We start from the raw sequence: 56,824 nt of genomic DNA, 5'->3' as shown, positions 1-56,824 counted from the left end.
CACGCGCTGGAAGTGATATTTCAACGCCACATTCAATATCGCGCCGGTGGGCACGGCCACCAGCAGCGCCAGCAGCCAGTAGCGCGCCCGCACGCGCCAGAAATACCAGCCCAGCGCCGCCACCAGCACCACCATGCCGACGCCGGTATGCACCAGCGACACGCCCAGCATGAAGCTGGTCAGCGGCTCGAAGGCGCGCGCATGGAACCAGTGCGCCACCTGCGCGTCCAGCACGGTGATTGCCTCCTTGCCCATCACATCCTCGGCCAGTTCGCCGAAAATCGCCACGGACACCAGCAGCAGGACCAGCCCGGCGGTCAGATGCAGGCCGAATTCGCCTCCCGGCGACAGTCTTGCTTCAATGAAACGGATGAATTTGCTGAAAATTTGGTGCTCCAAGGCTCCTAGCCGTTCAAGTTGTTGGAAAAATCACGAAAAAACGAATTTACTGTTTATTTGCACAGTACCTGTTTATTCATACAGTAGTTATGCTATTCTGAACTCCTCGTTAAACACTACTCCTCCAAAAGGAAACGTCATGACTACACTGCATAGCAGCTTTAGCTCCCGCTTCGGTCTCGAATACATGCCGACCTCGTTCCTGGTGCGCATGGGCAAACGCGAACTGCTGGTGTGCCGTGACTTCCGCAAGCGCTACTACGCGGTGAACCCGATCATGGAATGCGACACCGGCGTGCAGGCAGGCCATCTGGAAGTATTGATGTTCCGCCGCTGGCTGTTGATCCTGTCGAAGGCTCACTAATGGTTGCCGGTGCCAGTTGCCCGATCCAGTCGCAAGACAGGCCGGCCGACGCCGCTGCCTCGCTCGCGCTCCTCACCTGGGTTTGGCAACTGGCGTACCGTCATCAAACAGATTCGCCTCGTACCACAGCGTCACAAACAGCACCATCACAACAGGACCGATAAACAGTCCGACCAGGCCCAGGGTCTCGACCCCGCCCAGGATACCGAACAGTACGGCCAGGAACGGCAGCCGCGTGGCGTTGCCGATCATGCCCGGCCGTACGAAGTGGTCCGCCACGAACAGCACGATCGTGCCCCACACCGCCACCGCGATGGCGGCCGGCACCGCGCCGTTGAACACCAGCACCGCCGCCGCGCTGACAAAAGCCACCGGCGCACCGAATGGAATGATCGCCAGGATGCCCGTCACCGCCGCCCACAGAGCGGGGGACGGCAGGCCTGCGATCGCGTAGCCGATGCCGATCAACACGCCTTCCGCCAGGCCCACCAGCACCAGGCCGTTGACGGTGGCGCGGATCGCCGTCGGGATTTTTTCAGCGTAGCGCGCCCAGCGCTGCTCGCTGAAGCAATGACTGCCGATGGCGGTGATCTGGCGATTCAGCGCCTCGCCGTCCTTGTAGAAGAAGAACAGGCACAAGAAGGCCAGGCCGAAATCGACCAGGCGATGCATGAAGCCCACGCCGGCCATCTTGATCATGTCGCTGGCCGAATGCAGGCCGTTGATTTCGCGCTCGGACAGCAAATGCGACAGCCCGTGCGGCTGGCTCAGCGTGGCCTGCCACCAGTCGCTGATCCACTCGCCCACCATGGGCAGGTGCTGGACGAAGGCCGGCACCGGGATGCCGTCGGTGTTGGCGCTGACCACGTAGTTGGCCAGTTCCGGCGCCTGCTTGGCGGCCTGCGCCACGCCCAGCGACACGGGGATGATGAACACGGCGGCGCAAATCAGGGTCAGCGCGGCGGCGGCCAGCACGTCGCGGCGGCCGAAGCGCGCGCGGATGCGCTTATACAGCGGCCATGTCGCCACGCACAGGATGCCGGCCCACACCAGCGGCAGGAAGAAGCGATGCATGATGAATGCCGCCAGTGCGATCAAGGTCAGGGAAAAGCCGGCACTGAGGATATCGCGCTGGGTTTCGGTCATCGGAGTATCTCCTGGTAAATATTGGGGGCTATGGTAAGCGCATTTGGCTCGGCCGCACACGCTGGCGCAAAGTTTTAATTATTTTCTAAGCATGTTTCGACGCATGCTCGCAGCAAGTGCGCAAGAAATCCCGCAGCTGCAGCACCGTCGGCGTGATCTGCGCGCGATGCATGCACAGCATGTTGAGCGGCGCCGGTTCACCCAGTATCTCCGGCATCAGGATCTGCAGGCGCCCGCTGCGGATATCGTCCGCCAGGTCCAGCCGCGACTTGTAGGCGATGCCCAGGCCAGCCACCGCCCAGCGCCGCACCACGTCGGCGTCGTCGGCGCTGCGGTTGCCGCTGACGTGCAGGGCCAGCGGCTCGGCTGCGGCGTCGCGCTGGAAGGTCCAGCGGTCGTGCACCACTTCGTCCACCATGAAGCGCAGGCAGTTGTGGCGTAGCAGCTCGTTCAGGTCCTTGAGCCTGCCGTGCTGGCGGATGTAGTCCGGCGAGGCCACCAGCACGCGGCGGTTGTCCGGCGCCAGCGGAAGCGCCACCAGGCTGGAATCGTCCTGCCGGCCGTAGCGAATGGCGAGATCGACCGGTTGCCGGTACATGTCCGACACGCGGTCGCTGATGCTGAGCTGGAAGCTGACCTTGGGATAGTGCGCCTGGAACAGGTCCAGCCAGCCCACCAGCATGTTGCGGCCCAGGTCGGACGGCATCGAGATCTTCAGCGTGCCGCCCAGCGTTTCCTGGCCCTGGATCAGCGCGTCGTGGCCTTCCTTCAGCAGGCGCAGCGCCTCGCGCGCGTTGCCCAGGTAATGCTCGCCCTCCTCCGTCAGCCGCAGCGAGCGCGTGGTGCGGGCGAACAGCCGCAGCCCCAGCTCCCCCTCCAGCCGCTTGACAGCGGCGCTGGCCAAGGCCGGCGAGATCTCCAGCTCGCGCGCGGCGGCCGACAAGCTGCCCCGGTCTGCCGTGCGGACAAAGACCGTCAAATCATCCAGTCGCAGCACTATCTTCATTCCTTTGAAAGTGTTTCGCTATTTAGCCTCTTTTTCAAGGCCGCGAAATAAATGATGATACTCCCATCCTCAATCGACCGGAGCATTCCATGAAAGCCGTTGCCTACCGCAAGTCCCTCCCCATCACCCACGACGAGGCCCTGATCGACATCGAGTTGCCGGCGCCGCAAGCGGCCGGCCACGACCTGCTGGTCGAGGTGAAGGCCATCTCGGTCAATCCGGTGGACGTCAAGATCCGCGCCAACATGGCGCCGGCCGAAGGCGACAGCAAGGTCATCGGCTGGGACGCGGCCGGCGTGGTCAAGGCCGTCGGCCCGGACGTCACGCTGTTCCAGCCGGGCGACGAGGTCTGGTACGCCGGCGCGCTGATGCGCCCCGGCACCAACAGCGAACTGCACCTGGTGGACGAGCGCATCGTCGGCCACAAGCCGCGCAAGCTTGACTTCGGCCAGGCCGTCGCGCTGCCGCTGACCGCCATCACCGCATGGGAACTGCTGTTCGAACGCCTGGAAGTGAGCCGCGACAAGGGCGCGTCCGGCCAATCGCTGCTGGTGATCGGCGCGGCCGGCGGGGTCGGTTCCATCCTGGTGCAGCTGGCGCGCCAGCTGACCGGCCTGACCGTGATCGGCACCGCCTCGCGCCCCGACACGGCAGCCTGGGTCCGGGAACTGGGCGCCCACCACGTCGTCGACCACACCAAGCCGCTGAACGAGGAGATCGCCCGCCTCGGCCTGCCGCCGGTGAACTACGTCGCCAGCCTGAACCAGACCGACCAGCACTGGAACGCCATCGCCGAGCTGGTCGCGCCGCAAGGCAAGGTCGCGCTGATCGACGACCCCGCCGCCATCGACGTGCGCCTGCTGAAGCGCAAGAGCGTCTCGCTGCATTGGGAGTTCATGTTCACCCGTTCGATGTTCGCCACGGCGGACATGCAGAAGCAGCACCAGCTGCTGAACGATGTGGCCACGCTGGTCGATACCGGCGTCATCAAGACCACGCTGGCCGAACGCTACGGCAAGATCAACGCGGCCAACCTGAAGCGCGCGCATGCCCTCATCGAGAGCAACCGCGCCAAGGGCAAGATCGTGCTGGAAGGCTTTTAAACGGCCGGCGCTTCACCGGTGCGGGCGCGCTCCAGCGCCTGGCGCGCGCGCAGCATGGCCAGCGCCGCGTTGTCGTGCTCGGCCAGCGCATCCTGCATGGTGCAGGCGGACACGCACGAACTCTCCAGTATCTGCAGGAACTGCGCCTGCCGCCGCCGCAGGCCCGGCGACTGGTAGCCCAGCTGGTCGAACATGCGGCCGATGTCGAGGCAGTGGCTGCGCAGCTCCCACATGGTGTTCTTGGTGACTTCGATATCGTTGCGCATGCTGAGGTCGACGTCGATCAATTCCAGCTGCGCCGCGCCCTCGCCCGCGTAGGCGCGGATGGCCGGCAGCCACTGCTCGAACTTGCCGGCGATGCGCTGGATGCGGACGATCTTCTGGTCCAGCGTGCGGCAATAGTGCCAGCACAGCCAGCATACCGGCAGCCGCGCCAGGACGCGTGGCAAGCCGACCGATTGCAGGGTGCGTTCAAGTTTCCTGACGGCGTCGAGCAAACGACGCGTGCTGTCGCTGACGGGAGGGGAAGACATGTTGGATGCTCCTGTAGGAATTCAGGAACACAGTAGCTGCCGCATCAAACCTCGCGTTTGATGCGGCGTAAAGTCCACGCAGATTTATTCGGCCTTGCGGAACATGGCCTTGATGCCGCGGAGTCCCTGTCGTATCCGCGCCTCATTTTCGATCAGCGCGAAGCGCACATACTCGTCGCCGTAGTCGCCGAAGCCGATGCCGGGCGACACGCACACCTTGGCCTCGGCCAGCAGCAGCTTGGAGAACTCCAGCGAGCCCAGGTGGCGATACTGCTCCGGGATGCGCGCCCAGATGTACATCGACGCCTTCGGCTTGTCGACCGGCCAGCCGGCCTCGCACAAGCCCTTGTGCAGCACGTCGCGGCGGCTCTGGTACATCGCGCAGATCTCGCTCACGCAGCTCTGGTCGCCTTCCAGCGCGGCGATCGCCGCCACCTGCACCGGCGTGAAGCTGCCGTAGTCGTGGTAGCTCTTGATGCGCGCCAGCGCCGCCACCAGCTCCTTGTTGCCGACCATGAAGCCGATGCGCCAGCCCGCCATGTTGTAGCTCTTGGACATGGTGAAGAATTCCACCGCCACGTCGCGCGCGCCGGGCACTTGCATGATGGATGGCGCCTTCCAGCCGTCGAAGGTGATGTCGGCGTAGGCCAGGTCGTGCACCACCAGGATGTTGTGCTGCTTGGCCAGCGCCACCACGCGCTCGAAGAATTCCAGCTCCACGCACTGCGCGGTCGGGTTGGACGGGAAGCCGAGGATCATCATCTTCGGCTTGGGATAGCTCTCGCGCACCGCGCGCTCCAGCTCGTCGAAGAAGTCGACGCCGGGCGTCATCCGCACCGAGCGGATGTTCGCGCCGGCGATCACCGCGCCCCAGATGTGGATCGGGTAGCTGGGATTGGGCACCAGCACCGTGTCTCCCTGGTCCAGCGTGGCGAGCATCAGGTGCGCCAGGCCCTCCTTGGAGCCGATGGTGACGATGGCTTCCGAGTCGGGATCGAAATCGACCTCGTAGCGGTTCTTGTACCACTTGGTGATCGCGCGCCGCAGGCGCGGTATGCCCTTGGAGGCCGAATAGCCGTGCGTGTCGGGACGCTGCACGGTGTCGACCAGTTTTTCGACGATGTGGGCCGGCGTGGCGCCATCGGGATTCCCCATCGACATGTCGATGATGTCTTCGCCGCGACGGCGCGCCGCGAGCTTGAGCTCGGCGGTGACATTGAAAACGTAGGGAGGCAGGCGATCGATGCGCGAAAAGCTGCGCGGAGTTTGGGTGTCAGTCATGGATGTCTCACGTAAGCGCCCGGAACCGTCCGAGCGACGTCGATGCAATGTTGCATCGGCATCCATACTAGCCGAAGGCTTCGGCTTTTTGCAATACCCTTTTTACGCGCTGGCTTGTTTTTCCTGGTCGCTGTACCACTCGAACAGGATCAGGCCGACGATGGAGGCGATCGGCAACAGGAACAGGCAGACCAACACCCACAGCACCGGCGAACGGCCCAGCCGCTGCGCGGACATGCCGATGAACACCAGGTGCACGACCAGACTGACCGCGATGCCGAGGCCGGTCAGGATGATCAACGGCACCGAGCCGAGTATGTACTTGTTCAGCGGCGGCAGGAAGGCGGCCACGCACAGCACCCACGCGATCAGCGAGACGGTGGCGGCGGCGATCGGTTGTTGTGCTCGGGCGATTTGCATAAGGGTCTCCTCCAGTAAGCGGCTATGCTGCCACGAACTAGTCATAAATGCAACGCGGGCGTATTCAGCTTCAACGCAAAGAGGTCAGCGCCGAGGCCAGCACGATGCTGGCGATGGCCAGCCATTGGGTCGGCGTCAGATGTTCGCCCAGCACCACGAAGCCGGCCAGCGCGCTGAGCGCCGGCGCGGCGCTGCTGAACATGCTGAAGGTGCGCGACGACAGCGTACGCATCGACAGCATCTCCAGCGTGTACGGCAAAGCGCTGGACATCACCGCGATCGCCAGGCCGATCAGCAGGTACGCCGGCGTCAGCAGCGCCGCGCCGCCGTACCAGCCGCCGATCGGCACGATGAACAGCGACGCCGCCAGCATCGCCCACGCCACCGACTGCCCGCCATGCATCACCGACACCCGCTTGCCGTACACGATGTACAAGGCCCAGCACACCGCCGCGCCAGCCGCGTACATCACGCCGACCGGATCGAGCTGGTCGACCTTGCCATGGATCGGCAGCAGGAAATACAAGCCCACCGCGGCCAGGCAGACCGCGGCGAAATCGCGCGGCCGGCGCGACGACAGCACCGCCACCGTCAACGGCCCGGCCACTTCGATCGCCACCGCGATGCCCAGCGGGATGCGGTCGAAGGAGCGGTAGATCAGCAGGTTCATCAGGCCGATCACGCTGCCGTAGATCGCCACGTTGACACCCTGCGCCCACGTCAGCGGCGTGCGCCACGGGCGGAAGATCAGCAGCATCAGCACCGCCGCGATGCCGACCCGGTAGGCCGTCACGCCTTCGACACCGACCAGCGGGAACAGATGCTTGGCCATCGCCGCGCCGAAGTTCAGTGACAGCTGGCTGGCCAGCAGCGCAAACCCCGCCAGCAGCGCACTGCCGCCCGCATGTTGTTTAGTATCGGTCATCCTATTTTGCCGACAGGCCAAGCTTCAGCGCGACCGGCTTGCCCGCGCCGCCCTCCACCGGTTCCGGCCCGGTGCCCAGCGCGGCGGCGGCATCGACGCCCTCGCCCTTCAGCGCGGCCAGGATCGCAGCCGAACGCTTCGCGCCCAACTGCTGCAAAGCGTCCGCCGGCAGCGGCTGCTTCTGCTCCAGGCGTTCCTGCAGCTTGGCGTAGAAGGCCGTCGCGTCCGCCACTTGCGGCTCGCCCTGCACCAGCTTGCCCAGGCGCTGCAGCATCGGCAGTTTCTTTTGCGCCGCATCGGCAGCGGCCGCATCGGTGCCGGCGGCAGGACCGGCGGCGGCTTCGGCGGCCTTCTTCTGCTTGTCCAGCTCGGCCGCGCCGAAGCGCTCGGCGTACAGGTCGCGCACCGCGCCGCGCACCTTGCGCTGGCCCATGTCCAGCGGTCCCGGCTGTTCGCCCGCCGCCAGCTTGATGTCGGCGCGCGCCAGCACCACGCGGCGCAAGGCTTGCGCGCGCAGGGCCGCGCCGTCGGCCTGTTCGCTGTACTGGCCCGGCACCGACAACTTCAGCTGCGCCTTCTTCGCCAGGATCTGCGCCACCTGCTTGAGCTTCTCGCGCTCCGGCGGCAGCACCGTGTCGCTGCCCGGATCGAAGTCGATGGACTCCAGCTTGTCGCCGCTGATGCCGAACAGGCTGCCCAACGCGCGGAACGGCGAGGTGACGATCTTGCTCATGATGTTGCCGATCGCCTTCCACACCACCGAGCCGTAGCTGAACTGCGGATCGTTCATGTTGCCCGAGACCGGCACGCCGAGGTCGATGCGGCCGTCGCTGTCCTTCAGGATGGCCAGCGCCAGTTCCAGCGGCAGCTTGAGCGCGTCCGGGCTGTCGATGCGTTCGCCCAGGGTCAGGTTGTCGAGCACGATGTGGTTGTTGCCTTCCAACTGGCCCTTGGCGACCTTGTACTCCAGGTCCAGCGAGATCTTGCCCTGCGCGATCTTGTAGCCGGCGAACTTCATGCTGTACGGCGAGGCCGACACCATGTCGACGTTCTTGAACACCACGTTGATGTCGGTGTTGTCGGCCGGGACGAAGGGGTTGAGCTTGCCGCGTATGCGCGCCAGGCCGTAGTCGTCGACGCGGCCGTCCAGTTCGATCTGGCTGCTGGCGTCGCGCTTGGACGACAGGCCGGTGATCACGCCACCCAGCTCATAAATCTTGGCGCCGAACTGCGGCCGCAAGCTCAGGTCGGTGAAGGCCAGCTTGGCATTCTCGAAGCGCACGCGGCGCACCTTCACCGGGAACGGCTCGGCGGCCGGCGCGGCCGGGGCAGGCTTGGCGGCGGGCGCCGGCTGCGTCACCAGCAGGCGCTGGGCGTTGAAGCTGCGGTCGTTCTCGATGATGAGGGTGGCGTCCGGCTCGATGACGCGCAGCTCGGCCACATCCAGCAGATCCGGCGACAGACCGAAGGCCAGCTTGTCGGCGCGCACCGATCTCCAGTGCGCGAAGCGGTCGTTGTCTTCCTCGTTGAGCGCGAGCTCGGCGACTTCCAGCGAACCATCGTAGCGCAGGCCGGGGTCGGCCTTGCCGCCGGCGCCGGTGTGCAAGCGGCCTTGGCCCGAAATGCTGCCGTCGGCGATCTTCAGCTTGACGTACTTGGACAGCAGCGGCTGCACCGGCGCGATCGCCAGCTTGGTCAGCTTGAGGTCGGTATCGACCGCGCCGGTGGACGGCACCACCTTGCCCTTGGCCGTCAACTGCCCGCCCTCGCGCAGCGCGACCGCACCATCGAACGCCAGCGGCTTCTTCAGGTCGGTGCTGGCGTCGGTCAGCTTGAGGTTGAAGTCTTGCAGATTGCCCTTGATGCCGCTGCTCGCGTCATCGTAGCGCGCGCCGAATTTGTTGAACTCGACGGTCTTGATGTTGGCGGTCCATGGCGCTGAAGCCGGCGCATCCTTGGCCGGCGGCTGCGCGCCGCTGCCCGCTTTCGGGAAGGTGTCCAGGAACCGGAATCGGCCCTTGCTGTCGCGCGACAGGTCCAGCTGGCCGCCATCGAAGTGCAGACGGCCAAGGCTGGCGCGGTGCGCGGCCAAGTCGATCTCGCCGCCTTCGAAGCCCAGTTGCGCCAGCTTAAGCGGCGTCATCGCGCCGCTGCTCAGCGCCAGGTTGTCGACCGAGAAAGCTGCATCGGCGATGTTCAGCTTGAGGCCTTCGGCGGTAGGCTCGGCCTGCATTTGCAGGTTCAGCTTCAATTTGTCCGCGTTGAATTTCAGCGCAGGGCTGACAGTTTCATCCACCGCCGCCACGGCGATATCGTCCAGCGCGAGCTGCTTGAGCTGGACTTTCCAGTTACCCGCAGGCGCGGGCTTGGCCGCGGCCGCTGCCACAGACGCTGACTTGGCCGCAGCCGCCGGTGCGGGCCCGGCCACTGTGGCAGGCGCGGGCTTCGCAGGCGCGGCAGGCACCATCAGGTTCGCCACATCCAGCTCGCCCTTGGCATCGCGGCGCACCGCCAGCGTGCCGCCATTGACATGCAGGCCGCCGACCGTCACGGTGCGCTTGAGCAGATCCACGCCCACATCGCTGACATCGAACTGCTTCAACTTGACGAACGCCTCGGCCGCGCCATCGCGCTTGACCACCAGATCGTTCAACGCCAGGCCGGCGCCGGACAGATTGGCCTCCAGCTGCCCATCCTTGTACGCGAACTTGTACGGCAACTTGGCCGACAAGCGCCCATCCACCACCGCCACCCGCGCAAACGACTTCAGATACGTCGACATCCCCGGCAGCGCCACGGCATCGAGCGTCAACACGCCGCTGCCGCCGATCGGATTGAGCGCGTTCGTGCCCTTCCAGCGCAGCTTGCCGCCCAGGCCTGCGTCCGCGCTCAGCGCGTAGTCGCCGTTCTCATCGGGCAGCGTGCTCAGATTGTTCAGTGTGAACGCGATAGGCGCAAAGGTATCGTTGTAGCCGGCATGACGGTCATGCATATCGACCTTGCCCTGCTCCAGCGCGAAATGCTCGATGATCAGGCGCGGCATGCCGCTGTCGCTGTCGTCGTGCTTGCGCTTGTTGAGCGTCTCGACGAACTCGGCGATATTGAACTTGCCATCCGGCGCGATGGCCAGCTGCACCGTCGGCGCAACGATGCGGATATCGGCGAAACTCCAGGCGCGGCGCAGCAGCGAGCGCCACTGCATCTCCACCTCCAGCGCACCAACGCCGAACAAGGGCGCGCCGTTGGCCTCGGTCAGCTGGAATTGCTGCACGGCCAGCCGCAACGTGAAGGGATTGAAGCTGACCTCACCGATGCTGGCCTTGCGTTCCAGCTCGGTCTCGACAAACTTTGGAAGCTGGCTCTTGATCGCATAAGGCAACAGCCAGCCACCCGCCAGCGCGTACACGCCCACCGCGCCGGCCACGCCCACGCCCCATCGCTTCCATCGTTTGTTCAAAGCCTGCAAACTATTCCCCTGAAAATTTCTCTCACAGGCAACAGTATAGCAAGCATGGCAATACCGGGCTTAGTTGAACACCGAACAGTACTGCTGGTTGTCCTCGATATTCTGGCCCGGCTGGCCATCGGCCGAGATCACCTTCAGCCAGCCATCCGGCTTGGCCTGCGTCGGCTTCTTGCCGCAGTTGGTGTGCACCCAGTGGATGCCGACGCCGCCGTCCGTGTACAGCTGGCCGCAGGCTTCCACCCGGTCGTTCACGCGGATGCCGCTCAGCGAGGCCGGCACGGTCTTCTGGTTCGGCTTGAAACCGCTGGCGAATACATTATCGATAGCCACATCGTAGACCTTGCCATCCTGGTCCGACTTCATCTTCAGGTGCGTGTGCGACAACTCCACTCCCTTGCGGAACTGGCCGTGGGAAAACTTCGGCCCCTTCACCACCACACCGGTGCGATAACTGCCGGCGGACGCCGAGCACGAGGCGGCTTCATCGGCGTGGGCGGCAACCGCACCTAGCAACGCGCAAGCAAGCAATAGCTGTTTCATGTGATCTCCTTGATGAGGTTGAGAACAGCCATTATCGCTCACACGCTACTTGCCGCGCCAGACCGTGCCGATGGACAGCGACGCCAGCTTCTTGCGCCGTCCGTACCACAGGTTGACCACGCCGCGCGAGACGAACACCGCCGAGAACATCGACGTCAGGATGCCCAGGCAATGCACCACCGCGAAGCCGCGTATCGCGCCGGAGCCGAACACCCACAACGCCACGCCGACGATCAGGGTGGTCACATTGGAATCGAGGATGGTGGCCCAGGCGCGGTCGAAGCCGGTGGCGATGGCCTTCTGCGGCGTGGCCCCGCCGCGCAGCTCCTCGCGGATGCGCTCGTTGATCAGCACGTTGGCGTCGATCGCCATGCCTAGCGCCAGCGCGATCGCGGCGATGCCCGGCAGGGTCAGCGTGGCCTGCATCAACGACAGCAAGGCCAGCAGCAGCAACAGGTTGCAGGCCAGCGCCAGCACGCTGAAGAAGCCGAACAGCATGTAGTAGCCGATCATGAACACGGCAATCGCGGCGAAACCATAGATGGTCGAGTGCAGGCCCTTGGCCACATTCTCCGCGCCCAGCTGCGGCCCGATGGTGCGTTCCTCGATGATCTCCATCGGCGCCGACAGCGCGCCCGAACGCAGCATCAGCGCCAGGTCGGACGCGTTCTGCGCGGTGCCGACGCCGGTGGTGCGGAAGTGTGCGTTGAGCTCGCTGGTCAGCGTGGCCACCGAGATCACCTCCGGCTTGCCGGTCTTCTCGATCAGCACGATGGCCATGTGCTTGCCGACGCGGTCGCTGGTGGCGGCCGACATCTTGCGTCCGCCCGCCGTGTTGAGGTCGATGAACACGGCCGGCTGGTTGTTCTCGTCGTGGCCCGCGGTGGCGCTGGTGATGTAGTCGCCGGTCAGCACGACCTCCTTGTACAGCACGGCCGGCGCATCCCTGCCCATGGTGTATAGCTGCGAGTTGAGCGGAATCTCCGCGCCCATCTCGGTGCCGCGCGTGATCGTCTCGTCCACCATGTGCACTTCCAGCGTGGCCGTACGGCCGATCACGGCGCGGGCGCGCGCCACGTCCTGTTCGCCGGGCAGCTGCACCACGATGCGGTCCGGGCCCTGCTGCTGGATGATGGGCTCGGCCACGCCCAGCTGGTTCACCCGCTTGGACAGGGTCGCGATATTCTGCGCCACGCCTTCGTTGATGGTCTGCTGCAGCGCCTCTGGCTTGAGCCGCACGACGGTCTTCAACTGCGCACCGTCGGCCACATCGGCCAGCAGCAGCTCGGGGCCCTGGCCGGCGATCAGGTCATGGGCCTTCTGGCGCGTGGCCTCGTCGCGGAAGCTGATCTCTATCGTCTCGCCGACGCGCGCGATCCCGCCATGGAACACCGACTTGTCGCGCAACACGCTGCGCAGCGAGGACTGCACGCCCTGCAGCTTCTTGTCCAGCACGGCCTTGGTGTCGACCTGCATCAGGAAGTGGACGCCGCCGCGCAGGTCCAGGCCCAGGTACATCGGCAGCGCGTGCAGCTTCTGCATCCACTGCGGCGTGTCGGACAGCAGGTTCAGGGCGACCAGGTAATTCGGATCGGCGGTATCGGCGTTCAAGCCCTTCTCCAGCACCGACTTGGCGCGGAACTGCGTATCGGGATCGGCGAAGCGCGCGCGCACCGAGGCGTGGGCGCTGTCGAAGGCCACGGCGCTGAACGGCACCTGCGCCTGCCTGAGCACCGCCTCGACCTTGCCAACCAGCTCCGCGCCCACGCGCACGCTGGCCTTGTCGCTGCTGATCTGCAGCGCCGGCGATTGTCCAAAATAATTGGGCGCGGTGTAGAGTGCGCCCAACAACACCGTGATCACAATCACGATGTACTTCCACAGCGGGTAACGGTTCATCTTAATCGCTTTTTAAGAAAAGACCGACCTAAGCTGCGGCTGCCTGCATCGATTGCAAGCCCGACAATTAATTATTTTTCACGCCCTCCCGCCTGGCTGTATTTGCGGAACTGTTCGCGCATGTGGCGCAGCTTGGCGGCCAGATTGACGTCCTGCATCGCGTACAGGTCCAGCCGCGCGGCGTAGTCCGGCGTCATCATCCAGCCGAAGGTCTCGGCCTTGTCCTCCTCCTGGCCGTAGCTGGAATACAGGCTGACCACGCCCGGCTTGGCGTGCCCGACGTCCTGCAGGTTCTTGCCGTAGAAGGTGGCGCCGCCCTTGCCGTAGGTGAGCTCGGCCGGATTGAGCGCCAGCCACGCGGGATCGGCGTGGTAGTAGTCGTTGTGCTCGCGGTAGTCGATGAAGTGGTAGAACTCGTGATGCACGCGCATCTCCATGCCGGCCGGGCATAGCCTGGCGCTGTTGTCGGCGTAGGCCACGCTGTCGACCTCGGCCATCGGCATCGCCAGCCGGCGCTGGCCGCCCACCGCCAGCTCCTTCACCAGCACGATGTTGTGCAAGCGGACGTTGGCGAAGAACGAGGACGGATAACGCTCCAGCCCCGGCAGCACCACGCTCAGCAGGCGATGCAGGCGCTGGCGGTCCGGCTCGCTGTCGGTGAAGGCTTCGGCGCTCGCGCCTTCGCTGTTCAGCTCCCACTGCGCGTTCAGGTTCAGCGCGGCCAGGCGGCGCGTGGCCGTCTCGCGCAGCTGCGCCAGCGTGGCGTCGGCCGGGGCCACGCTCGGGTAGTGCAGGTCCCAATGGCATTCGACGCGCAAGGCATCGTTGTTGTGATCGATGGGCGCGACGGTGCCGCAGGCCGACAGCAGCAGCGCACTCAGCGCAAGAAGAATTCTGTACATGGAAAAACTCACAAAGCGGCGCCGGCATTGGGCCGGCGCCTGGGTTGATTACTTGAACTTGTAGCTGGCGGTCAGCTGCACGTAGCGGCCGAGCTGGCTATGGTAGGAAGTGCCGTAGCCCTGCAGGTAGGCCAGCTGGCTGGCGTCCATCGGCGCTTCCTTGTTGGCCAGGTTCTGCACCGACAGCGACAGCTCCAGGTTGCGGAAGCCCTTGTAGCCGATGTAGGCGCTGGCCGTCAGCCACGAGTGGACGTCGCACAGCTGCGGGTTCGCCGCCTGGAACGAGCAGGCCGTGTCCGGCGTGCTCTTGACCGAGTAGCCGCCCACGTAGCTCCAGTTGACGCTCGCATCCCACGGGCCGCGATCCCACGCCACGCCGGCGCGGCCGCGGTTCTTCGGCTGCAGGTAGTAGCCGACGTAGTCGACCGGATCGTTGCCGGGCACGTCGGTGCTCAGGTAGCTGTTCATGCGGTTGTAGCTGGCGCTCAGCGACACGCGGCCCCACTCGCCCACGCTGAAGCTGCCGCGCGCGTCCACGTCCACGCCGCGCGTCTGCGTCGACGACAGGTTGGCGGTGATCAGGCTCAGGTGGTCGAGCTTGCCGCTGACCGGGTTGCGCACGATGCGGTCGGCGAACTTCGCCTCGTTCTCCAGCAGGTAGCTGGCGCTGATGGTGGACAATTCGTCGCGCCGCTTGATGTGGTACGCGTCGACCGACAGCGACCAGCCCGGCACCGGTTCGGCCACGAAGCCCACCGTCAGGCTCTTGGACTTCTCGGCCTTGATGTCGGGATTGGCGCCGGTGGTGAAGGCCACATAGCGCTCGCAGTCGTCGTTACCGGCGGTGAACACCGGGCAGCGCTTGGGATCGAGCACCTTGGTGTAGCCGTTGGTGTTCCCTGCGTGCAGCTCCGGCAGCGACGGTGCGCGGAAGCCCTCGGCATAGGTGCTGCGCAAGGCCAGCTGCGGCAACGGGCTCCATTTGATGCCGGCCTTGGGCGTGAAGGCCGAGCCGAAGTCGCTGTAGCGGTCGGACCGCGCGGCCAGGCTCAGCTCGACCGTCTTGAGCACCGGCGCCGACAATTCGCCATACGCGGCCGTCACGCTGCGCGAGCCGTTGGCGCCGGTCATGCCGATCAACTGGATCGAGCCGTCGGTGAACAGCTGGTCCGGCATGGCGTCGAATTTCTCGTGGCGGTACTCGGCGCCGACCGCGATCGACAGCGGCCCGCCGGGCAACGTGAACAGCTCGCGATTGCCGTGCACGTCGACGCTGCTGGTGCTGGTGTCGGCGTGGTTGTTCAGCTCGGGATACAGTCGCGCCATCAGCCCCGCATCGTTGCCGCCCGGGTTGTGCAGCAGGAAGCTGTTGCGCACCAGGCCGTCCGCGTCGAGCACGTCGTTGATCAGCACCTTGTCCTGGATGTAGCCGTGGTAGCGCGTGTCGGTCAGCGAGCGCGAGAACATGGCCGCCGCCTCCACGTCCCACTTGCCCAGCGTGCCGCGCGCGCCCAGCGTGCCGCGCATATTGCGGCTCTCGCTGGCGATGGTGGTCGGCACGTCGTTGAACACATAGCGCACGCCCACCGTCTTGCCCCACTTGTTCTGCGGATGGCTGGCCGGCAGCAGCAGGTAGCTGATGGTGGTGCCCGGCGCGTTGCCGTACAGGCCGTACTTGTCGACCAGGTCGTTGGTGTAGGCGCCGTAGGAATTGGTGGCGTAGCTGTACATGCTGGACGCCTGGCGGCTGCGGCTGAGCGCGGCGTCGCCGAACATTTCCCAGCCACGGCCCAGGTCGTAGGTCAGCGCGCTGTAGACGTTGTCGCGCTGGCTCTTCGATTGCAGCGTGACGGCGCTGGTGTTGTCGTTGACGCAGCGGCCGTTCAGCGGCGAGCCGGCGTCCACCAGCGCCGGGCAGTCGCCGATGATGCCGAGGAAGCTGCCGCCGGTGGTGCCGGACGCGGTGTAGGCGTTGCTGGAGAACGAGGAGCGGCGGTCGGCCAGGCCGTAGCGGCGGAAGTCGGAATCCCTGGTACGCGGACGGGCGTTGACCAGCACCGGGCTGGTGTCGCGGTGGGACAGGCTCAGCAGCCAGTTGTAGCCGTCCTGCGCCAGCGTGCCCTTGCCGTAGGTCAGGCCGATGTCGCCGGTGTTGCCGTCGTGGTAGGCCGAGGTGCCTCCCGAGACCTTCAGCGCCAGTCCCTCGTAGTTCTTGCGCAGGATGATGTTGATGACGCCGCCGATGGCGTCGGCGCCGTAGATCGCCGAGGCGCCGTCCAGCAGCACCTCGATGCGCTCGACGGCGTCGACCGGGATCGAGTTGGTGTCGACGAACGAGGCCGAGCCGAAGCCGAACGGCGCCACGCGGCGGCCGTTGATCAGCGTCAGCGTGGAGCCCGCGCCCAGGCCGCGCAGCGAGATGCCGGCCGAGCCGAAGGCCTGGCCCGGCGTGCCCTCCGACGTGTAGGCGCCGGTGTTCCCGGCCGGCAGGTCGCGCAGCACGTCGCTGACGGTGGCCGCGCCGGAGCGGGCGATCTGCTCGGCTGTGATAACCTGCACCGCCGACGCGGTTTCCGCATCGACGCGCTTGATGCGCGAGCCGGTGATTTCCACGCGCGGCGGCGCGTCGGCGCTGACCTGGGCGGCGGCGGTCAGGGGGGCGGCGCCGGCGCACAGCAGGGCGACGGCACGAACGATGGGACGAATTTGCAACATGAACACTCCGTGACAGTTTGATGAAAGGACTTCAACTGACACGGAGTGTGTTTTGTCGCCGTGCTCAGGTCACGGACAGGACTGCTGTTTTTGTACTAAGCTGCTGGCATTCCCATGCCGCAGTGCAAACTGTGGGGCGCTGACCACGCCGGCGCTAGCTGCGCACCGCGCCGCTCAGGGCCGGCCACTGCTTGGCGCGCGCCGGCCGCGCCGCCGGCGCCGCGCCGCGCCCGCCATCCTTGAGGCGGAACACGCTCACCAGCTGCGACAGCGTGGCGGCCTGATCCTGCAAACCCTGCGCGGCCGACGCCGCCTGCTGGACCAGCTCGGCGTTCTGCTGGGTCACGGTATCCATCTGCGAAATCGCCTGGTTGACCTGCTCGATGCCGGCGCTCTGCTCGCGGCTGGCGTGGCTGATCTCGGCCATCACGCCGGCCATGCTCTGCACGCTTTCCAGCACCTCGTTCATCGTCGCGCCGGCCTCGGCCACCAGCTTGCTGCCGTTCTCCACCTGCCCGACCGATTCGCCGATCAAATCCTTGATCTCCTTGGCCGACGCCGCCGAGCGCTGGGCCAGGTTGCGCACCTCGGTCGCCACCACCGCGAAGCCCCTGCCCTGCTCGCCGGCGCGGGCCGCCTCCACCGCCGCGTTCAGCGCCAGGATGTTGGTCTGGAAGGCGATGCCATCGATGACGGCGATGATGTCGGCGATCTTGCGCGACGAGGTGTTGATCGCGCCCATGGTGTCGACCACCTGCGCCACCACCGCGCTGCCCTTCTGCGCCACGCTGGCCGCCGAACTGGCCAGCTGGTTGGCCTGGGCCGAGTTGTCGGCGTTGTGGCGCACGGTCGAGGTCAGCTCCTCCATCGAGGCGGCGGTCTCCTCCAGCGAGCTGGCCTGCTGTTCGGTGCGCGAGGACAGGTCCAGGTTGCCGGCGGCGATCTCGCCCGACGCGTGGGTGATCACGCCGGTGGCGCCGCGCACCTCGCCGACGATCTTCTCCAGGTTGTCGCGCATGGTGCGCATGCCGTACAGCAGGCTGGTGGTGTCGCCCGAACGGGTCTCGACCGTCACGCCCAGGTCGCCGGCGGCGATCTGGCTGACGATGTCGGTCGCGTAGTCCGGTTCGCCGCCCAGGCTGCGCGTGATCCAGCGCGTGATCAGCAAGCCGCCGGTCGCGCCGAAGGCCACGCTGCCGACCACCAGCCCCAGTATCCACAACCGCGACGAGTTGTAGCGGCGGTCGCCCTCGACCGCCTCCAGCTTGCCGCCGTCGGTGTAGTAGTCGACCAGCTGGTCGACCTGGCCGCGCAGGGCGACGATCAGCTTGTTCGACTCGCCGCGGATCAGCGCGCGCGCCTGGTCGTCGTTGTTGGCGCGGGCGGCGGCGCGGATCTTGCCGTCCTCCTCCATGTAGCGCGCCCACATGTCGACGAACTTGCCGTACATGGCCCGCTCCTCGGCGGAGCTGGCCAGCACCACGAACTCGTCCTGCATTTTCTTCAGGTCGACCAGGTCCTTGGCGATCACCTGGTCGTATTTGTCCATGTCAGTCAGGCTGGACGAGATGATGTATTGCAGCTCGCGGGTGCGGATGCGCGCGATCTGCGACTTGATGTCCTCGATCACCCGGATGCTGGGCATCCAGCGGGCGGAAAACCGCTTGGACGTGTTATTAACCTGAGCCAGCTCCCAGACGGACAAAACCCCCACCAACACCGTCAGCGCTAATACAGCGGAGAATGCCAACCCCAGCTTTTGTCCTAGACGCAGCGAATTAAACCATTTCATTATGCTAGTCCTTCAACGTTTAATTTGATAGTAACTGGCCGCTTTGCGGAAGGAGACGGCATTCATCATAGCGCAAGCGGAATCGGCCAAGCGCCGGGTATTTCGGCCTTGTAGACTATTCGCAACATATTGTTTTCAAAGCATTTATTAATATCAACGGAAGGAATAATAGTTTCCATGGCACATTAAAAACAACAGTAAACGGAATAGCATGGCTTTAGAATATCCGAACTTCTTCAAAGCAACATTCGATTTAATCAAAAAGGAATTCTTATGTCCAGTTCATTCAATGCAATTAATAATGTCGCTATTACATCGGCGGATGTCGTCTGGGGAAGTGATTTAAATATCATCTATGAAATATTAAGCCGCCGCTTCAATGGATTTAATGAAAACGGGTTTTATGCCCACCCGGAAGAGGTGTCGCTGCGGGCCGAATTGAGCGAGGTGGGCGCGCTGCGCCGGCTGACCCGTCAACTGCGCGGACAGGGCACGAACGGCGTGGTGCTGGGCGGCCTCGGCCTGCAAGGCCTGAGCGAGGACCGCCGCAACGCCGCCCTGTACGCGCTGACGCTGATGCTGGGCTTCCCCACCTCCACCGACCAGCGCACCGGCCGCGTGGCGTGGGACGTCAAGTCGCGCCCCGAGGCCCACAGCGCCGCCCGCTTCACCACCTTTTCCGAGCGCGTCGGCAGCGCCGACATGCACACCGACTCCTCGTTCTATCCGATGCCGGAGGAACAGTTCATCCTGTACGTGGTGCAGGCGGCCGACTGCCAGGGCGGCCACTCGCTGCTGATCGACGGCGAGGCCATCTACCAGACGCTGCAGCAGACGGCGGCCGGCCGCGCCGCCTTCGACCTGCTGAGCGAAACGCCGGTGCCGTTCCGCGTGCCGGCCGTGTACGCGGCCGGCGACGCCGCCGTCGAGCATTTCGTGGCGCCGGTGTTCGGCCCGCCGCGCCGCGACGGCGACCGCTTCACGCTGCGCTGGCGCTACGACGCGATCCAGAAAGGCCTGGCGGTGCGGCCCGACCTCAGCACGCCGGCGCTGGTCGACGCGCTGGCGCTGCTGAACGAGGTGGCCGAGCACGGCGCGCCGCGCTTCAAGCAGCAGCTGCCCACCGACACCCTGCTGTGGGCCGACAACCACCGCGTGCTGCACGGCCGCACCACCTACACCGACGAGCGCCGCCACCTGATCCGCATCCGCATGTCGGACGTGCCGAACGCCGAGCGCATCGGTCCTTCCGGCGTGGTGCGCGATTGAGCGCGGCCGCCGCCGAGGCGGGCCTGCCGCCGGCCGAGCGCACCTGGGCCATGCTGTCGCTGATGACCGGCGTGGCGCTGGCCTCGCTGGACACGGCGATCGCCAACACCGCGCTGCCGTCGATGGCCGCGCAGCTGCACGCCACGCCGGCCGCGTCGGTGTGGATCGTCAACGCCTACCAGCTGGCGATGGTGGCCACACTGCTGCCGTTCGCCGCGCTGGGCGAGATCGCCGGCTACCGCCGCGTCGCCCTAAGCGGACTGGTGCTGTTCACGCTGGCCTCGCTGGGCTGCGCGCTGGCGTGGTCGCTGCCGGCGCTGGTGGCGGCGCGGCTGCTGCAGGGCCTGGGCGCGAGCGCGATGATGGCCGTCAGCACCGCGCTGATCCGCGCCATCTACCCGTCCGAGCGCCAGGGCCAGGGCTTCGGCACCAACGCGCTGGTGGTGGCGGTGGCGTTCGCGGTGGGGCCGACCGTGGCCTCGCTGATCCTGTCGCTGGCGTCGTGGCTGTGGCTGTTCGCGATCAATGTCCCGCTGGGTTTGTTGGCGCTGGGCGCGGCCTCCCAGGCGCTGCCGCAGACCGCGCGCGCCGCGCACCGGCTCGACGCGCTGGCCGCGCTGTACAACGTCGGCGCCTTCGGCCTGGCGATCCTGGCGCTGGGCGACGCCGCGCATGGCGCCGCGCCGCAGCGCCTGCCGCTGGCCGAGATCGCCGGAGCCGTGCTGTGCTGGGCGCTGCCGCTGCGCCGCCAGCGCGCCACGCGGCGCCGCCGCTGCCGGTGGATTTGTTCCGCAAACCGATGTTCGCGCTGTCGGCGCTGACGGCGTTCTGCACCTTCGCCGTGCAGAGCCTGGCCTTCGTCGCTGCCCTTCTTCTTCGAGCGCACGCTGGGCCGCTCGCCGATCGACACCGGTTTCCTGATCACGCCGTGGCCGGCGCTGGTCGCCGTGATGGGGCCGCTGGGCGGCTGGATGAGCGACCGCTACCCGGCCGGCACGCTGGGCGGCATCGGCCTGGCGGTTTTATGTGGAGGCATGCTGTTGCTGGTCGCGTTGCCGGCCGACGCCTCGGCGCTCGACATCGGCTGGCGCATGGCCTTGTGCGGCGTGGGCTTCGGCTTCTTCCAGGCGCCCAACATGAAGGCCATCATGGGCAGCGCGCCGCGCGCGCGGGCGGGCAGCGCCAGCGGCATCGTCGCCACCGCCCGCCTGAGCGGCCAGGCCACCGGCGCGGCGCTGGTGGCCTACTGCTTCACGCTGTCCGATACGCGCGGCACGGTGTACGCGCTGATGGTGGCGGCCGGCTTCGCGGCGGTGGGCGCGATGGTGAGTTTTTCGCGCCAGCTGCTGAGGAATTAATTGCCGCGCTGCTGGCGGAATTTGGCTGGCGGCGTGCCGAAGTGGCGGCTGAAGGTGCGCGACAAATGGCTGGCGTCGTGGAAGCCGCAGGCCTCGGCGATGTCGGCCATCGCCCGGCCGCCGGCCAGCAGCATGGTGCGCGCCTGCTCCAGCCGCATCTTCATCAGGTAGCGGTGCGGCGGCAGGCCCAGCGCCAGGTGGAACTCGCGCGAGAAGTGCGCCTCGCTCATGCCGCACAGCGCCGCCAGGTCGCGGTTGCTGACGCCGGTGGCCAGGTTGGCGCCCATGTGGGTCAGCACGCGCCGCAGGCGTCCGCCGCCCAGCGTGCTCGACTGCGGCGCCGCCGCCGGCCTGCTGTAGTGCTCCAGCAGATAGCTCAGCAGCGCCACCATCAGGCCGTCGCAATACTGCGACTGCAACGGCCCGGCCATGGCGTCGCCGTTGAGCATGCGGCGCACCAGCTCCATCACGTGGCGGTCCGAGGTGAACTGCTGGGCGCCCAGGCTCAGCGGCGTTTCGCGCAGCCCGTTCAGGCTGTCGATCAGCGCGGCCGGCACGAACAGGTTGACGATGTCGCAGCTGCTCAGCCGGCTCCACTGGCTGGCGCCGCTGGGCGGGCAGATGCGGAAGCGCTCGGCCGCGATCACCCCGCCCCACACCGGCTGGCCGTGCAGCCAGATGCGGGCGTCGACCGGCTCCAGCATGATGGCGATGCGGTAGTCGTTGGGATGCGAGCTGATGGTCTGGATCATCGCGTCCGGCTGGTTGCTGGTCCAGCGCACGATCGAGGCCCTGGAGCTCGGCAAGGGACCGATGCAGGTGTGCAGCGGCGTGTGGACACCGCTGCGCAGGAACCAGTCTTTCAACACTTCGGTATTGTCTATCGCGGTACCCATGGGCTCGTCCCGGCATATGGCGGAAGGCCGATTATCAAGCGCGGGTTCCGCCATGTCAAATGATCAATTGACGGGGTGGCGCATCCACGACGCCATCTGGTCGACCACCTTCCGAGCGCGGTGTAGCTCAGTCGCGCTGGTCGCCCAGGTATTTTTTATAGATCGCGTTGAAGCGGCCCGAACTCTTGAGCTGCTTCAGTCCGGCGTTGAAGTCGTCGCGCACGCCCTGGTCCCGGAACACCGGACGGTAATCCATCGGATTCATCTTCACGAAGTTGTGCATCGCGATAGGCTTGTCATGGAAGTTCTTGCTCCCCTTGAGCAGCAGGCTGAAGTACTTGTAGATGTTCTTGTCGCTGAGCGCGACGTCGTAGTGGCCGGCATCGAGCGTCATCACTTGCAGCGATTGATTGTTCTGCTCGAAGTAGCGCCCCTCCTTCTTCACCTGGTTCAGCCACGCGGGGTAGCGCTTCAGGGCGCCGACAAAGGCGATGACGGTCAGGCCGCGCAGGTCCGCTGGCGTCCTGATCGAGATATGCCGGGACGCCAGTGTGATGAAAACGTTGTCATAAAAGACTGCGGGATCGCCGTAGAAGGCGCCGGCCTTGCCCATGTCTTCGCCGAGGTCGGTCATGGCGGCGTCGACGCTGCCCATCCTGAACGCCGTGGGGATGCGGGCGAAGGGATAGTATTTCGGCTTGAGCGTGTGGCCGCGGAACGCCAGCGCCTCGCGCAGGATCTCCAGTTCGATGCCGGAATCGGTTTCGGGAAAACAGAAAGGCGGAATCTTCTCGCCAAACGCCATGCTCACTTCAGTGGACATCGCCAGCCCGGGACAGGCCAGGCCCAGCATCACGGCGCCTCGCAACAGGGGCGACGCACATTTTCTCAACCACCACATACCCGCCATCTCCAGAATCGCATGTTGCTATCTTAACGAGTTCCCCACGGTTTCCTCAAATTTTATTCGCCCTCTTCCGATGCGGCGTGGCGTCGCCCGGACGATTAAACCACAGCCGCGCTGAACGCCTCGGGCCGCCGCGCCAGCAGATCGGACAGCCGTTGAAGCCCCGCCCGCAAGCGTCCACGGTCCTTGATGCCGCCCAGGGAGATCCGTATGGCATGCACGGATCCGTCGCCGGTTGCGAATGCCTCCGCCGGCGTGACAGCGAGGCCCTCGCTGTCGGCCGCGCGCGCAAGCTGCGAGGAATGCCAATACGCCGGCAACTCGATCCATACATGCAGGCCGTCTCCGGCGCCGCCGTACCGCCCCGCCAGGGTATCCCGGGCCATCCGTTGGCGCAGGCGCGCCTCGTTGCGTACGCCTTCCATCAACCGGCCGGCCGAACCGTCGAGTATCCACTGGGTGGCCAGCGCGGCGGTCAGGGGTGCGACCATCAGCGCGAATGATCTGAGCGCGGCCAGGAAGCGTTCGCGTTCGTGCGGATCGCGTATCAGCACGAAGGCCACGCGCAAGCCGGGCGTCAGGCATTTCGACAGCGTCGAGATGTAGTACGCCTGCTCCGGGGCGAACGTGGCGACGGGCGGCGGCGCGGCTTCGGCGAGGAGCCAGTAGGGATCGTCCTCGACGATGCGTACCCGGCGGCGCTTGGCGACGCCGGCGAGCTCCTCGCGGCGGCGCTGCGGCATGGTGACGGCGGTCGGGTTCTGCAATGTCGGATTGAGGTAGACCAGCCCGGGCTTGTGCCGGCGGCAGGCTTGCTCCAGCATCTCGGGCAGCATCCCGTGCCGGTCCGCCTCCACCGCGATGAGCTGTCGGCCGAATTGGACCGCCGCGGCACGCAGGCCGGGATAACTCACAGGCTCCGCCAGGATGACATCGCCAGGCTCCGTCAAAGCGAGGATCAATGCGGCGATCGCCGCTTGCGCACCCGGGCAGACCACCACCTGGCGGGTGTCCAGGCGTCCGAACATCGGTTCGAGCCAGTGGGCGCCGGCCTTGCGGTCGGCATCGCTGCCCCCGGCCAGGTGGTAGGTCATCAGCAATTCGTTGTCCGCCCTCATCAGCACTTGCGACAGACCTTGTTTCAACATGTCGTCGAAGTCCACGCCCTCCGGTGGCGGCGGGGTATTCATGCTCAGGTCGAGGATCGAGCTCAATTCGACTTTCGGCGCCGCGACATACGTGCCGCGAGCGCCCCTGCCCTCCAGCAGGTTGCGGCGCCTGGCTTCGTCGTAGGCGCGCGTGATCGTCGTCAGGTCGACGTCCAACTGCGCCGCCAGGTGGCGCTGCGGAGGCAGACGGTCGCCCGGTTGCAGCAATCCGTCCACCACCGCCGCCTGCAACGCATCGGCGATCTGCAAAAAGCGCGGCCCGCCGTGCGGGGCCAATCGCGGCAACCAGCCGGGTAAATCTTGTATGGGTTTCAACTGGGACATTTTGTCTCGATGTATGGAAATTGCTTTGAAGTAGTATGCTTCAGAACGGGCGGCAATACCATCCTGCATGGCAGTGAGGTAGTGCTCCTGACGATAGATAGTGTCAGTAATAGCCAGGAAATACTCAAAATGATGGATTGGATCCCGATTGTCTTCGTGACGTTCAAGGCGCTCGTGCTGGGCACGGGCATGTTCTTCGCCATCAAGTGGCACTACGATCAGGGAAGGAAGCTGGAGGAGAGGCGCGCGCTGCTGCGCGCGGGCGGCAAGGTGGCCGCTGTCTTCGTGCTGTCGCTGCTGAGCCTGGGAGTCGTCACCTTCGTCCTTGTCAGGATGCTGGGCATGGACTTGAGCTTGCCGTGATGGCCGATAGCAATCGGCTGTTTGTTGTGTTTGGGAATTGTTGCTGGGAAAAATTTTAGGCCGCTGGCCTGCGAACTCAGAAATATAGAGGCACGCCGCGCGCCCGCGGCGCGCGCAGCTGCCGCGCAGCGGCAGCAATCGGACGATTCGGGGCGGGATGGCCCTGCAGGGCCATGCCTTCGAATCTCACACGGGAGCGCGCGGGCGCTCCCTCGCTCCGCCAGGAAACAAAAAAGCCGCCCAAGGGCGGCTTTCTTTGTTTCCTGGCGGAAGCGGTGAGATTCGAACTCACGAACAGTTTAACCCGTCGCTAGTTTTCAAGACTAGTGCCTTCAACCACTCGGCCACGCTTCCTAAGTGTGCAGCATTATACAGATTTCACCTCCGACTGGGGGGCTATCCAGTCTGTTTCCCACATCACAGCACTATTGTGCGATATCAAAAAAAGTTACAAAACCACATTACAATTGTATTTTGAAGAACATGTTGCAATATTGAGCTCGTCTGGATACTATACGGATTAATAACCAAGTGAAACAGATTTTTCCATAAGAAACAATGTCTTACGGAAACTCAGCGAACACCCACCCAACAACCGACGAGAACCCATGAACTTTAAATCCACCATCCTGGCAGCGGCGCTGCTGGTTTCCTCCGCAGTGGCTTCGGCCAACACGGTCATCACGCTGAACCCGTCGCCGACCATCACGAATTCGTATTCCGGCACCTTCGCCGGCTACGCCACGACCAACGTCTTCGATCTGGACCTGACCCACTTCGCCAGCGCCAACCATTTTGTCGGCCAGGTGTCGGCCAACTTCACCGGCGGCGCCGGCTATGACGTGACCGGTGTCAGCCTGGATGGCCATAGCTTCGCTCCGATCACCAATCTCACCTTCGGCGACAGCGGCTTCGATTACTGGCTGCTGCAACTGCCGACGCTGAGCAACACCGTGCACCACATCACCGTGACCGGCACGCCGCTGGTCAACACCCAGGGCTTCGTCGGTTCGCTGTCGTTGAAAGTGACGCCTGTGCCGGAACCGGAAACCTACGCGATGCTGATCGCCGGCCTGGGCCTGGTTGGCTTCATGGCGCGCCGCCGCAAGGCATGATGCCGGGCCGACGCCGCGCGCGTCCGGCTTAAGCAATAAAAAAAACAGACCTCGGTCTGTTTTTTTTCGTCCGGCGCCGGCCAGCTCAGGCGGCGCGGCTGGCCTGGCCCGGCGTCCAGTTCTCGCGCAGCGCCTGCTCGAACGCCTCCGCCTCCAGCGGCCGCGAGAACAAATAACCCTGCACCTCGTCGCAGCCCGAGTTCTTCAGGAAGGCCAGCTGCTCGACCGTCTCCACGCCCTCGGCGATCACCTTGTGCTTGAGCTGTTGGGCGATGCTGATGATGGTGTTGGCGATCGCGCAGTCATTGGCGTCGGCGGGAATGCCGATGGTGAACGAGCGGTCGATCTTGAGCGTGTCGATCGGGAAGCGCTTCAAATAGGACAGGCTGGAATAGCCGGTGCCGAAGTCGTCCAGCGACAAGGTCACGCCCAGCGCGGTGATGCGGTCCATGATGCCGATCACGCGGTCGATGTTGTTCATCAGCGTGCTCTCGGTGATCTCCAGCTCCAGCCACGACGGCTCCAGGCCGTAGCGCGTCAAGGTGTCCTGCACCCTGCCCGGCAGCGTGGAGGTGAATTCGCGCGCGGAGACGTTGACCGCCAGCCGGATCGGCGGCAGGCCGGCGTCCTTCCACACCTTGGCCTGCGCGCAGGCCGCCTCCAGCACCCATTCGCCGACCTGCACCACCAGCCCGGTGGCCTCGGCCAGCGGGATGAACTCGGCCGGCGGCACCAGGCCGCGCTCCGGATGGCGCCAGCGCACCAGCGCCTCGGCGCCGATGATCTTGCCGCTGTCGATGCTGAACTTGGGCTGGTAGTGCAGCAGCAGCTCGCCGTTGCCCAGCGCGTGCCGCAGCCCCGATTCGATCCGCATGCGCTCCTGCATGCCCTGGTTCATGTCCTGGCTGTAGAAGGCGACGTGGTCGCCCTCGGCCCCGCCCTCCTGCTTGGCGCGGTACATGGCGATGTCGGCCAGCCGCAGCAGCGTCTCGGCGTCGCCGCCGTCCTGCGGGTAGACGCTGATGCCGATGCTGCCGCCCACGCGCAAATCGTGGCCGTCGATCAGGATCGGCGTGTTCAGGGTGCCCAGCAGCTTTTGCGCCACCATGCTGGCCTCGAAGTGCTGGCCGATGTCGAACAGGCCGACGGCGAATTCGTCGCCGCCCAGCCGCGCCACCAGGTCCTGGTCGCGCAGCACGGCGCGGAAGCGGCGCGCCACTTCGCACAGCAGCTCGTCGCCGATCTTGCGACCCAGCGTGTCGTTGATCAGCTTGAAGCGGTTGAGGTCGATGAACAGCACGCAGCCATGCAGCTTGCTGCGCTGGGCCACGGTCAGCGCCTGGTCCACCAGCTTGGTCAGCAGCGAGCGGTTCGGCAGGTTGGTCAGCGCGTCGTAGTAGGCCAGGTGGTGGATGCGCTCCTCGGCCATCTTGCGCTCGGTGATGTCGGTCAGGTAGGCGATCAGGCCGATCGCGCGGTCGTTGATGTCGCGCAGCGGCGACAGCGACAGGCTGGCCCAGAACACCTCGCCCGACTTCTTTTTGCGCCGCACCTCCATCAGCCGCCCGCCCTGCTCCAGGAAGGTGTCGTCGAAGCTTTCGTCCTCGTCGTGGTACAGGAACAGGATGTTGCGCCCCACCGCTTCCACCGCGCTGTAGCCGAACAGGCGCTCGGCGCCCTTGTTCCAGCTGATGATGAAGCCGTTCATGTCCATGGTCAGCACGGACTCGTGGATGTGGTCGAGGATCTGCGCCTGGTGCTGCAATTGCGATTCCACCTGCACGTAGGCGTGGGTGGAGCGCTGCGCCAGCGCGTGCACCTGCAGCACGCTGCCGGCCAGGTTGGCCAGGCTAGCCAGGTGTTCGCGGTCGAGCGCGCTGTACTGCGCACGCCCGGACACCACGAAGCGGCCGAAGTATTCGTCGTCGAACACGATGTCCTGCGTCAGGCTGGGCACGGCGTCGTCGTTGGCGGCCAGCACCTCGATCACCGGCGGCTTGAGCAGCATGGCGTGGGTGTCGGCCGGCAGGAATTCGCCCAGCGGACTGTTCATCACGCTGCGCACGATGCGCCCCAGCTCCTCGGCCAGCGCCGCTCCGCGCAAGCGCAACACCGCGTCGCACAAGGCCGCGCTGTTGTTCAGGAAGTCGGAGACGGGATGCGCGACCATCGCTTAGATGTTCCTGCTGACCTGGATCGCCCAGTGGTAGGCCTGCAGCTGCGCCTGCCAGTAGGTCTCGTGTTCGATGCCGGCCCGGTCCAGCGCGGCGCGGTCGTGGCGTTCCACCAGCGCCAGCAGCTCGCCCAGCGGGCCGCCGCGGTCCAGCAGCGCCATCACCACGTCCAGGTCGAGGCTGAGCGCGGCGACGATTTCCGTCATCGGCATGCCCAGCAGGACGTCCAGCAGCGAGAACACGCCGGCCACGAAGGCCATGTCCTGCTGGTCGCGGTCCCAGCCGAGCGCCTTGCTCAGTGCTTCCATCTGCGCGGCGCGCACCGCCGCCAGCGGCAGCAGCGGGTTGGCCATGCCGTCGTCCTGCTGGCGCGCGTACAGCAGCAGTTGCAGCCAGCGCTGCAGCTGGCGCCGGCCCAGCACGTTGATGGCCTGGCTGAAGCTGTGGATCGGCGAACTGAGCGCGAACGCGGCCGAGTTCACCAGCTTGAGCAGGTGGTAGGACAGCGCCGGGTCCTGCTTGAGCAGCACCTCCAGCTCGCGCGAGTCGGCGTCGCGCGCCAGCAGGCCCAGCAGCGCCAGCAGGCGCTTGCGCGAGGTGCCGTCGCCGGCGCTGGCGTCGTGCGGGGGATGCAGGGCGAAGTCGCCGGCGAACCAGCTGAAGCCGGCCTTGGCGCACTCGGCGATGCGCTGTTCGCTGCCCATGCCGGTGGCCAGGTGCGGGCCCGGCTGGGCCACCAGCGCCAGCACCGGCGGCAGCGCCTGCGCGGCGTCGACCATCAGCGACCTGGCGCCGCACAGCGTGGCGGCCATGCCGGCCACGCCTTCGATCATGATGCGGTAGCCGGCGTCGGCGTAGCCGGACAGCTTCTTCTGCACCGCGGGCTCGGCGCAGGCGGCGGCCGGCACGCGCAGGATCACGCGGTTGGGCGGCAGGGTTTCCAGGTGCGACAGTTCCAGCAGGGCCGGCTGCGGCACCGGCAGGATGCAGTCCAGGGGAGCCAGCGCGGCGAACACATCGGGCGTCTTGAGCAGGGTGAGCGCGGCCTGGAAGGCGTCGCCCGAGTCGGCGGACAAATCAAAGGTCAGGGCCACCCACTCGTTGTGAGCGTTGGACACCGCCTGCAATTCCACCAGTGGAAACTCAATTACCATAGGAAAGTATTGTTATTTTCGATACGACCAGTATAGAACCAATTTATCGCGCGGGAAACATTTTCTTATATACAATTGCAGATACACAACCCGTGCAGGAATATAGCAGATATTGCCGCGCAAACACGCACTGTTAGAAATTGCTTAACGGAATTAGAAGCGTCGCTCTGGTTTTACAACAGCCGGCGCTGTCCGCCTTGCTTTTTACTGCGCATGCTGGACCGCAAAACGGATCAGCTCGGCCTGCCCTTCGATGCCCAGCTTGCGCTTGATGTTGAGGCGGTGGGTTTCCACGGTGCGTACGCTGAGGTCGAGCGCGCGGGCGATCTGCTTGTTCGATTCGCCGTTGGCGATGTGGCGCAGCACCTCGTGCTCGCGCGAGGTCAGCTGGTTGTCCTGGGTGTGCGGCTGGGCCAGCTGGCGCGCCAGCGCGGCGCTGTAGTAGATGCCGCCGGACATGACGGTCTCGATCGCCACCACGATGTCCTTGCCGGGCGCGTCCTTGAGCACGTAGCCGCGTGCGCCGGCCTGGATCGCCTGCGACACGTATTCCAGCTTGTCGTGCATCGACAGGATCAGCACCGCGATGCGCGGGAACGCCTGCTTGAAGCGGGCGGTGGCCTCGATGCCGTTGGCGCCGCGCATGTTGATGTCCATCAGCACCAGGTCGATGTCGCAGCGGGCGGCCTGCTCCAGCGCCTCGGCCGCGCCGCCGGCCTCGGCCACGACCTCGAATTGCGGCATCGCCTCCAGCCGCGCGCGCAGGCCGTCGCGCACCAGGGGGTGGTCGTCGACCAGCAGGATTTTGATGGTGGCTGTCATGTCTTTAATCTTTATAAACGGTATGAACGGTATTAACTGTTGTTGCCGGCGAACGCGGTGACCACCGTGCCGCCGGCCGACGAGGCGATGTCGAAGCGGCCGCCGATGGCGTCCATGCGCTCCATCATGTTGCGCAGGCCGATGCCGCGCATCGGATGCAGCGCGATGCCCTCGGCGTCGAAGCCGTTGCCGTCGTCGCGGATGCGCAGCGTCACGCCGCCGTGCTCGCCGGTCAGCGCGATGTCGATGCGGTGGGCGCCGGCGTGGCGCTCGATGTTGGTCAGCGCCTCCTGCGCCAGGCGGAACAGCACGGTGTTGGCCACGTCCGGCAGCTCGTCGGTCACGCCCCGCGCCTCGAAGTGTACCGGGGTTCCGCTGCTGAGCGTGTACTCTTGGCCCAGGTGGTGCAGCGCGGCCGCCAGGCCCAGGTCGTCGAGGATGGCCGGGCGCAGGTTGTGCGAGATGCGGCGCACCTCGCCCATCACGTTGTTGAGCTGCTCGGCCGCGTGCTCGAAGGCCGCCTGCGCGGCCGGCTGCTGGCCGTTGCCCGCGCTCAGGCGGATGATGCCGGCCTCGATCTGCAGCTTGATCGACACCAGCCACTGGCTGATGCCGTCGTGCAGGTCGCGCGACAGGCGCGCGCGCTCCTCCTCCTGCGACTCGACCACGCGCTGGGCCAGCACCTTGAGCTTGGCGTCGGCCACGCGCAGCTCGCTGATGTTGAGCGCCAGGCCGGAGCTGGCCACCGCCACCGCGGCCGCGATGGCGATCGCGGCGATCCACAGCATGGTGTTGTGGATGTTGCCGGACTGCTGGACATCGATCTTGGCCAGCGCCTGGTCGACGTCGTCCAGATAGATGCCGGTGCCCATCATCCAGCCCCACTTCGGCATCGGGATCACATAGCCCAGCTTGGCGCCGGACTTGTGGGTCGAGGGCTTGACCCAGCGGTAGCGCTCCAGCCCGCCGCCGGCGCGCGCGCGGGCCAGCAGGTTCTGGATGGTGGGCTGGCCCAGCTCGTCGCGCAGCTCGAATAGGTTCTTGCCGACCAGCTCGGGCTGGCGCGGATGCATCAGCGTGTTGCCCTGCATATCGTAGACGAAGAAATAGCCGTCGTCGCCATAGCTGAGCGAGGACAGGATGCGCTTGGCCTCGTCGCGGGTGGCCTGGTCGTCGCGGCCCGACTCGTACAGGTGGGCGATGGAGTGCGAGGCCAGCGCCACGTAGTGCCTGAGCTCGGCCTCCTTGCTGCTCAGGTAGGCTTGCTGGATGGTGTCGCGCTGCTGCTGGGCCAGCAGCACCGACTGATGGCGCACCGCCAGCGCGATGGCGATCAGCGCCAGGATCAGCGGCGTGATGGCCAGGAATATGACTTTTTGCCGCAACTTCATGACGTGGGTCCCGAATTCTTCTTCTGTAGCGCGATTCTACGCTGCCGCCGCCTGTGGTTACTACGTAGTTATACCGAGCCATAGTGCGTAATGCTGCGCTTGCGGCGGATATCAGCTTCCTGAATACTGGTCATAAGCCGCCATGGGGTCAAGTCTGACATTCGGACACGGCCTCCGCTGTAGCCGAGGCTTACAGCGGAGGCCGTGTCCGAATGTCAGACTTGACCCCACCCGTAAAGCGGCGCCCCACACCTTGGAGGAAGCATGAAATCACTACATCCCACCGCGCCACCCACCCTGGCCAGCCGGCTCGGCTGGGCCGCGCTCGCCCTGTGCGGCGCCGCGGCGCTGGGCGTCGTCGCGCTCAAGCGCGGCGAGTCGATCAGCGCCATCTGGATCGTCATCGCCGCCGTCTGCGTCTACCTGATCGCCTACCGCTTCTACAGCCTGTTCATCGCCGACAAGGTGCTGGGCCTGGACGCGCGCCGCATGACGCCGGCCAACAAGCTCAACGACGGCCTCGACCACGTGCCGACCAATAAGTACGTGCTGTTCGGCCACCACTTCGCCGCCATCGCCGGCGCCGGACCGCTGGTCGGCCCGGTGCTGGCCGCGCAGATGGGCTATCTGCCCGGCATGTTGTGGATCCTGGCCGGCGTGGTGTTCGCCGGCGCGGTGCAGGACTTCATCGTGCTGTTCATTTCCATGCGCCGCGACGGCCGCTCGCTAGGCGACCTGATCAAATCGGAGCTGGGCCAAATCCCCGGCATGATCGCGCTGCTGGGCACCTTCATGATCATGGTCATCATCCTGGCGGTGCTGGCGCTGATCGTCGTGAAGGCCTTGACCGGCTCGCCGTGGGGCAGCTTCACCGTCATGGCCACCATCCCCATCGCCTTGTTCATGGGCGTGTACACCCGCTACATCCGCGTCGGCCGCATCGGCGAGGTGTCGGTGATCGGCTTCATCCTCTTGATGGCGGCCATCTTCGGCGGCCAGATGGTGCAGGAAAACCCGGCGCTGGCGCCGATGTTCACCTTCACCGGCACCGAACTGACCTGGATGCTGATCGGCTACGGCTTCGTCGCCTCGGTGCTGCCGGTGTGGCTGCTGTTGGCCCCGCGCGACTACCTGTCGACCTTCCTCAAGATCGGCACCATCGTCGGCCTGGCGCTGGGCATCGTGGTGGTGGCCCCGTACCTGAAAATGCCGGCCATGACCAAGTTCATCGACGGCACCGGTCCGGTCTGGGCCGGCACGCTGTTCCCCTTCCTGTTCATCACCATCGCCTGCGGCGCCGTGTCCGGCTTCCATGCGCTGATCTCGTCGGGCACCACGCCCAAGATGATCGAGAATGAAACCCACGCCCGCTTCATCGGCTACGGCGCGATGCTGATGGAATCGTTCGTCGCCATCATGGCGCTGGTGGCCGCCTCGACCATCGAGCCGGGCGTCTACTTCGCCATGAACAGCCCGGCCGCGCTGCTGGGCACCACGGCCGAGTCCGCCGCACACGCGGTCTCGCAGATGGGCTTCTACATCACGCCGGAGATGCTGACCCAGACCGCCAAGGATGTCGGCGAGGCCAGCATCATCTCGCGCGCCGGCGGCGCGCCGACCCTGGCCGTGGGCATGGCGCAGATCCTGTCGGGCGTCATCGGCGGCAAGGTCATGATGGCCTTCTGGTACCACTTCGCCATCCTGTTCGAGGCGCTGTTCATCCTGACGGCGGTCGACGCCGGCACCCGCGCCGGCCGCTTCATGCTGCAGGACCTGCTCGGCGCCTTCGTGCCGGCCATGAAGCAGACCGAGAACGTGTACGCCAACCTGACCGCGACCGGCCTGTGCGTGGCGGCCTGGGGCTACTTCCTGTACCAGGGCGTGGTCGATCCGCTGGGCGGCATCAACACGCTGTGGCCGCTGTTCGGCATCGCCAACCAAATGCTGGCGGCGATCGCGCTGATCCTCGGCACCTGCGTGCTGTTCAAGATGAAGCGCGCCAAGTACGCCTGGGTGACCATGGTGCCGACCGCGTGGCTGCTGATCTGCACGCTGACCGCCGGCTTCCAGAAGATCTTCGACGCCAATCCCAAGGTCGGCTTCCTGGCGCACGCCGCCAAGTACCAGGCCGCCTACGTGGACGGCAAGCTGCTGGCGCCGGCCAAGTCGGTGGCGCAGATGCAGCAGGTGATCTTCAACGATTACCTGGACGCCTCGCTGGCCGGCTTCTTCGTCATCGTCGTGCTCAGCGTGCTGGTGTTCGGCATCCGCACGGTGATGGTGGCGCGCGCCTCGACCAAGCCGACCGCGCAGGAAAGCCCGATGGTCCTGATGCCGTCGGTGCAGTGATGCTGGGTGAGATCGCCAAGGCCGGCCGCTATCTCGGGCAAAGCATGCGCCTGATGATGGGCCTGCCCGAGTACGACACCTACGTCTCGCACCGGGAGGCCACCCATCCGGGCGAGCCGATGATGAGCTACGAGGAGTTCTTCCGCGAGCGCCAGGAAGCCCGCTACGGCGGCGCGGGCAAGCGCGGCGGTTGCTGCTGATGAAAGGCCGGTTCCAACGAACCGGCTTTTTTTATTTTGGCGGGGAACTTCCCCACAGCCCCCCGTGTCTAACTCCGCTGAGCCGCGTTGCCGGCCATTTCCGGGAGACACATGTCGCAACCTTTCTCATACCAACAGGCGTTCGCGCGCAACATCGGCTGGCTGACGCCTGCGGAACAAACGGTGCTGCGCGGCAAGCGCATCGCCATTGCCGGCATGGGCGGCGTCGGCGGCGTGCACCTGCTCACGCTGGCGCGGCTGGGCGTGGGCGCCTTCCACATCGCCGATTTCGACACCTTCGACATCGCCAACTTCAACCGCCAGGTGGGCGCCGCCATGTCCACGCTGGGCCTGCCCAAGGTCGAGGTGCTGGCCGGGATGGCGCGCGACATCAACCCGGAACTGCGGCTGGCCACCTTCCCCGGCGGCGTCAACCGCGACAACCTGGCCAGCTTCTTCGAAGGCGTGGACCTGTACGTGGACGGCCTGGACTTCTTCGCCTTCGGCGCGCGCCAGGCCACGTTTGCCGCCTGCGCGCGGCTGGGCATTCCGGCCATCACGGCGGCGCCGCTGGGCATGGGCACGGCGGTGCTGAACTTCCTGCCGGGGCACATGACGTTCGAGGAATACTTCGGCTGGGGCGATCTGCCGGACGAGGAAAAGGCGCTGCGCTTCCTGGTCGGCCTGGCGCCGGCCGGGCTGCACGCCGGCTACCTGGTCGATCCGTCCAGCATCAACCTCAGGGAGCAGCGCGGCCCGTCCACCATCATGGGTTGCCAGCTGTGCGCCGGCGCCGCCGCCACCGAGGCGCTGAAGATCCTGCTGAACCGCGGCCCGGTCGACGCCGCGCCGCGCGGCTACCATTTCGATGCCTATCGTAACAAACTGGTCCGCACCTGGCGCCCGGGCGGCCACCGCCACCCGCTCCAGCGGCTGACCATGATGCTGGTCAAGCGCCGGCGCGGAGATCAATCATGAGCAAGATGGAGCAACACCTCGACGCCACGCTGGAACAGATCCTGGAGCTGGCGCGCTGGGCGCCCAGCGGCGACAACACCCAGCCGTGGCGCTTTGAAATCCTCGACGCCCGCCGCCTGGTCGTGCACGGCCACGACACGCGCGACCACTGCGTCTACGACCTCGACGGCCATCCCAGCCAGATGTCGATCGGCGCGCTGCTGGAGACCATGGCGATCGCCGCCAGCGCCCACCAGCTGGAGATGCAGGCCACCCGCCACGGCGAGGCGCCCGAGAGCCGCCCCACCCTCACCGTCGAATTCACGCCGGCGCCGCTGCTGGAGCCCGACCCGCTGGCCGCCGCCTGTCTCTTAAACACATCAGGGCAGCGGCGCGCGCTGAGCCGGCGGCCGCTGACCGCCGGCCGAGCGATCGGCGCTGGAGGCGTCGCTGCCGCCCAGGCTACGGCGTGCACTGGCTGGAGGGCGCCCGGCGGCGCGCGGCGGCGCGGCTGATGTTCCGCAACGCCAAGCTGCGCCTGACGATGCCGGAGGCGTGGCAGGTGCACAAGTCGGTGATCGAATGGAACGCCCGCTACAGCGACGACCGCATCCCCGACCAGGCGCTGGGCGTGGACGCCGCCACCGCCAAACTGATGCGCTGGATCATGCAGCGCTGGCAGCGCGTGGAGTTCTTCAACACCTGGCTGGCCGGCACGCTGGCGCCGCGCCTGCAAATGGACCTGATCCCCGGCCTGGCCTGCGCCGCCCACTTCGTGCTGACCGCGCCGCGCCGGCCCCAGCGCGTCGACGACTACCTCGACGCCGGCCGCGCCATGCAGCGCTTCTGGCTGACCGCCACCGCCCAGGGTCTGCAGCTGCAGCCGGAGATGACGCCGCTGATCTTCGCCCGCTATGTGCGCGAGGACCGGGTGTTTTCCGGCACGCCGGGCATGCAGCAGCGGGCCGAGGCGCTGTCGCGCCAGGGCGCGGCGCTGACCGGGTCGGCGGTGTGGGAGACCGCGGTGTGCATGGGCCGCATCGGCGCCGGCAAGCCGGCCACGGCGCGCTCGCTGCGGCGGCCGCTGCGCGACTTGCTGGTCGGCCCGACGGGCAGGCGCTGAGGCGCGCTCCACTGACGGCGTTCTTTACAGTGGCGCGCCGCGCCGGCCGCGCGCCGCGTCCAAGCCCTTGATTTTGCGCGGGTCGTCCTCGCTGGCAGGGCTTTTGCTCGGGGTTTGCGGATGGCGCCGATTCCGGCGCCGCCATCGAGCCAGGGGGCACACATGAACATCATCACACCGGCCATGGCCGCCGCCACGATCGCCGCCGCGCTGGCGGGGCCGGGCGCGGCCTACGCCGGACCGGCGGTCGGACTGGACCCGACCGGCAGCGGCGTCTACACCAGCTACGCCGACCTGTGGACCAACGCCAGCAACACCGCGCTGGCCACCGGCTTCATTCCCGGCGTGACGGTCGGCTCCGCCACACCGCTGGCGGCCGACAACGCCCCCTACCTCAGCGAGCTGCGCTCGCAGATGGTGATCAAGAGCATGTCCAGCGGCGCGGCCGACGTCACGCCAAGCGGCCTGAACAGTGGCTTCGAATTGAGCGCCGTGGTGCGTTTCCAGGAACTGGTCGACCGCGAGACCGCCACCACCGCCCACTTCGCGCTGCCGGACAGCCAGTCGGCCGAGATGGACGTCGATCCGCTGCATGCCGGCGTGCAGAACATCGCCTTCTTCTTCGACCGCTACGGACCGGGCGAGACCAGCAAGGCGGTGCCCGGCGACGGACCCGGCACGGTGCGCTGCTACGGCGCCGGCCCGACCTCGGCCGGCTGCGGCGGCGCGGGCGACCCCGACGGCGACGGCCTGCTGATCATGTCCGGCCACCTGGTCTTCAACGAAGGCAGCTTCGTCAACGGCCACTACGGCGCCAGCGGCTCCTTCGACATCCGCTTCATGATCGACTACGCGGACGCCAACTACCTGGACATCGTCAGCGGCGCGGTGCTGCAGGACCAGCTCACCGGCGCGGCCAGCATTCCCGCCGCCTACGCGCCGGCCACCATGTGGGATGGCGCCGTGCCCAACTATGTGCCGATGATGCGCTTCGACGGCACACGCTCGTTCGCTGTGGCGCCCGTGCCGGAACCGGCCACGCTGGCCCTGCTCGGCGTGGGCTGCGCCGGCCTGGCCGTATCCAGCCGTTGCCGCCGCCGCAGCCGTTGCAGCCAGGCGCCAGCGTGAATGCCGGCAGGCCGGCGGCCCGTCGGTTCAGCCCTGGCCGGCGGCCGCACGTTGCACCGCCGCCTCGAAGCGCTGCGCCATGTCGTAGCGCTGAAACAGCTGCGCCACCTGCACCGCCGCCCCGCGCGCGGCCGGACGCTCCAGCAGGTCCAGCACGGAGCGGCGCACGCCGTCCTCGTTCAGGCGGTCCGACCTGAGCAGCGTCCCGGCGCCCATCGCCGCCACCGCGCGCATGTTCAGGTACTGGTCCAGGTTGCCCGCTATCCCCAGCACCGGCACGCCGGCCGCCAGCGCCTGCTGGCTGGTGGGGCTGCCGCCGTTGCAGACCACCAGCTGCGCGCGCCGCGCGGCCTCCTCGCCCGGCAGGTAGGCCGCCACGTGGGCGTTGTCCGGCGGCTCGCCCGGATCGGCCTGGCCGGCGGTGGCGGCCATCACCCGCAGCGGCAACGGCGCCAGCGCCTGCAGGATGCGCGGCAGCAGCGCGCCCTGCCCCGAGCTGCCCAGCGTGACATACACCAGCGGCCGGTCCGCCGGCAGCGCATCCCACCAGCCGGGCGGCTCGGTGGGCGGCGACCAGGTCACCGGCCCCAGGTAGGAATGGTTGGCCGGCAGGCCGACCGCCGGAAACATTTCGGGTATGTCCGGATACAGCACATAGTCGGCGTCGGCGTACACGCTGCGCAGGTCGTACCCCAGCGACGGCAGCCGGTAGGCGCGCCGCACGCGGTTCAGCGGCAGGCTGTGCAGCGCGAACGCCAGCGGCCGCACCAGGCGGAACAGCCGGTCCGCCAGCGCGATCGGCAAGGCCCGCGCCAGTCCGATGGCCGGCACCGTGTAGCGCTGCGGCACGTAGGGACTCCAGTAGGCGTTGATCAGGCCGACGTACGGCACCTGCGCCACGCGCGCGCTGACCGACAGCGACAGGCGGAAGTCGCCCACCACCACGTCCGGCCGCACCGCCTGCAGCAGGCGCAGATCGTCGTGCACATAATTGTGCAGCGTGGCGGCGTCGTACACCGGCTTGCCCGCCGCCAGCGCCGCCAGGAAACGCGCGCTGGAAATGCTGCCCAGCGGCCAGGTGCTGAACCGGCTGCCCTGCAAGAAGGCCCCGTAGCCGGGCGCGCAGGCGAAATGCACCTCGTAGCGCTGCGGCGACAACGTGCGCGCCAGCGCCAGCGGCCGGCCGACATGCGCCAGCGTCACCGCCTCGGCCACGAAGAGGATTTTTTTGCGTTCCATCGCGCCAGCTTGCGCCCCGGTCCACGGCGTTGTTTGAGCCGGCGCAAAGGTGCGGGGATTAGACGCACATCAAGAACGGCCGGGACTGAACGCTATATTTTTCCTATTGGCACTTATTGACCAGCTTGCCGCGCCGACGATTTCGGCGTCCACCGTTTGCTACCGCCTACAGCGATGTTCAATTTCGAGCGTTCCGGTCTGAGCCAGAAACTCACCATCCTTTCAGTGCTGTCCACCGGGAGCGCGCTGTTGCTGGTCTTCATCGCCTTTGCCGCCACGTCCGTGCTCAGCCGAACCGACGACGAGCGCAAGCAGCTGTCCTCGCTGGCCGGCGTGATCGGCGACAACAGCGCGGCGGCGCTGCGCTACGCCGACCGCAAGCAGGCGCGGCAGACGCTGGCCACGCTGGCGGTCGAGGACGAGATCCTTCAAGCCGTGCTGTACGACAGCACCGGCAAGCAGCTGGCCCGCTACCAGTCCGCCGCCCTGCCCGCCGGGCAGGACGCGCCCGAGCAGCTGCCGGCCGAGGACGCCGTCCAGGAGATCCGCACCTACCAGAGCGGCCCGCTGTGGGCGCCCGCGCTGCGGCTGTACCGTCCGGTGCGCAACAAGGACGAGCTGGTCGGCACCGTGATGATCGAGAGCGCGCAGACCCGCATGTGGCTCGACCTGTTCAAGAACCTGGCCGCCGCCGCCGTGGCCGCCATGCTGTCGTTCATGATGGCGCTGCTGACGGCGGCCCGCTTCAAGGGCAGCATCGCCGAGCCGGTGGGCCAGCTGATCGCCGCGGCCCAGCAGGTCAGCCGCGGCCAGCCGACGCCGCGCATCGTCCACCAGCGCAGCGACGAGTTGGGCGCGCTGACCGACAGCTTCAACGACATGCTGGCCCAGGTCGAGGCGCGCGACGGCGCACTGGCGCAATACCGCGACCAGCTGGAGCGCCAGGTCGGCGTGCGGACCGAGCAACTGGAAAAGGCCAAGAACGCCGCCGAGGCGGCCAGCCAGGCCAAGAGCGCCTTCCTCGCCACCATGAGCCACGAGATCCGCACGCCGATGAACGGCGTGCTGGGCATGACCGAGCTGCTGCTGGCAACCCGCCTGTCCGAGCAGCAGCGCCACTACACCAGCATGGTCAAGCGCTCGGGCGAGCACTTGCTGGTCATCATCAACGACATCCTGGACTTCTCCAAGATCGAGGCCGGCAAGCTGACCGTCGAATACATCCATTTCAATTTCCGCGAGCTGCTCGACGACATCGACAACGTCTTCTCGCCGCAGGCCCAGGCCAAGGGCATCGAGCTGGAGCTGGCGATCGCCTACGACATCCCGGTCGCCATCTGCGGCGACCCGAACCGGCTGCGCCAGGTCATCTTCAATCTGCTGGGCAACGCGATCAAGTTCACCGAGAGCGGCAAGATCACCGTCAAGGTCAACGTGGTGCAGGAGGACGCGCAAACCGTCGGCCTGCGCTTCGAGGTGCACGACACCGGCATCGGCGTCTCCAACGAGGCGCGCGCCCGCATCTTCGACTCGTTCTCGCAGGCCGACGGCTCGACCACCCGCAAGCACGGCGGCACCGGCCTGGGACTGGCGATCTCGAAACAGCTGGTGGAGCTGATGGGCGGCACAATAGGCGTGGACCATGCGCTAACTCAAGGATCGATCTTTTGGTTTGCCGTAAATTTTGACAAGCGTCGCATCGATGTCGACGATCCTTCTTTCCACGCCACCCAGGAATGCCGCGCTTTGATTGTCGATGAGAACCCCACCAGCCGGGGTGAGCTGGAACAGTTGCTGGCCAGCTGGCGCGTCGCCTCCGCCAGCGCCACCGCCACCGACGCCCTGCCGCGACTGCGCCAGGCGGCGGCGTCCGGCCGCCGCTACGACGTGGTGCTGCTGGACATGGAACTGCCGCGCACCAGCGGCCTGGCGCTGGCCGCCGCCATCCGCGCCGAGCCCGAGCTGGCCGGCGCTGCGCCTGCTGCTGCGCGAGCACCGAAGCGCAACGCCGCCGACGGCGTCCAGCGGCGCAGGCCGGCGTCGCCTTCCAGCTGATCAAGCCGCCACGCGCATCTGCGACCTGTTCGACTGCCTGCTCACGCCGGCCCGCGGCGCCCGCCGCCCCCGCACGGCCGAGGCGCCGCCGTCCGCGCCGGTCGCGCCGCCGCTGGCCGCGTTCAGCCCCGGCCCCACGCCGGCCCCGCGCGCGCGCAAGCGCGCAAGGTCTTGCTGGCCGAGGACAACCCGGTCAACGTCGAGGTGGCCGGCGCCATGCTCGAGGGACTGGGCCTGGAAGTGAGCCGCGCCTGCAACGGCGAGCAGGCGCTGCAGGCCGTGCAGGCCGGCGAGTTCGACCTGATCCTGATGGATTGCCAGATGCCGGTCATGGACGGCTTCGCGGCCACCACCGAAATCCGCCGCCGCGAGCAGCAGCGCGGCCGCGGGCGCAGCGTGCCCATCATCGCCATCACCGCCAACGCGCTGCAGGGCGACCGCGAATCCTGCCTGGCGGCCGGCATGGACGACTACCTGAGCAAGCCCTTCACGCAGCAGGCGCTGGGGCAGACCATCGCCCGCTGGATCAGCCTGCCGCGCCTGGCGCCGGCGCCGCCCGCCCCGGAAGCGCCGGCGGCGCAGCAAGCGCCAGCCGTGGCCATGCCCCACAGTCAGATCAACCGCCAGGCGCTGCAGAACATCCGCGCGCTCAGCGCCACCAACGGCGACGCCCTGCTCGACCGCGTGCTGCACGCCTACCTCGACGACACCCCCAGCCATCTGCACACGCTGCGCCAGGCGATCGCCGCCGGCGACACCGGCCAGTTGCGCAAGTCCGCCCACAGCCTCAAGTCCAGCAGCGCCAACGTCGGCGCCGACGCGCTGGCGCAGCGCTGCCGGGAGCTCGAGCAGCTGGGCCGCAATGACACCACCGCCGGCGCCGCTGTCCTGCTGGCTGATATGGAACGTACTTTCCAGGCCGTGCGGCAGGCGTTGGGAGCTATCCTGGAAAAGGAAACATGACATGGCAACGCCCACCTCCCCCAAGCGCGGCCTGGTCCTGGTCGCCGACGACGATCCCGTGATGCGTATGCTGATGCTGGAGATGCTGGCCCAGGTTGGCCTGGACGCGGTCGAGGCCGAGGACGGCCTGCAAGCGGTCGAATGCTTCCAGCGCCTGACGCCGGACCTGCTGCTGCTGGACGTCGACATGCCCGGCATGGACGGCTTCGCCGTGTGCCGCGAGATCCGCCGGCTGGAAACCCAGACCACCGTGCCCATCATCATGGTCACCGGCGGCGACGAGCTCGAATCGGTGACCAAGGCCTACGAGGCCGGCGCCACCGACTTTGTCTCCAAGCCGATCAACTGGCCCATCCTCGGCCACCGCGTGCTGTACGTGCTGCGCGCCAGCGACGCCATCACCCGCCTGCGCATCGCCGACGCCCACCACCGCGCGGTGCTGGCGGCCATCCCGGACACCTTCTTCCGCATGAACAAGGACGGCTACTACCTCGACTACGAACAGGGCCACGAGGCCAGCGGCGTGTTCGCCAGCGACCAGTGCGTGGGCCGCCACCTGAACCAGGTGCTGCCGGAGGACATCGCCCAGCACATGCTGGAACAGGTGCAGACCGTGCTCGACACCCAGCACATCCGCTCGCTGGACTACGAGCTGGCCGTCCCCGGCGCGGCCCCGCGCGTGCGCCAGGGCGAGCACACGGGGCCGGCGCCGGTGCGGCATTTCGAGGCGCGGCTGGTGGCCACCGGCCCGGACGAGGTGCTGGGCCTGGTGCGCGACATCAGCGAGCGCAAGCGCACCGAGGAGCAGATCCGCCGCCTGGCCTATTGCGACAGCCTGACCGGCATCCCCAACCGCCAGGCCTTCCTGGAAACGCTGGAGGCCGAGCTGGTGCGCTCGCGCAAGGGCAACAAGAAATTCGCCGTGCTGTTCATGGACCTGGACGCCTTCAAGCGCATCAACGACACGCTGGGCCACGACGTCGGCGACCATCTGCTCAAGGCCGTCTCCGAGCGCCTGCGCGAGACCACGCGGCCCAGCGACCTGGTCTCGCGCACCGAGGTCGGCGGCAACAACCTGGCGCGCCTGGGCGGCGACGAATTCACCATCCTGATCCCCGACCTGGAACGGGTGGAAAACGCGCTCAACGTCGCCCACCGCGTCAAGGAGGCGATGCGCCGGCCCTTCCTGCTGGACACGCACGAGATCTTCGTCACCGCCAGCATCGGCATCTCGCTGTACCCGGAGGATGGCGAGGACTGCAACTCCCTGCTCAAGTTCGCCGACACCGCGATGTACCACGCCAAGAACTGCGGCAAGAACAACGCCAAGCTGTACAGCTCGTCGCTGACGATGCAGATCATGAGCCACGTCAAGCTGGAGGTGGGCCTGCGCAAGGCGCTGCAGAACAACGAGCTGTACCTGCTGTACCAGCCGCAGATCGACGTCGCCAGCGCCCAGATCGTCGGCGTGGAGGCGCTGGTGCGCTGGCGCCACCCGGAGCGCGGCATCATCTCGCCGACCGAGTTCATCCCGCTGGCCGAGGAGACCGGCCTGATCGTGCCGATCGGCGAATGGGTGTTGCGCACCGCCTGCCGCCAGGCGATGGCGTGGAAGACGGCCGACCAGCGTCCGCTGCGGGTGGCGGTCAACCTGTCGGCCAAGCAGTTCAAGGACGAGAACCTGAGCCAGATCGTGCTGTCCACGCTGCACGAGACCGGCCTGCCGGCCGACCTGCTGGAACTGGAACTGACCGAGGGCACGCTGATGGACGACGCCCGCGCCACCATGGTCACGCTGGAGCAGCTGCGCGGCATCGGCGTCTACCTGTCGATCGACGATTTCGGCACCGGCTATTCGTCGATGAACTACCTCAAGCGCTTCGACGTGCGGGCGCTCAAGATCGACCGCAGCTTCATCAGCGGCCTGCCGCAGGATTCGGAGAACGCCGCCATCACGCGCGCCATCATCGCCATGGCGCATGGTTTGAAAATGGCGGTGGTGGCGGAAGGCGTGGAGACCGGCGCCCAGCTAAGGCTGCTGGAGCAATACGGCTGCGACCTGGCGCAGGGCTATTACCTGGGCCATCCGTCGCCGCCGGAGTCGATCGACCTCATGCTCTGCAACCAGTTCGCGCTGAACGCCGCAGCGGCGGCCAGCGATGCCAGCCATGTGATGATCTTCCCCGCCCAGCACTGACGGCCGCTTACAACACGCCGTCCTGTTTCATCGCGGCGATGTCCTCGGCGCTGTAGCCCAGCGACCGCAGCACCTCGTCGTTGTGCTGCCCCAGCGCCGGGCCGATCCACTTGGTGTGGCCCGGCGTGGCCGACAGCTTGGGCGAGATCGCCGGCAGCTTGACCGGCGTGCCGTCGGCGAAGTGGTGCTGCTCGAACATTTCGCGCGCGACGAACTGCGGATCGGTCATCATGTCGCGCACCGAGTAGATCTTCCCGGCCGGCACGTCGGCCGCCTTCAGCACCGTCAGCGCACCGTCGATGTCCTGGGTGTCGCACCAGGCTTGGATGGCGTCATCGATCTCCTGCGTACGCTGCACGCGGCCGTCGTTGCGCTCCAGCTGCGGATCGCCGGCCAGGTCGATGCGGCCCATGGCCAGCATCAGCCGCTTGAAGATGGCGTCGCCATTGCCGGCGATGACGATGTTCTCGCCATCCCTGGTGGTGTAGGTGTTGGACGGCACGATGCCCGGCAGCGCGCCGCCGGTGCGCTCGCGCACCACGCCGGCGTGGTCGAACTCCGGCACCAGCGATTCCATCAGGTTGAACACGGATTCGTAGAGCGCCACGTCGACCATCTGGCCCTCGCCCTTGAGGCGGCCGCCGGTGGCGTCGCGGTGGCGCAGCGCCATCATCGCGCCGATCACGCCGTGCAATGCCGCCACCGAGTCGCCGATCGACACGCCCACGCGCACCGGCGGCCGGTCCGCGTGGCCGGACACGTAGCGCAGCCCGCCCATCGATTCGCCGATGGCGCCGAAGCCCGGCAAGTCCTTCATCGGCCCGGTCTGGCCGAAGCCCGACAGGCGCACCATGATGGTGGCGGGATTAACGGCCTTCAACTGCTCGTAGCCGATGTCCCACTTCTCCAGCACGCCGGGGCGGTAGTTCTCGATGATGATGTCCGCCTCCAGCGCCAGCTGGCGCGCGATGGCGCGGCCGCGCGCGTGCTTGAGGTTGAGCGTCAGCGATTTCTTGTTGCGCGACTGGACCGACCACCACAGCGAGGTGCCGTCCTTGAGCACGCGCCATTTGCGGATCGGATCGCCGCCGTCGGGCGACTCGATCTTGATGACTTCGGCGCCGAACTCGCCCAGCATGCGCGCACAAAAAGGGCCCGCGATCAGCGTGCCCAGTTCCAGTACCTTGATGCCGGCCAAGGGGCCAGCGATATTCTTGGTGGTCATGTCGCCCTTCGATCCAGCATGGCGCGGGCGATGGTGCCCGCGTCCACGTATTCCAGCTCACCACCAACCGGCACGCCGCGCGCCAGACGGCTCACGCGCAGGCCGCGCGCCTTCAGCAGCTCGCTGATGTAGTGCGCGGTGGCCTCGCCCTCGTTGGTGAAATTGGTGGCCAGCACCACTTCCGTGACCAGGCCGTCGGCGGCGCGCGCCACCAGTTTTTCGAGATGAATGTCCTTGGGGCCGATGCCGTCCAGCGGCGACAGGCGGCCCATCAGCACGAAGTACAGGCCCTTGTAGGTCAAGGTCTGCTCGATCATCAGCTGGTCGGCCGGCGTCTCCACCACGCACAGCAGGCGGCGGTCGCGCTGCTCGTCGTTGCAGGTGTCGCAGACCTCTTCTTCCGTGAAGGTATTGCACAGCGCGCAGTGATGCACGGCGTTCACCGCCTGGTGCAACGCGCGCGACAACATGTCCGCACCTTCGCGGTCATGCTGGAGCAGGTGGAAGGCCATCCGCTGCGCCGACTTGGGGCCGACGCCGGGCAGACGGCGCAGCGCTTCCGTCAGAAATTCCAGCGATTTGGACATGGTGCTCTACGTTGCGGCTGCCCTTAGAAAGGCATCTTGAAGCCGGCCGGCAGGTTCATGCCGGCGGTCAGGCCGCCCAGCTTCTCGGCGGAGGTGGCTTCGGCCTTGCGCACGGCGTCGTTGAAGGCGGCGGCCACCAGGTCTTCCAGCATGTCCTTGTCGTCGGCCAGCAGCGACGGGTCGATCGACACGCGCTTGACGTCGTTCTTGCAGGTCATCACGACCTTGACCAGGCCGGCGCCGGACTGGCCTTCGACTTCGATCAGGGCCAGCGCGTCCTGCGCCTTCTTCATGTTGTCCTGCATTGCTTGCGCTTGTTTCATCAAGCCGGCCAGTTGGTTCTTCATCATGATGGGATTCTCCGTGGATTGAAAATTAAACAGGTGTTCAGTTGGCCGCGGCCGACGCCAGCATGGCGGGCGGCGGCGTGATCGAGCCGGGCACGACCCAGGCGTCGAACTCGCGGATCAGGCTGTTCACAAAGGGATCGTTGGCGACCGTGTCCTCGGCCGCGCGCTGGCAGGCTTCGCGGTGCGCCTGCGCCTCGGCGCTGGCGGTGTACCAGACGGCGCCCAGTTCGGTGTCCACGCGCACCGGGCGGCCGAAGCGTTCGGTCAGCGCGACGGTGAGCTTCTCGACGTTGCCCGGCGTGCGCCAGGTTTCGATCGGCACGCGGACCTTGAAGACCACGGCGTTGCCGTCGATGCTGCATTCGATGAGCTCGGCCTGCATGGCCAGCTGCTGGGCCACGCCGCGCAACGGCAAGGCGGCCGCCACGGCCGGCCAGTTGCCGTCCCAGTTCAGCTCCGGCACCGGCGTGATCACGTAGGCGTGCGGCGCCTTGGCCGGGGCCGGCGCGGCGCGGGCCGGCATGACGACGGCCTGCGCCTCGTCGGCATAGGCCAACGGCGGCGGCGCCTGATGCTGCGACGGCGCGCGCGACGGTGCGTGCGCTTGACCATGCGACTGCGCGTGCGGCGGCGTGTGCGATTGCACATGCGACGGCGCGCGCGATGGCGCTGGCGACGATGCGTGCGACGGCGGCTGGTCCGGCGCGTAGGCCGGCGCGGAGTGCGCTACCGCGCTATCGTCGGAAAATTCAGTGACCCAGGGCGGTAGGTCATCCTCGTCGTCAGCCTGCTGCGGCGCAGGCTTGGCTGCGGGCGCGGAGGACGGCGCGACTTGCTGCGGCGCGACTTGGCGCACAGGCGCTTCCAGTACGGCCGCTTGCGCATCGCCGCCCATGGTCGCCGCTGGCGGCATGTCTTCCCAGGGCGCAGGCCGCGATGGCACGACAGCCGGCGCGGCAGGCGCAGCGTTCGACGCGGCAGGCGAGTTGTATGCGGAGTTCGGCGCGGCAGGCGGCGTGTACGCAGCGCTCGGCGCGTGCGGTAGCGAAGGCGACGCGAACGCGGCGGGCTGCGAGGAAGCGGCAGGCCCGGCGTCCGGTGCAGCACCAAACGACGATGCCGGCGCACCGCCCGACGGCGCCACTGCGGGTGCGGGGGCGGACGGCGCGGCCGCAGCCGGTGCTGGTGCGGCGCTAGACGACGCGGATCGCGCGCCCGGCGGACGCCGCGCGGGCCGCCTCCAGGGCAGCGTTGATGGCGGCGCGCGCGGCACTGGATCGGCGCTGCCGGAGCAGCCTGAGCTGCCGGAGCCGCCGACGTCGCGGATGCTGCGGGCGCAGCCGGCGCGCTGGCCGTTGCTGCGGCGGCCGGGGCATGCATCGCCGCCGGCGCAACGGCAGCCGCCGCATGCGTCGCTGCCTGAGCAGCGGCAGGCGCCGGCGCTGGTGGCGCAACATGCGCCGATGGCATCGCACTGGCAGACGGGTTGGAAGCAACCGCAGCCGGCGCAGGCGCCTCCGCCCGCGCCATCGCCGCAGCCGCACCGGCCACCACCGCCGCCGGCGTCACACTGGCGTGACTAGCCTGCAGATGCGAAGCCGCACGCGCAGGCGGCGCCGCCGCGGCGCGCGCCGCAGCCACCGCCGCCGGACGCGACATCGCCGGCGCCGCAGCCGGCTGCCCCTCCGCCCCGCCTACGCCGGGCCGAAAGGCCAGCATGCGCAGCAGGGTCATCGAGAAGCCAGCATACTCATCCGGCGCCAAGCCCAACTCATTCCGGCCATGCACCGCGATCTGATAATACAGCTGCACCTCTTCCGCATCGAAGGCGGCGGCCAGGCGCACGATATCGGCGTACTCCGGCAAATCCTCCGGCAAGGCGGTCGGCACCGTCTGCGCCAGCGCGATCCGGTGCAGCAACGTGCCCAAGTCCTGCAAAGCGCCGTTGTACGACAGGCTGCGCGTGGCCATCTCATCGGCCACGGCCAAGAGATCCGCGCCATCCTGCGCCGCCAACGCATCAAGCAGACGAATCAGATAAGACTGGTCCAGCGCACCGAGCATGCCCTGCACCGCGTCCAGCGTCACCGCGCCGGCCGCGTAGGCGATCGCCTGGTCGGTCAGCGACAGCGCATCGCGCATCGAACCGTGCGCGCCGGCGGCCAGCAACCGCAAGGCAGGCGCCTCGAAGCTGATGCCCTCCTGCCCCAAAATATTGTCCAGATGGCCGATGATGTGCCCAGGCGGCATCTGCTTCAGATTGAATTGCAGACAGCGCGACAGCACCGTCACCGGGATCTTCTGCGGATCGGTGGTCGCCAGGATGAACTTGACGTGCTCGGGCGGTTCCTCCAGCGTCTTCAGCATCGAGTTGAAGGCGTGGTTGGTCAGCATGTGCACCTCGTCGATCATATAGACCTTGAAGCGCGCATTGCTCGGCGCGTACACCGCCTGCTCCAGCAGCTGCGCCATCTCGTCGACGCCGCGGTTGGACGCCGCATCCATCTCGATGTAGTCGACGAAGCGGCCGGCGTCGATCGCCGTGCACGCCTCGCACACGCCGCACGGCGTGGCCGTGATGCCGCCGTTGCCGTCCGGCCCGACGCAATTGAGCGACTTGGCCAGGATGCGCGACAAGGTGGTCTTACCGACCCCGCGCGTTCCCGTGAACAGATAGGCGTGGTGCAGGCGGCCACTGTGCAGCGCGTGCGTGAGCGCGCGCACGACGTGCTCCTGGCCGACGAGCGTTTCGAAATTCTTGGGGCGGTATTTACGGGCGAGGACTTGATAGGACATGCTGGGATTTTACCGTAGATAGCGGATGCAAAGGGCCTGTCCTGCTCAGCTAATAAGATGCGGCGCAGGGTCGCCAAAACGGCAATTGTAACAAGGCGTGGCCGGATTTGGTAATCGGGCCGGACCGCCCTACAATGTGTTTTTCTTTTAACATGAAAATATATGAAGAAACTCACCTTGCTGCCGCTGCTGTTGCTGTCCCTCGCCGCCCACGCCGACGAACGCGAATGGGTGCCATATAAGAAGCTGGTTGAAGATACGCGCATCGACCGCTTCTACGCCCTGCCCGCCACGGAGCGTGACAAGCTCAGCGTTTTCCTGTCCATAAAGCCCAAGAACAAGAACTACAAGCCAGCCGACGTCGTGCTGACCGTGGTTCATGGCAGCGAACGTCAACAGCTGCCGCCACTGTCGGCCGACTTCCGCTTGCCCCTGGTGCCGAATCCCAAGTGGATGACGGACGACACCAAGATCATGACCAGCCTGCCCAAGGAAGAGAAGTCCGCGGTCGCGCTGGAGGTGCTTGCGCAGCTGCCTGACGGTACGCAGTGGAACTACGCGCAAGTCATGGGCAGCATCGGCCAGATGAACGCCGGCATCAAGAAAGTCGCAGGGGCGATGAGCATGTTCGTACCGAACGTAAAGACGGTGGTGTTCAAGTTCAGCAAGCCAGCGCAGCTGAAGGTGGGCGCCACCGCCTACAACACGGATGCGAAGAACCTCATCAAGCTCAAGCCCGACGCCGCGCTGCTGAAGGAGAACCCGCTGATGGTGGCGTCGGAACGGCCGCTGGAAGCGGCGCTGGATGACGAGTAACTGAAGAGGAACAAATAAAAAAAGCTGCCCCTGGCAGCTTTTTCATTTTCCCGAAGGAGGCGAGCCTGATCTGCGGCACTTATGGTTAATAGCCGTGGCTGCTTCGTTCCCGACCTGACCAGGTTAGCCATGCCACAATGCGCAGGGGCCCGCCGAGGGCAATTATAACCTACAGGCCCAACTCCTGCCAAATCCGATCGACGCGCGCCTTCACCTCGGGCGTCATGCTGATCGTGGTGCCCCACTCGCGCGTGGTTTCGCCCGGCCACTTGTTGGTGGCGTCGATGCCCATCTTGCTGCCCAGGCCGCTCACCGGCGAGGCGAAGTCCAGGTAGTCGATCGGCGTGTTGTCGACCAGCGTGGTGTCGCGGGTCGGGTCGACGCGGGTCGTGATGGCCCAGATCACCTCGTTCCAGTCGCGGATGTTGACGTCCTCGTCCACCACCACGATGAACTTGGTGTACATGAACTGGCGCAGGAAGCTCCACACGCCGAACATCACGCGCTTGGCATGGCCGGCATACTGCTTCTTGATCTGCACCACCGCCATGCGGTAGCTGCAGCCCTCGGCAGGCAGGTGGAAGTCGGTGATCTCCGGGAACTGCTTCTGCAGCAGCGGCACGAACACCTCGTTCAGCGCCAGGCCCAGGATGGCCGGCTCGTCGGGCGGCTTGCCGGTGTAGGTCGAGTGATAGATCGGATCGCGGCGCATCGTGATGCGGTCGATGGTGAACACGGGGAACGAGTCCTGCTCGTTGTAATAGCCGGTGTGGTCGCCGTACGGACCTTCCAGCGCGTGCTCGTAGCCGCTCGGATGGTTCTCGTCCGGATAGATATGCCCTTCCAGCACGATCTCCGCCGAGGCCGGCACGCGCAGCTCGCTGCCGATGGCCTTGACCAGCTCGGTGCGGCTGCCGCGCAGCAGGCCGGCGAACTGGTATTCCGACAGGCTGTCCGGCACCGGCGTCACCGCGCCTAATATAGTGGCGGGATCGGCGCCCAGCGCCACGCAGATCGGATACGGCTGCCCCTTGCTCTGGATGGCGTGCTCGCGGAAGTCCAGCGCCCCGCCACGGTGGGCCAGCCAGCGCATGATGACCTTGTTCGGCCCCAGCACCTGCTGGCGGTAGATGCCCAGGTTCTGGCGCTTCTTATTAGGCCCCTTGGTGATCACCAGGCCCCAGGTGATCAGCGGCGCGATATCGCCCGGCCAGCAGTGCTGGATCGGCAACTTCGCCAAATCGACATCGGCGCCCTCCCACACGATCTCCTGGCACGGCGCGCCGCGCAACTCCTTGGGCGCCATGTCCCACACGGCCTTGACCAGCGAGCCCATGCCCATCAGGTCCTTGAAGCCCTTGGGCGGTTCCGGCTCCTTCAGGCGCGCCAGCACGTGGCCGATCTTGCGCAGCTCGCTGACGTTGTCGGCCCCCATGCCCAGCGCCACGCGGCGCTCGGTGCCGAACAGATTGCCCAGCACCGGCATGCTGTGTCCGGTCGGATTCTGGAACAGCAAAGCCGGCCCGCCGGCCCGCAAAGTGCGGTCGCAGACCTCGGTCATCTCCAAATGCGGCGAAACAGGGACCAAAATGGGCTTAAGTTCGCCCATTCGTTGCAGTTGAGAAATAAAATCTCGCAAATCAGAATATTTCATTGTTTTTTAATTTTTTCTTACAGCGCAGCATACTGTTTAAAAAGACAGGTCAAGTAGTTGATTTTATTGGTTTTAGCCGCAATACAAGCAAAAAAGTAAGATTTATAAGTTATAGCTTTGCTCCGCGTTAGTATTGACTTGATATAAAACGGCTTCTACAATTTGCCCTACTTGAAGAGAACACGGTTCAGCACGGGTTGAGCCCGGTAAGCGGACCACGCAAATGTGTTGCTCATTCATTCACGGAGTCGGGGCTCCACATGACATTTTAAGGAGTGTTTTCAAAAGGCGTCTGCCTTACCCCCGAAAGAAGTTGTATTGCGACTGATCGAATACCACAGGGAAACATCAGCTCAAGCAAGCAATGACGGCGTCCAACGCGCGCTCCCAGCGGCGACGGACGATGATATTTCTGATGCACGGCATTAGCACCCGGTTAGCTGCGTTCAACGCTGGCGGGGACCCGCTTTTACGGACATTTCAGGGGAACTCTATGATTAATCGTTTCAACGGTGCAACGCAGTTTGCCCGCACCATGGCTCGCCAGCCAGCAGCGTGGTTCTCCACGACTCGCGTTTCGGCAAAGGGTGTGTTGACCACCGCCCAGCACACTCTGACCATTCTGGGTGTGACCGCTTTAGTAGTAATGGCAGTACTGTTTGTCCGTCCCGACCTGGCCAAGGCACTGAGCAACAGCCTGAACCACGAACCGGAAGTCGAAGCTGTCGCCGTCGTGGCGCCGCCCCTGTCGGCCCTGATGGAAACGCCAGCCGCAACCCCGGCCGCCAGCACCGCCCCGCTGACCGCCGAGGAAAAAGCCCTGCTGGGCACGCAGAAGCAGCAGCAATGGGTCACCTCCTGGCTGTCCAAGCGTTACCGCGTGGCGGGCGACGCCGCCAACATGCTGGTGTCCACCGCCTACCTGACGGCGCGCGAGATCAAGCTCGATCCGCTGCTGATCCTGGCCGTGATGGCGATCGAGTCGGGCCTGAATCCGTTCGCGGAAAGCCCGGTCGGCGCGCAGGGCCTGATGCAGGTGATGTCCAAGGTGCACCACGATAAATTCCAGGAAATGGGTGGCCTGCAGGCCGCGCTCAATCCGGTGGCCAACATCCGTGTCGGCTCGCTGATCCTGAAGGACTACGTCACCCGTGGCGGTTCGGTCGAAGCCGGCCTGAAGATCTACGTCGGCGCCGCCGCGTTCGAACACGACGACGGCTACGGCTCGAAAGTGCTGGCCGAGTACCAGCGCCTGAAGCAGGTCTCGGCAGGCAAGAAAGTGCCGACCATCACGCCAATGATGGCCGCCGCGCCAGCCAAGCCTACCCCGCCGGTCGCGGCGGTTGAGAAGTCGGTCAGCGGCACCCAGATCGCCGGCCTCTGATTTCGGCACGCCAGGCAGACCAAGCCACCTTGCGAGGTGGCTTTTTTACGCCTGGACGATCAGTGCGGACAGGTGCTGACCTTGGTTTTGACGCCGTCCCGGAACGGATCGCGGCCGCCGGTCAAGCTATTGGACTCCATCACCGCACAATAACTGCCGTCGCCCGAACGCACACGCGTCATGAGGCGGCCATCGGGCGTGGTGAAGTTTTCGTACGTCGTGCCCTCATCCCCCACGAAGGCGCCACCCAGCTTGGCCGCCAGCACCGTGGTGGTGTTGGCGATCTTCTTATCGTGAGGATTCCAGGCTTCCTTGCGCAGCTGACGGTCGACGGCGGCGGCGCTCTTGAGCGAGCGCTGCAGCAGGTCCTCGGCCGGCTTGGCGGGCGGCTGGGCGAACGGATCGGGCGGCGGCGTGGTCTGTGTGATGGCCTGCGGGGCTGGCGGCTGTGCAGGCTGCTGGATCGGCTGCGCTTGCGGCGTGGCCGGCAGCGGGGTCATGCGCGACGCGGCCGGCTCATGGACGGATTTCAGCTGCCTGGGCGGCGGCGCTGGCCGCCGCTGGGGAGGAACCACAAAGGGCGGCACGATGTAGGTGATGCCCGGCTGGGGCAGCACAGGCAGCAATGGCAGCCGCTCAGGCGCGCGCCAGCCGAGAAACGCCAGCACGTGAGCGCCGGCGATCAGCGCCAGCCAGCCACGGCGACGCCAGTCCGGCGTCCGCTCCAGGGTATGCAGTTCGATGATGCGCCTCGACATTAATTGAAAATCAACTGATTCTGCGGCGCAATTCCCTCCCCGTCAAACCTCCAATAAAAAAAGCCACCGCAAGATACCTTGGGTGGCTTCGGACAGTACCGGACGCTGCTTAGCGTTTCTTGTCGGCGGCGACTTCGTCTGGGCGGACGCGGGCGGCCAGCTTGTCCAGCACGCCGTTGACGTATTTGTGGCCGTCGATACCGCCGAACGACTTGGTCAGCTCGACCGCCTCGTTGATGACGACGCGGTAAGGGATCTCCAGGTTGTTCTTCAGCTCGAACGCGCCGATCAGCAGCACCGCGTGCTCGATCGGCGACAGTTCGCCGATGCCGCGGTCGACCAGCGGCGCGAAGCTTTCGCGCAGCGCCACCGAATCCTTGATCGCGCCGTACAGCAGCACCGTGAAGTGGTCGCCGTCGGCCTTGTCGAAGCCGTGCGCGGCGCGGATGTTGTTCACCACGGTGGCGGCGTCTTCATTGTTCAGCAGCCACTGATATAAACCCTGCAACGCAAACTCGCGCGCACGATGGCGCGGCGTGCGGTTCTTGCTGGGGTTGGCGTGCAAAATTTTATCTGTCATGGTTATACCTGTTCTTAAATACTTACAAAATCCGGCTCAGTGCGCCGGCGCATACCGGCACACTGCGCCGTTTCCTACCTGTTCTTACTCGTCGTCGCCCTGATCCTGGTGCAGCTCTTCCAGCGCGATGGTCAGATTGGCCATCTCCACCGCCACGCGCGCCGCATCGGCGCCTTTTTCGGCCATGCGGACCTCGGCCTGCTCGTCGTTCTCGGTGGTCAGGATCGCGTTAGCGATAGGAATACCATAATCCAGGCCGATGCGGGTGATGCCGGCGCCCGATTCGTTCGAGACCAGCTCGAAGTGGTAGGTTTCGCCACGGATCACCGCGCCCAGCGCGACCAGCGCGTCGAACTGCTGCGACTCGGCCATCTTCTGCAGCACCAGCGGCACTTCCAGCGCGCCCGGCACGGTCACGTGCAGCACGTCCTCGTCGGCCACGCCCAGGTGCTTGAGCTCGGCCAGGCAGGCCGACAGCAGGCCGTGGCACACATCTTCGTTGAAACGCGCTTGGACGATGCCGATACGCAGGCCGTCGCCGGACAAATTGGTTTCGTAGCTTCCTACAGTCATGGAGTGCCTCTTGTGTGTTGGGTTGAATTAGTTCGGTTTGGCCATGTAGCCGGTCACTTCGAGGTCGAAGCCCGTCATCGACGGCATCTTGCGCGGGCTGGCCAGCAGCTGCATCTTGCACACGCCGACTTCGCGCAGGATCTGCGCGCCGATGCCGTAGCTGCGCAGGTCCATGCTGGCGGCGCGGCCCTTGGGCTTGGCTTCCGGCTTGCCCAGCGCGTCGAACTGCGCGAAGAACTGTTCCGCCGTCTCCTCGCAGTTGAGCAGCACGATCACGCCGCGCTCGGACGCCTTGACCGCCGCCAGCGACGACGACAGGTTCCACGAGTGGGTGGTCGCCTCCGATTCCAGGATGTCGAGGATGGACACCGGCTGGTGCACGCGCACCAGGGTTTCCTTGGTCTTTTCGATGTCGCCGTGCACCAGCGCCAGGTGGGCCGAGCCGCTCGGCTTGTCGCGGAAGGCGATCATGCGGAAGTCGCCCTGCGCGGTCTTGAGCGGACGCTCGCCGATCTTCTCGACCAGCGATTCGTTGCGGCTGCGGTAGTGGATCAGGTCGGCGATGGTGCCGATCTTCAGGCCGTGTTCCTTGGCGAACTCCAGCAGGTCCGGCAGACGCGCCATGGTGCCGTCGTCCTTCATGATCTCGCAGATCACGGAGGCCGGGGTCAGGCCGGCCATGGCGGTCAGGTCGCAGCCGGCTTCGGTATGGCCGGCGCGCATCAGCACGCCGCCTGGCTGGGCCTTCAGCGGGAAGATGTGGCCGGGCTGGACGATGTCCGACGGCTGGGTATTCTTGGCCACCGCCACCTGGATGGTCTTGGCGCGGTCGGCCGCCGAGATGCCGGTGGTCACGCCCTCGGCCGCCTCGATCGACACGGTGAAATTGGTGCCGAAGGCGGTGCCGTTACGGGCCGACATCATCGACAGGTTCAACTGGTCGCAGCGCTCTTCGGTCAGGGTCAGGCAGACCAGGCCGCGCGCGTGCTTGACCATGAAATTAATGGCTTCAGGCGTCACAAAGTCCGCCGCGAGCACCAGGTCGCCTTCGTTTTCCCGGTCTTCTTCGTCGACCAGGATCACCATGCGGCCAGCGCGCAATTCGGCGACGATTTCTTCGGTGCTGGAAATTGACATTTTTAATCCTTTGTAGCGGAGCTGGAACAGGGCGCTATTTTAAAGGATTTACGCCCGCCCCACCGCAAAAGGCCGCTTTTATCCGCCAAATGGCCGACTTTGACGGGCGTCTTCTGGACTATTTGCCAATATTTCAGCGATTGGGCCGCTTATTTGCCGGCGGCGCCCACCGACACCATGCGCTCGACGTAGCGGGCGATCAGATCGATCTCCAGGTTGACCTGCTTGCCCACTTCGAGGTGCTTGAGGGTGGTCATGGCGATGGTGTGCGGGATCAGGTTGATCGAGAACTGGCACACCAGGTCCTTGCCGGCGCCGATGTCGGTCACGCGGTTGACCGTCAGCGAGACGCCGTTGACGACGATCGAGCCCTTGAAGGCCAGGAATTTGGCCAGCGCTTGCGGCGCTTCGATCACCAGCTCCCACGACTCGCCCACCGCCTCGAACTTGCGCACCACGCCCAGGCCGTCGACGTGGCCGGTCACCAGGTGGCCGCCCAGGCGCTCGCTCAGCGTGACGGCTTTTTCAAGGTTCACCTCGGTCAGCGTGTCGAGGCCGACGGTGCAGTTCAGGCTTTCGCGCGAGACATCGACGCGGAAGTTGCTGGCATCCTTTTCCACCACGGTCATGCAGGCGCCATTGATGGCGATCGAATCGCCCAACGCGACGTCGGCCAGCGGCAGGCCGCCGGCGTTGATGTCCAGGCGCACGCCCGCGAACGAGCCGCCGTCCAGCGGCTTGACCGATTCAATTTTGCCGATAGCGGCGACAATTCCAGTAAACATGTGAGTGCAATCTTAATGATGAGTGAATCGTACAAGGATACGCAAATCTTCGCCGATCTGCTTGACCTCGTGATATTTCAGCTGCTGCCGCTGCGACAGCTCGGCCAGCGCCGGCAAGGCGAACATGCCCTGCGCGTCGCCCAGCAGCATCGGCGCCAGGTAGACCAGCAGCTCGTCCACGCAGCCTTCGCGAATCAGCGAGCCGTTGAGCTTGCCGCCTGCTTCGACGTGCAGCTCGTTGATCTGGCGTCGACCCAGTTCGCGCATCAGCTCGGGCAGGTCGACCTTGCCGCTGGCGTTGGGCAGCAGGATGATTTCCGCGCCCGTCGCCCGCAGCGCGGCCTCTTTCCCGGGATCGGCCACCGCCGCCGCGATCCACGTGCCGCCGCCCTGCAGGACCTTGGCGGACGGATCGATGTCGAGCTTGCTGTCGACGACGATGCGGCGCGGCTGGCGCGGCGTTTCCACCGCCCGCACATTGAGCTGCGGATCGTCGGCCTTGACGGTGCCGATGCCGGTCAGGATGGCGCAGGCG

Annotated in this window: 48 protein-coding genes, 1 tRNA gene, 1 other RNA gene and 1 pseudogene (1 of these 51 cut by a window edge); 17 read left to right on the top strand and 34 right to left on the bottom strand. The window is 66.2% G+C overall.

The window, feature by feature from the left end; genetic code table 11:
• A protein-coding gene (locus HUX88_RS09790) for a phosphatase PAP2 family protein (RefSeq protein WP_176361646.1) crosses the window boundary here: on the bottom strand, positions 1-399 show its 5' portion. It extends 315 nt beyond the left edge of the window; only the first 399 of its 714 coding nucleotides appear in the window; its start codon is at positions 397-399; its stop codon lies beyond the left edge, outside the window.
• Between the two features lie 139 nt (positions 400-538).
• Between HUX88_RS09790 and HUX88_RS09785 the strand changes: the two genes are divergently transcribed.
• Complete coding sequence (locus HUX88_RS09785) at positions 539-763, top strand: hypothetical protein (RefSeq protein ID WP_117015194.1); 225 nt, start codon at positions 539-541, stop codon at positions 761-763.
• Between the two features lie 72 nt (positions 764-835).
• Here the strand turns inward: HUX88_RS09785 and HUX88_RS09780 are convergent, their stop codons facing one another.
• Both HUX88_RS09780 and HUX88_RS09775 read right to left on the bottom strand, forming a co-directional pair.
• Positions 836-1,909, bottom strand: a complete 1,074-nt coding sequence (locus HUX88_RS09780; protein ID WP_117015195.1) for an AI-2E family transporter — start codon at positions 1,907-1,909, stop codon at positions 836-838.
• A gap of 85 nt (positions 1,910-1,994) precedes the next feature.
• Positions 1,995-2,915, bottom strand: coding sequence for a LysR family transcriptional regulator (locus tag HUX88_RS09775; protein ID WP_176361645.1), 921 nt, complete (start codon positions 2,913-2,915; stop codon positions 1,995-1,997).
• Between the two features lie 89 nt (positions 2,916-3,004).
• Here HUX88_RS09775 and HUX88_RS09770 point away from each other — a divergent pair, with 89 nt between their 5' ends.
• Positions 3,005-4,018: a zinc-binding alcohol dehydrogenase family protein gene (locus tag HUX88_RS09770; RefSeq protein WP_176361644.1), complete on the top strand. Its 1,014-nt coding sequence runs from the start codon at positions 3,005-3,007 to the stop codon at positions 4,016-4,018.
• Here HUX88_RS09770 and HUX88_RS09765 read toward each other — a convergent pair.
• From HUX88_RS09765 to HUX88_RS32950, 10 genes are all read right to left on the bottom strand, one after another.
• Positions 4,015-4,551: a hypothetical protein gene (locus HUX88_RS09765; RefSeq protein ID WP_117015198.1), complete on the bottom strand. Its 537-nt coding sequence runs from the start codon at positions 4,549-4,551 to the stop codon at positions 4,015-4,017. The genes HUX88_RS09770 and HUX88_RS09765 overlap by 4 nt on opposite strands.
• Before the next feature lie 84 nt (positions 4,552-4,635).
• Positions 4,636-5,832, bottom strand: coding sequence for an alanine transaminase (alaC, locus tag HUX88_RS09760; RefSeq protein ID WP_117015199.1), 1,197 nt, complete (start codon positions 5,830-5,832; stop codon positions 4,636-4,638).
• Positions 5,833-5,934: 102 nt separating this feature from the next.
• The gene (locus HUX88_RS09755; protein WP_117015200.1) at positions 5,935-6,252 is read right to left on the bottom strand and encodes a hypothetical protein; all 318 of its coding nucleotides are present in this window, start codon (positions 6,250-6,252) and stop codon (positions 5,935-5,937) included.
• A 70-nt stretch (positions 6,253-6,322) separates the two neighbouring features.
• Positions 6,323-7,177 carry a DMT family transporter gene (locus tag HUX88_RS09750; RefSeq protein WP_176361643.1) on the bottom strand — a complete coding sequence of 285 codons (855 nt, stop codon included), beginning with the start codon at positions 7,175-7,177 and terminating at the stop codon, positions 6,323-6,325.
• A gap of 1 nt (position 7,178) precedes the next feature.
• Positions 7,179-10,634 (bottom strand): DUF748 domain-containing protein, encoded by a 3,456-nt coding sequence (locus HUX88_RS09745; protein ID WP_229219274.1) that lies wholly within the window; start codon positions 10,632-10,634, stop codon positions 7,179-7,181.
• Between the two features lie 69 nt (positions 10,635-10,703).
• Positions 10,704-11,183 (bottom strand): hypothetical protein, encoded by a 480-nt coding sequence (locus HUX88_RS09740; RefSeq protein ID WP_176361641.1) that lies wholly within the window; start codon positions 11,181-11,183, stop codon positions 10,704-10,706.
• Between the two features lie 45 nt (positions 11,184-11,228).
• Positions 11,229-13,082: a protein translocase subunit SecD gene (gene secD / locus HUX88_RS09735; protein WP_176361640.1), complete on the bottom strand. Its 1,854-nt coding sequence runs from the start codon at positions 13,080-13,082 to the stop codon at positions 11,229-11,231.
• A gap of 71 nt (positions 13,083-13,153) precedes the next feature.
• Complete coding sequence (locus HUX88_RS09730; RefSeq protein WP_176361639.1) at positions 13,154-13,984, bottom strand: hypothetical protein; 831 nt, start codon at positions 13,982-13,984, stop codon at positions 13,154-13,156.
• Between the two features lie 48 nt (positions 13,985-14,032).
• Positions 14,033-16,699: a TonB-dependent siderophore receptor gene (locus HUX88_RS09725; RefSeq protein ID WP_176361638.1), complete on the bottom strand. Its 2,667-nt coding sequence runs from the start codon at positions 16,697-16,699 to the stop codon at positions 14,033-14,035.
• A 154-nt stretch (positions 16,700-16,853) separates the two neighbouring features.
• Entirely contained in the window at positions 16,854-18,491 is a 1,638-nt protein-coding gene (locus HUX88_RS32950; protein ID WP_117015207.1) for a methyl-accepting chemotaxis protein, read from the bottom strand.
• 420 nt (positions 18,492-18,911) lie between these two features.
• Between HUX88_RS32950 and HUX88_RS09715 the strand changes: the two genes are divergently transcribed.
• Together HUX88_RS09715 and HUX88_RS09710 are read left to right on the top strand one after the other, a co-directional pair.
• A complete protein-coding gene (locus tag HUX88_RS09715) occupies positions 18,912-19,760 on the top strand; it encodes a TauD/TfdA family dioxygenase (RefSeq protein ID WP_158568976.1) in 849 nt (282 codons plus the stop codon).
• A 50-nt stretch (positions 19,761-19,810) separates the two neighbouring features.
• Positions 19,811-21,118: pseudogene (locus HUX88_RS09710) on the top strand (MFS transporter).
• Here HUX88_RS09710 and HUX88_RS09705 read toward each other — a convergent pair.
• The 3 genes from HUX88_RS09705 to HUX88_RS09695 form a co-directional block, all read right to left on the bottom strand.
• The gene (locus HUX88_RS09705) at positions 21,115-22,014 is read right to left on the bottom strand and encodes a helix-turn-helix domain-containing protein (protein ID WP_117015209.1); all 900 of its coding nucleotides are present in this window, start codon (positions 22,012-22,014) and stop codon (positions 21,115-21,117) included. The pseudogene HUX88_RS09710 and the gene HUX88_RS09705 overlap by 4 nt on opposite strands.
• Before the next feature lie 127 nt (positions 22,015-22,141).
• The gene (locus tag HUX88_RS09700) at positions 22,142-22,915 is read right to left on the bottom strand and encodes an ABC transporter substrate-binding protein (RefSeq protein ID WP_229213421.1); all 774 of its coding nucleotides are present in this window, start codon (positions 22,913-22,915) and stop codon (positions 22,142-22,144) included.
• A gap of 104 nt (positions 22,916-23,019) precedes the next feature.
• Positions 23,020-24,414, bottom strand: a complete 1,395-nt coding sequence (locus HUX88_RS09695; protein ID WP_176361637.1) for a PLP-dependent aminotransferase family protein — start codon at positions 24,412-24,414, stop codon at positions 23,020-23,022.
• Positions 24,415-24,543: 129 nt separating this feature from the next.
• Here HUX88_RS09695 and HUX88_RS09690 point away from each other — a divergent pair, with 129 nt between their 5' ends.
• Positions 24,544-24,777 carry a hypothetical protein gene (locus tag HUX88_RS09690; protein ID WP_117015211.1) on the top strand — a complete coding sequence of 78 codons (234 nt, stop codon included), beginning with the start codon at positions 24,544-24,546 and terminating at the stop codon, positions 24,775-24,777.
• A 264-nt stretch (positions 24,778-25,041) separates the two neighbouring features.
• Here HUX88_RS09690 and HUX88_RS09685 read toward each other — a convergent pair.
• Positions 25,042-25,131 (bottom strand) — tRNA-Ser (locus HUX88_RS09685).
• A gap of 254 nt (positions 25,132-25,385) precedes the next feature.
• Here HUX88_RS09685 and HUX88_RS31820 point away from each other — a divergent pair.
• Positions 25,386-25,892: an FxDxF family PEP-CTERM protein gene (locus tag HUX88_RS31820; RefSeq protein WP_199538831.1), complete on the top strand. Its 507-nt coding sequence runs from the start codon at positions 25,386-25,388 to the stop codon at positions 25,890-25,892.
• A gap of 85 nt (positions 25,893-25,977) precedes the next feature.
• Here the strand turns inward: HUX88_RS31820 and HUX88_RS09675 are convergent, their stop codons facing one another.
• The 4 genes from HUX88_RS09675 to HUX88_RS09660 form a co-directional block, all read right to left on the bottom strand.
• Positions 25,978-28,062, bottom strand: coding sequence for a bifunctional diguanylate cyclase/phosphodiesterase (locus HUX88_RS09675; RefSeq protein WP_176361636.1), 2,085 nt, complete (start codon positions 28,060-28,062; stop codon positions 25,978-25,980).
• A gap of 3 nt (positions 28,063-28,065) precedes the next feature.
• Complete coding sequence (locus tag HUX88_RS09670) at positions 28,066-29,220, bottom strand: EAL and HDOD domain-containing protein (RefSeq protein ID WP_117015213.1); 1,155 nt, start codon at positions 29,218-29,220, stop codon at positions 28,066-28,068.
• 204 nt (positions 29,221-29,424) lie between these two features.
• Positions 29,425-30,042 carry a response regulator transcription factor gene (locus HUX88_RS09665; RefSeq protein ID WP_117015214.1) on the bottom strand — a complete coding sequence of 206 codons (618 nt, stop codon included), beginning with the start codon at positions 30,040-30,042 and terminating at the stop codon, positions 29,425-29,427.
• Positions 30,043-30,074: 32 nt separating this feature from the next.
• Positions 30,075-31,433, bottom strand: coding sequence for a cache domain-containing protein (locus HUX88_RS09660; protein ID WP_117015215.1), 1,359 nt, complete (start codon positions 31,431-31,433; stop codon positions 30,075-30,077).
• Between the two features lie 264 nt (positions 31,434-31,697).
• Here HUX88_RS09660 and HUX88_RS09655 point away from each other — a divergent pair, with 264 nt between their 5' ends.
• From HUX88_RS09655 to HUX88_RS09635, 6 genes are all read left to right on the top strand, one after another.
• Positions 31,698-33,782: a carbon starvation CstA family protein gene (locus HUX88_RS09655; protein ID WP_176361635.1), complete on the top strand. Its 2,085-nt coding sequence runs from the start codon at positions 31,698-31,700 to the stop codon at positions 33,780-33,782.
• On the top strand, positions 33,782-33,982 hold the full coding sequence (locus HUX88_RS09650; protein WP_117015217.1) for a YbdD/YjiX family protein: 201 nt from the start codon (positions 33,782-33,784) through the stop codon (positions 33,980-33,982). Before HUX88_RS09655 ends, HUX88_RS09650 begins: the two co-directional genes overlap by 1 nt.
• Before the next feature lie 111 nt (positions 33,983-34,093).
• Positions 34,094-34,960 carry a ThiF family adenylyltransferase gene (locus tag HUX88_RS09645; RefSeq protein ID WP_117015218.1) on the top strand — a complete coding sequence of 289 codons (867 nt, stop codon included), beginning with the start codon at positions 34,094-34,096 and terminating at the stop codon, positions 34,958-34,960.
• On the top strand, positions 34,957-35,454 hold the full coding sequence (locus HUX88_RS32165) for a nitroreductase family protein (RefSeq protein ID WP_229219273.1): 498 nt from the start codon (positions 34,957-34,959) through the stop codon (positions 35,452-35,454). Before HUX88_RS09645 ends, HUX88_RS32165 begins: the two co-directional genes overlap by 4 nt.
• On the top strand, positions 35,409-36,062 hold the full coding sequence (locus tag HUX88_RS32160) for a hypothetical protein (protein ID WP_229219272.1): 654 nt from the start codon (positions 35,409-35,411) through the stop codon (positions 36,060-36,062). The genes HUX88_RS32165 and HUX88_RS32160 overlap by 46 nt, the downstream gene beginning before the upstream one ends.
• Positions 36,063-36,224: 162 nt before the next feature.
• Positions 36,225-37,190, top strand: a complete 966-nt coding sequence (locus tag HUX88_RS09635; RefSeq protein ID WP_176361634.1) for a PEP-CTERM sorting domain-containing protein — start codon at positions 36,225-36,227, stop codon at positions 37,188-37,190.
• 27 nt (positions 37,191-37,217) lie between these two features.
• On the opposite strand, the gene HUX88_RS09630 is transcribed toward HUX88_RS09635, so the two are convergent.
• Complete coding sequence (locus tag HUX88_RS09630; RefSeq protein WP_176361633.1) at positions 37,218-38,429, bottom strand: glycosyltransferase; 1,212 nt, start codon at positions 38,427-38,429, stop codon at positions 37,218-37,220.
• A 174-nt stretch (positions 38,430-38,603) separates the two neighbouring features.
• Between HUX88_RS09630 and HUX88_RS09625 the strand changes: the two genes are divergently transcribed.
• The 3 genes from HUX88_RS09625 (at position 38,604) to HUX88_RS09620 (ending at position 43,644) form a co-directional block, all read left to right on the top strand.
• Entirely contained in the window at positions 38,604-40,484 is a 1,881-nt protein-coding gene (locus tag HUX88_RS09625; RefSeq protein WP_229219271.1) for an ATP-binding protein, read from the top strand.
• A 171-nt stretch (positions 40,485-40,655) separates the two neighbouring features.
• A complete protein-coding gene (locus HUX88_RS32155; protein WP_229219270.1) occupies positions 40,656-41,447 on the top strand; it encodes a response regulator in 792 nt (263 codons plus the stop codon).
• Between the two features lies 1 nt (position 41,448).
• A complete protein-coding gene (locus tag HUX88_RS09620) occupies positions 41,449-43,644 on the top strand; it encodes a bifunctional diguanylate cyclase/phosphodiesterase (RefSeq protein WP_176361632.1) in 2,196 nt (731 codons plus the stop codon).
• A 7-nt stretch (positions 43,645-43,651) separates the two neighbouring features.
• On the opposite strand, the gene HUX88_RS09615 is transcribed toward HUX88_RS09620, so the two are convergent.
• The 4 genes from HUX88_RS09615 to dnaX form a co-directional block, all read right to left on the bottom strand.
• Positions 43,652-44,869 (bottom strand): CaiB/BaiF CoA-transferase family protein, encoded by a 1,218-nt coding sequence (locus tag HUX88_RS09615; RefSeq protein WP_176361631.1) that lies wholly within the window; start codon positions 44,867-44,869, stop codon positions 43,652-43,654.
• Positions 44,866-45,456, bottom strand: coding sequence for a recombination mediator RecR (gene recR, locus HUX88_RS09610; protein ID WP_161093309.1), 591 nt, complete (start codon positions 45,454-45,456; stop codon positions 44,866-44,868). The genes HUX88_RS09615 and recR overlap by 4 nt, the downstream gene beginning before the upstream one ends.
• A gap of 23 nt (positions 45,457-45,479) precedes the next feature.
• Entirely contained in the window at positions 45,480-45,806 is a 327-nt protein-coding gene (locus HUX88_RS09605; RefSeq protein WP_070272932.1) for a YbaB/EbfC family nucleoid-associated protein, read from the bottom strand.
• Between the two features lie 726 nt (positions 45,807-46,532).
• Positions 46,533-48,602 carry a DNA polymerase III subunit gamma/tau gene (gene dnaX, locus HUX88_RS09600; protein ID WP_229219269.1) on the bottom strand — a complete coding sequence of 690 codons (2,070 nt, stop codon included), beginning with the start codon at positions 48,600-48,602 and terminating at the stop codon, positions 46,533-46,535.
• A 162-nt stretch (positions 48,603-48,764) separates the two neighbouring features.
• Here dnaX and HUX88_RS09595 point away from each other — a divergent pair, with 162 nt between their 5' ends.
• Positions 48,765-49,418: a DUF2987 domain-containing protein gene (locus HUX88_RS09595; RefSeq protein ID WP_176361630.1), complete on the top strand. Its 654-nt coding sequence runs from the start codon at positions 48,765-48,767 to the stop codon at positions 49,416-49,418.
• A gap of 55 nt (positions 49,419-49,473) precedes the next feature.
• Here the strand turns inward: HUX88_RS09595 and ffs are convergent.
• Together ffs and ubiD are read right to left on the bottom strand one after the other, a co-directional pair.
• Positions 49,474-49,572: signal recognition particle sRNA small type (gene ffs, locus HUX88_RS09590), an RNA gene on the bottom strand.
• A 15-nt stretch (positions 49,573-49,587) separates the two neighbouring features.
• Positions 49,588-51,072 (bottom strand): 4-hydroxy-3-polyprenylbenzoate decarboxylase, encoded by a 1,485-nt coding sequence (ubiD, locus tag HUX88_RS09585; RefSeq protein ID WP_176361629.1) that lies wholly within the window; start codon positions 51,070-51,072, stop codon positions 49,588-49,590.
• 535 nt (positions 51,073-51,607) lie between these two features.
• Between ubiD and HUX88_RS09580 the strand changes: the two genes are divergently transcribed.
• A complete protein-coding gene (locus HUX88_RS09580; protein WP_176361819.1) occupies positions 51,608-52,456 on the top strand; it encodes a transglycosylase SLT domain-containing protein in 849 nt (282 codons plus the stop codon).
• Between the two features lie 59 nt (positions 52,457-52,515).
• Here the strand turns inward: HUX88_RS09580 and HUX88_RS09575 are convergent, their stop codons facing one another.
• The 6 genes from HUX88_RS09575 to HUX88_RS09550 all read right to left on the bottom strand — a co-directional run.
• Positions 52,516-53,214 carry a hypothetical protein gene (locus tag HUX88_RS09575; protein ID WP_229219268.1) on the bottom strand — a complete coding sequence of 233 codons (699 nt, stop codon included), beginning with the start codon at positions 53,212-53,214 and terminating at the stop codon, positions 52,516-52,518.
• 109 nt (positions 53,215-53,323) lie between these two features.
• Positions 53,324-53,794 (bottom strand): transcription antitermination factor NusB, encoded by a 471-nt coding sequence (gene nusB / locus HUX88_RS09570; protein WP_117015230.1) that lies wholly within the window; start codon positions 53,792-53,794, stop codon positions 53,324-53,326.
• Between the two features lie 84 nt (positions 53,795-53,878).
• Positions 53,879-54,367, bottom strand: a complete 489-nt coding sequence (gene ribH / locus HUX88_RS09565; protein ID WP_117015231.1) for a 6,7-dimethyl-8-ribityllumazine synthase — start codon at positions 54,365-54,367, stop codon at positions 53,879-53,881.
• Between the two features lie 27 nt (positions 54,368-54,394).
• A complete protein-coding gene (gene ribBA, locus HUX88_RS09560; RefSeq protein WP_117015232.1) occupies positions 54,395-55,504 on the bottom strand; it encodes a bifunctional 3,4-dihydroxy-2-butanone-4-phosphate synthase/GTP cyclohydrolase II in 1,110 nt (369 codons plus the stop codon).
• Positions 55,505-55,653: 149 nt separating this feature from the next.
• Positions 55,654-56,289: a riboflavin synthase gene (locus tag HUX88_RS09555; RefSeq protein WP_176361628.1), complete on the bottom strand. Its 636-nt coding sequence runs from the start codon at positions 56,287-56,289 to the stop codon at positions 55,654-55,656.
• Positions 56,290-56,301: 12 nt separating this feature from the next.
• Positions 56,302-56,824, bottom strand: a 523-nt coding sequence (locus HUX88_RS09550) for a RibD family protein (RefSeq protein ID WP_176361627.1), incomplete at its 5' end; no start/stop codon positions are given.

It is taken from the genome of Duganella sp. BJB1802, assembly GCF_013369445.1.
Taxonomy (GTDB): Bacteria; Pseudomonadota; Gammaproteobacteria; order Burkholderiales; family Burkholderiaceae_D; genus Rugamonas; species Rugamonas vulcania_A.
This window is presented reverse-complemented; position numbering and strand designations above follow the sequence as displayed.

Bases quoted from the DNA above. Each gene is read 5' to 3' on its own strand.
- HUX88_RS32165 (WP_229219273.1), top strand. From the start codon at position 34,957: ATGAGCAAGATGGAGCAACACCTCGACGCCACGCTGGAACAGATCCTG.
- HUX88_RS09670 (WP_117015213.1), bottom strand. From the start codon at position 29,220: ATGGTAATTGAGTTTCCACTGGTGGAATTGCAGGCGGTGTCCAACGCT.
- ubiD (WP_176361629.1), bottom strand. From the start codon at position 51,072: ATGAAATATTCTGATTTGCGAGATTTTATTTCTCAACTGCAACGAATG.
- HUX88_RS09630 (WP_176361633.1), bottom strand. From the start codon at position 38,429: ATGGAACGCAAAAAAATCCTCTTCGTGGCCGAGGCGGTGACGCTGGCG.
- HUX88_RS09755 (WP_117015200.1), bottom strand. From the start codon at position 6,252: ATGCAAATCGCCCGAGCACAACAACCGATCGCCGCCGCCACCGTCTCG.
- HUX88_RS09555 (WP_176361628.1), bottom strand. From the start codon at position 56,289: ATGTTTACTGGAATTGTCGCCGCTATCGGCAAAATTGAATCGGTCAAG.
- HUX88_RS09595 (WP_176361630.1), top strand. From the start codon at position 48,765: ATGAAGAAACTCACCTTGCTGCCGCTGCTGTTGCTGTCCCTCGCCGCC.
- HUX88_RS09780 (WP_117015195.1), bottom strand. From the start codon at position 1,909: ATGACCGAAACCCAGCGCGATATCCTCAGTGCCGGCTTTTCCCTGACC.
- HUX88_RS32950 (WP_117015207.1), bottom strand. From the start codon at position 18,491: ATGAAATGGTTTAATTCGCTGCGTCTAGGACAAAAGCTGGGGTTGGCA.
- HUX88_RS09730 (WP_176361639.1), bottom strand. From the start codon at position 13,984: ATGTACAGAATTCTTCTTGCGCTGAGTGCGCTGCTGCTGTCGGCCTGC.
- HUX88_RS09580 (WP_176361819.1), top strand. From the start codon at position 51,608: ATGGCTCGCCAGCCAGCAGCGTGGTTCTCCACGACTCGCGTTTCGGCA.
- secD (WP_176361640.1), bottom strand. From the start codon at position 13,082: ATGAACCGTTACCCGCTGTGGAAGTACATCGTGATTGTGATCACGGTG.
- ribH (WP_117015231.1), bottom strand. From the start codon at position 54,367: ATGACTGTAGGAAGCTACGAAACCAATTTGTCCGGCGACGGCCTGCGT.
- HUX88_RS09775 (WP_176361645.1), bottom strand. From the start codon at position 2,915: ATGAAGATAGTGCTGCGACTGGATGATTTGACGGTCTTTGTCCGCACG.
- HUX88_RS09615 (WP_176361631.1), bottom strand. From the start codon at position 44,869: ATGACCACCAAGAATATCGCTGGCCCCTTGGCCGGCATCAAGGTACTG.
- HUX88_RS09700 (WP_229213421.1), bottom strand. From the start codon at position 22,915: ATGTGGTGGTTGAGAAAATGTGCGTCGCCCCTGTTGCGAGGCGCCGTG.
- HUX88_RS09740 (WP_176361641.1), bottom strand. From the start codon at position 11,183: ATGAAACAGCTATTGCTTGCTTGCGCGTTGCTAGGTGCGGTTGCCGCC.
- HUX88_RS09765 (WP_117015198.1), bottom strand. From the start codon at position 4,551: ATGTCTTCCCCTCCCGTCAGCGACAGCACGCGTCGTTTGCTCGACGCC.
- recR (WP_161093309.1), bottom strand. From the start codon at position 45,456: ATGTCCAAATCGCTGGAATTTCTGACGGAAGCGCTGCGCCGTCTGCCC.
- HUX88_RS09625 (WP_229219271.1), top strand. From the start codon at position 38,604: ATGTTCAATTTCGAGCGTTCCGGTCTGAGCCAGAAACTCACCATCCTT.
- HUX88_RS31820 (WP_199538831.1), top strand. From the start codon at position 25,386: ATGAACTTTAAATCCACCATCCTGGCAGCGGCGCTGCTGGTTTCCTCC.
- HUX88_RS09620 (WP_176361632.1), top strand. From the start codon at position 41,449: ATGGCAACGCCCACCTCCCCCAAGCGCGGCCTGGTCCTGGTCGCCGAC.
- HUX88_RS09705 (WP_117015209.1), bottom strand. From the start codon at position 22,014: ATGGGTACCGCGATAGACAATACCGAAGTGTTGAAAGACTGGTTCCTG.
- HUX88_RS09665 (WP_117015214.1), bottom strand. From the start codon at position 30,042: ATGACAGCCACCATCAAAATCCTGCTGGTCGACGACCACCCCCTGGTG.
- HUX88_RS09645 (WP_117015218.1), top strand. From the start codon at position 34,094: ATGTCGCAACCTTTCTCATACCAACAGGCGTTCGCGCGCAACATCGGC.
- nusB (WP_117015230.1), bottom strand. From the start codon at position 53,794: ATGACAGATAAAATTTTGCACGCCAACCCCAGCAAGAACCGCACGCCG.
- HUX88_RS09690 (WP_117015211.1), top strand. From the start codon at position 24,544: ATGATGGATTGGATCCCGATTGTCTTCGTGACGTTCAAGGCGCTCGTG.
- HUX88_RS09750 (WP_176361643.1), bottom strand. From the start codon at position 7,177: ATGACCGATACTAAACAACATGCGGGCGGCAGTGCGCTGCTGGCGGGG.
- ribBA (WP_117015232.1), bottom strand. From the start codon at position 55,504: ATGTCAATTTCCAGCACCGAAGAAATCGTCGCCGAATTGCGCGCTGGC.
- HUX88_RS09785 (WP_117015194.1), top strand. From the start codon at position 539: ATGACTACACTGCATAGCAGCTTTAGCTCCCGCTTCGGTCTCGAATAC.
- HUX88_RS09650 (WP_117015217.1), top strand. From the start codon at position 33,782: ATGCTGGGTGAGATCGCCAAGGCCGGCCGCTATCTCGGGCAAAGCATG.
- HUX88_RS09660 (WP_117015215.1), bottom strand. From the start codon at position 31,433: ATGAAGTTGCGGCAAAAAGTCATATTCCTGGCCATCACGCCGCTGATC.
- HUX88_RS09655 (WP_176361635.1), top strand. From the start codon at position 31,698: ATGAAATCACTACATCCCACCGCGCCACCCACCCTGGCCAGCCGGCTC.
- alaC (WP_117015199.1), bottom strand. From the start codon at position 5,832: ATGACTGACACCCAAACTCCGCGCAGCTTTTCGCGCATCGATCGCCTG.
- HUX88_RS09575 (WP_229219268.1), bottom strand. From the start codon at position 53,214: ATGTCGAGGCGCATCATCGAACTGCATACCCTGGAGCGGACGCCGGAC.
- HUX88_RS09675 (WP_176361636.1), bottom strand. From the start codon at position 28,062: ATGGTCGCGCATCCCGTCTCCGACTTCCTGAACAACAGCGCGGCCTTG.
- dnaX (WP_229219269.1), bottom strand. From the start codon at position 48,602: ATGTCCTATCAAGTCCTCGCCCGTAAATACCGCCCCAAGAATTTCGAA.
- HUX88_RS09725 (WP_176361638.1), bottom strand. From the start codon at position 16,699: ATGTTGCAAATTCGTCCCATCGTTCGTGCCGTCGCCCTGCTGTGCGCC.
- HUX88_RS09695 (WP_176361637.1), bottom strand. From the start codon at position 24,414: ATGTCCCAGTTGAAACCCATACAAGATTTACCCGGCTGGTTGCCGCGA.
- HUX88_RS09635 (WP_176361634.1), top strand. From the start codon at position 36,225: ATGAACATCATCACACCGGCCATGGCCGCCGCCACGATCGCCGCCGCG.
- HUX88_RS09770 (WP_176361644.1), top strand. From the start codon at position 3,005: ATGAAAGCCGTTGCCTACCGCAAGTCCCTCCCCATCACCCACGACGAG.
- HUX88_RS09605 (WP_070272932.1), bottom strand. From the start codon at position 45,806: ATGATGAAGAACCAACTGGCCGGCTTGATGAAACAAGCGCAAGCAATG.